The organism is Stenotrophomonas sp. YAU14A_MKIMI4_1, assembly GCF_003086855.1.
In the GTDB taxonomy this organism is placed as follows: domain Bacteria; phylum Pseudomonadota; class Gammaproteobacteria; order Xanthomonadales; family Xanthomonadaceae; genus Stenotrophomonas.
This window is the reverse complement of record NZ_CP025998.1, coordinates 3,132,554-3,187,276: the sequence shown is the minus strand read 5'-3', so window position 1 is coordinate 3,187,276 and position 54,723 is coordinate 3,132,554. Positions and strand designations below refer to the sequence as shown.

Below are 54,723 nucleotides of genomic sequence, written 5' to 3'. Positions count from 1 at the left end.
TGGTGCCCGCCGCCACACGTGGCGTCGCGTCGGCTATCGGGGCGCCGGCGCGCTGCGCCACTGGCCATCCTCGCGGATGAACGCCAGCGTTTCGGTGCCTTGCTCATCGCCCACCTGGGCGGTGACCGCGCATTCGAAGACGGCGCGCTCGTCGGGCACTTCGCAGTCGGCAACCTCCAGCACCTGCGCGTCGCGCACGGCCAGCATGAAGCGCGCGCGCTCCTCGGCATCGCTCTCACGCGCCGCCACGGTCGCCAGATGCGCGCGCAGCAGCGGTTGTACTTCCTCGCGACTGGGCGCGGGCGTCGGCAGGCGGCGCGGATCGGGCAGGGTCCACTGGCCATCCACCCAGGCCAGGTGCAGCAGGCGCGCACCCGATTTCATGCCGGCGCTGCCCACCACGATGCACGTGGCAGTGTCCGGGGTGCTGCCCACCGCGCAGCTGCTCAGCGATTCCAGCGTGGGCCGGAACGCCATCGCGACCAGGCTGCTGCTGTCACTGCGCGGGCGCGCGGCGATCTGTTCGGCAATCGCCAGATCCATCGCGTCCTGCGCCTGCTGCAGGGTGGGCAGGGCAGGGGCCTGGGCCAGGCATGCGCCCGCGGGCAGCAGCAGGGCCAGCGCCAGCGGGCGCAGCGTGGAAAGGGAAAGGGACAGTGTCATGGTTCAGCGATCCTTGCAGGGCGGCGCAGTGTAGTGCGGCGGGCGCGCGCCGGGTAGGCAGGTCGCTGCTGGCGGCCGCATACTTCGCCCATGGGCATTGAAATCGAACGCAAGTTTCTGGTGACCGGCGACGGTTGGCGTACCGCCGCGCATCGGGTCATTCCGATGGCGCAGGGCTATATCAACGACATGGGCGCACTGGATCGCGGCACCCAGAACGCCTCGGTGCGCGTGCGCATCGAAGGCGAACAGGCTGCGCTGAACCTGAAGTCGCGCACCCTGGGGCACACCCGCCAGGAGTTCGATTACCCCATTCCCGTGGACGATGCCCGCGACCTGCTGGCGCTGTGCGTGGGCGGGTTGATCGACAAGCGCCGCCATCTGGTCGAACACGCAGGGCTGACCTGGGAAGTGGACGAGTTCCTGGGCGACAACGCCGGCCTGGTGGTGGCCGAGGTGGAACTGGACAGCGCCGACCAGGCCATCGACCTGCCGGACTGGGTGGGCGCGGAAGTGACCGACGACGCGCGCTATTACAACGTCGCGCTGGCCAGTCATCCCTATTCACAGTGGTGAGGCGCTGATCGGCCGGTAGCGCCCCCTTTTGCCGCGGCGGGCGGCCCCCACCTTGGGGGTATGAGAATCGACATCTATTCCGACGTGGTCTGCCCCTGGTGCTGGATCGGCAAGCATCGTTTCCAGCAGGGCGTGCAGTTGCTGGGCGCCGATGCGCCCGCCCTGGATATCCATTGGCAGCCGTTCCAGCTGGACCCGGACGCTGATGCCACGCCGGTTCCGCTGCGCCAGGCCTATGCGCGCAAGTTCGGCGGGGCCGAGCGCACCGAACAGATCCTGGGCCAGACCCAGTCCACCGCGCAGGCCGAGGGCCTGCCGATGGACTTCGGCCAGGGCCAGGTGCGGGTGACCACGCTGCCTGCGCACCGCCTGCTGTGGCTGGCCGGCGAACACGGCGTGCAGGACGCGGTGGGCGAAGCGCTGTTCCGCGCCCACTTCGAGCATGGCCAGAACCTGGCCGACCCGGCCGTGCTGGTGAAGGCCGGTGCGGCCGGCGGGCTGGCCGCCGCCGAGATCGAACAGATGCTGGCGTCCGACCGCGGCCTGGCCCAGGTGCAGGCCAAGCTGGCCGACGCACAGGCGCTGGGCATTTCCTCGGTGCCCACCTTCGTGATCGACGGGCGCTGGGCGATTTCCGGCGCGCAGCCGCCGGAAGCCTTCGCCCAGGCGCTGCGCCAGATTGCCGCCGAGCAGGGTGCACCGTCGGCCGCCGCTGCCGACGAGGCCTGTGGCCCGGACGGCTGCGCCGTGTAGTAGGCGCGGGGTCAGAGCCCCTGCGGGGATCCGACCCCTGTGCCAGAGCCCCTGCGGGGATCCGACCCAGGGGTCGGATCCCCGCAGGGGCTCTGACCCCGTTCCCGTGTTCAGCCGAACACTGCGTCCATCGGCCGGTTCTGCGACAATGCGGCACTGCGCCATGCGGGCGCCTGTTGTGGAGATCGACCCATGCTGCTGATCGGCGTTGCCGGTACTGAACTGACCGCCCAGGAACGCGACTGGCTGCAGCACGATGCCGTGGCCGGGGTGGTGCTGTTCAAGCGCAACTTCGCCTCGCGCCAGCAGGTGACCGATCTGACCGCCGCCATCCGCGCCGCCGCACCGCGCCCGCAGTTGCTCTGCGTGGACCAGGAAGGCGGCCGCGTGCAGCGCTTCCGCGAAGGTTACAGCGAACTGCCGCCGCTGCAGGACATCGGCGCCCTGTACGCGCGCGATCCGCAGCAGGCGCTGGCGCTGGCCGAACAGCACGCCTGGCTGATGGCCAGTGAAGTGCGCGCCAGCGGCCTGGACCTCAGCTTCGCCCCGGTGGTGGATCTGGCCCGTGGCAACCGCGCCATCGGCAATCGCGCCTTCAGTGAAGACCCGCAGGTGGTCGCCGCTTTCACTGCCGCCTATGTGCGCGGCATGCATGCGGTGGGCATGGCCGCCACGCTCAAGCATTTCCCCGGCCACGGCACCGTGCTGGAAGATACCCACGTCGATACCGCCATCGACCCGCGCGCGCTGGACGAACTGCGCGCGCAGGACCTGGTGCCGTTCGGCGCCGGCATTGCCGCCGGTGCCGATGCGGTGATGATGGCCCACGTGATCTACCCGCAGGTGGCGCCCGAGCCGGCCGGCTATTCGCCGCGCTGGATCCAGGACATCCTGCGCGGTGAACTGGGCTTCCGCGGCGTGGTGTTCTCCGATGACATCGGCATGGCCGCTTCGCACAGCGCCGGTGGCGTGCCGGCGCGCGTGCATGCCCACCTCGATGCCGGCTGCGACGTGGTGCTGGTCTGCCACCCCGAGCTGGTCGATGAAGCCCTGCATGCCGTGCAGGGCCGTTCACTGAATACCGCCGCGCTGCTGGGCCTGCTTGGCCGCGGCGCACTTGGCTGGGACGGCCTGCTGGCCGATGCCCGCCATGGCACCACCCAATCCCATCTGCTGCAAACCCTTGGAAGAACCGTCTGATGCCGAACCTCACCATTTCCCAGGCCCTGGCCCAGGCTGACCTGCTGGTCGACCGCCCCACCATCGACAAGGCCATTGCCAGCATCGCCGACGCCATCGCGCGCGACTACAAGGGCGAGGTGCCGCTGTTCCTGTCCATCATGCACGGCGCACTGCCGTTCGCTGGCCAGCTGGCGCTGGAGCTGGGCGCGCGGGGCCAGGATGTGCAGTTCGATTACCTGCACGCCACCCGCTACCGGGGTGAAACCACCGGCGGCGACCTGGTCTGGAAGCACAAGCCGGCCACCTCGCTGTTCGGCCGCCGCGTGCTGCTGGTGGACGACATCCTGGACGAGGGCTACACCCTGCAGGGCGTGCGCACCTGGTGCCTGGAACAGGGCGCCACCGACGTGCGCATCGCCGCGATGACTGTGAAGAAGCACGATCGCGGCCTGCCGGACGTCACCGCCGATTACGCCGGCATCGAGCTGCCGGACCGTTACGTGTTCGGCTTCGGCATGGATGTGAACGAGACCCTGCGCTGCGTGCCGGCCATCTATGCCATGAAGGAGTGACGGCGCGGCCGTCCGCGGCCGGTCCCACCCTGTCGCCGGCGCCTTCGGGTGCCGGCGTTCGTCTTTTTCTGGAGTGATTCCCATGCAACAGATTGCCCTGGCCGTGATCGGCGGTACCGGTGTCTACAACCTGGCCAAGCTGGACGATGTGCAGACCCACGAGGTCGAGACCCGCTTCGGCCGTCCGTCGGGCCCGGTGCGCGTCGGCACCCTGCTGGGCCACCGCGTGGCCTTCCTGGCCCGCCACGGTGAGGGCCATTCGCTGCCGCCGCACAAGATCAACTACCGCGCCAACCTGGCCGCGCTGCAGCAGATCGGCGCGCAGCGCGTGCTGGCGCTGAACACGGTGGGCGGCATCGGCGACGACTTCGGTCCGCGCGTGCTGGCCTGTCCGGACCAGGTAATCGATTACACGTGGGGTCGTATCAGCACGATCTGCGAAGAAGACGGCACCGACGTGGTCCACGTTGATTTCGGTCATCCGTACACGCCGATGCTGCGCAGCAAGATCCTGGCGGCGGCGAAAGTGACCGGGGTGAAGGTGCACGACGGCGGCTGCTACGGCGCCACCCAGGGCCCGCGCCTGGAAACCATTGCTGAAATCGCCCGCATGCGCCGCGATGGCTGCGATCTGGTGGGCATGACCGGCATGCCTGAAGCCGCGCTGGCACGGGAGCTGGGGCTGGATTACGCCTGCCTGGCGATCGTGGCCAACTGGGCCGCCGGCTGTGGCGACGGCGAGGAGATCACCATGGCCGAAGTGCTGGCAAACGTGCAGGCCGCCAGCAACGGACTTCCGGAACTGGTAGGCGAATTGGCGCGGGGGTGATTGTCATCCTCGGGCAAGCTTTGCATACTCAGCCGGTACGCGGGTTCAGCGTACACCACCCATTCATTGCAAAGGTCTCGCATTAACATGCCGAACGGTACCGTCAAGTGGTTCAACGACGCCAAGGGATTTGGCTTCATCTCGCCGGAGGATGGCAGCGCCGACGTGTTCGCGCACTTCTCCGCCATCAACTCCAAGGGCTTCCGCAGCCTGCAGGAAGGCCAGCGTGTCACCTATGACGTGACCCAGGGCCCGAAGGGTGCCCAGGCTTCGAACATTACGCCGGCCGAGTGATCCACTCGACAGTGCGTTGAAAACCCCGCTACGGCGGGGTTTTTTTTTGCGCAGGGCAACGGCGGGCGCTCCGGCGTCGGCCAGTAGATCCACGCCATGCGTGGATGCCGTTGCGGGTTCCCTTCGCCATTGGCAATCCGCCTCGGGCACAATGCAGGCATGACGGAACGACTGCGCATTGCCGTGATCGGCTACGGCACCGCTGGCCAGGCATTGGCCATCCTGCTCACCCGTGATGGCCACGAGGTGGAGATCTTCGAACGTGTGCCCACGCCCGGCCCGGTAGGGGCCGGCTTCCTGCTGCAGCCCAGCGGCCTGCAGGTGCTGTGGCAGATGGGCCTGCTCGACGCCGTGCGTGCGCACGCCGCGCCGGTGCACCGCCTGTACGGCGATACGCCCTGCGAACGCGCGGTGATGGACATGGGCTATGCCGGTCTGGATGCACGCCTGCACGGGCTGGGCATGCAGCGCGGCGCGCTGTTCTCGTTGCTGGAAGATGCGCGCGAAGGCGCCGGCCACCTGCACGTGGGCACCGCCATCGAGGCGGTGGACAGCGCACAGGGGCGCGTACGCGATGCGCAGGGGCGCTGGCACGGCCCGTTCGACCTGGTGGTGGCCGCCGATGGCGCGGCATCCACCCTGCGCGGCAGTGTTGAGGGCGGCACCGCGCTGGACCGCGTCTACCCGTGGGGTGCGCTGTGGTGCCTGCTGCCGGCCGAAGACTGGCCGCACATGCAGGAGCTGCGGCAACGCTACGTGGCGGCGCGCAAGATGATCGGCCTGCTGCCGGTGGGCACCCGCCCCGGTGATGCCACGCCGCGCCTGAGCTTCTTCTGGAGCCTGCCGCGTGATGATTTCGAGCGCTGGCAGCGGGACGGCATGGCGCCCTGGCTGCAGGAACTGCATGCCCTGTGGCCGCAGGCCAGCGCGCGCTTCGCGCACCTGGTCGATGCCGGCCAGCTGGCACGCGCGGTGTACCGCGATGCGGTGATGAAGCGCTGGCACCATGGCCGCCTGGTGCTGGCCGGTGATGCCGCACACTCGATGAGCCCGCAGCTGGGGCAGGGCGTGAACATGGCCCTGATCGATGCACTGGCGCTGCGCGATGCGCTGCGCAGCCACCGTGGCGAAGCGGCGCTGCAGGCCTACCAGGCACAGCGGCGTGCGCATGTGGCGGTGTACCAGCGCTGGAGCCGCTGGTTGACGCCGCTGTTCCAGTCCAATGGCGATCTATGGGCGCATGCGCGCGACGTCCTGCTTGGCCCGATGGGGCGCATGCCGGGCGGGCGCGGGCACATGCTGCGCGTGCTCAGCGGTACCCAGCACGGCTGGTTCGGCGCACTGCCGCTGGATCCGGGCTTCATTGCCGCGCTGGCCGAAGCGCCGCGTGCGGCCGCCAGCAGCAGTGCGATCAGCGCTGCCGTGAACGTGCCCGTCACCTGAACTAACGAACATCTCACCCCGGTTGTGCGAGAACAGCTGTGCACGCGCACGCCGCGTCGCCCGTTTTCCTTTCCGTGATCGAACACTCCGTGATCGAACTTCGCGCATGGCCCGGGCGGACGCGCCGTCGCGGCCTGCTGCGGCCCGGATGCGCCGCACGTTCGAAGGAGGATGCCATGTTGTTCGCGGTCCACGAGCTGGAATCGGAAATCTGCAAACTGCGCGGTCTGCTGCAGATGCTGCACGAAGACCAGCCCGACGTGCTGGAGGATGTCTTTGAATTCCACGTGGGTAGCCTGATCAGCCACGCGGGCGCCGAACACCATGGCTACATCCGCACCTGTGCGCAGGAAATGCTGGCGGCGGTGCGTGCGCTGCCGCGCCACGTCGGCAACAGCGAGCCCACGTTTCGATTGATGCCCGACATGCTGGCCCGCCCGGCCTAAGCCTGGCGGGGCGGTACCGGCACCAGGCTGCCTTCCACGCAGGCAATGCGCTGTTCGTCGCGCGCGGGCGGTATCACTACGCCCGCGGTGAACGCGGAAAACGCGGGCAGCACGGTGATTCCCGGGCGCAGCCAGAACGCGGGAAAGCGCCGGCGCAGCGCCGGCAGGGCGATCTGCGGATGCAGGTGGCCGGCAATCACCCAGGCGCCGGCTTCGGGCTGTGGTTCGTGGCGCAGCACGATATCCCCCAGTCGCACCTGATCGTGCAGCTGCACGCGCAGCGCCGCTGCGGCAAGCTGGCGGTCGTGGTTGCCTCGGATCACATGCACGTCCAGGCCCGCTTGCTGTTCGCGCCAGGCCAGCCATTGCGCCAGCCACGCCGTGCGGTGCAGCGGGCCATGCAGCACATCGCCCAGGATCCACAGCTCGCGGCACGCGTGCTGCTGCACAAGTGCCTGCAGCCGTTGCAGGTCGCCCTGGGTGCCGCCGGCGGGCAAGGCGATGCCGGCGCGGCGGAACACATCGGCCTTGCCCAGGTGCAGGTCGGCAATCAGCAGGGCCTGCCGGGCCGGCCACAGCAGTGCACGCGCGCCGAGCAGGCGCAGCGTCTGCCCGCCCAGCTGCATGGCCAGCTCAGTGGTCATGGCGGCGTTCCAGCTGTTGCGCGGCGCGTTGCACGCGGGTACGCCAGTCTTCGTTGCTGAACTGGCCGCGCAGGCGCTCGGCCCACAGCGGAAAACCCAGCGGCGTGAGTGAGGCCGGCTGCTGCAGCGCCACCGTCTGCCTGCCAATGCGTGCCAGCGCCTGCTGCAGCCCGGGCAGATCCAATGCATCCTGCAGCACTTCCTGCTCGGCCAGGGCCAGCAGCATGTGCTCGGGGTCATGCTGGCGCAGCACGTCATGCAGCAGGCCCGCAGAGGCCTGCAACTGGCGCAGCGAGCGCGGCATGCCGCCGGGCAGGCTGGGCACCAGCAGTCCGGCCACGCGCGCGATGCCACGGAACTGGCGGCGTGCCAGCTCGCCCAGGTTCACGGCCGCGCGCAGATCGTCCAGCAGCCCGTCGCCGGTGAACAACGCATGCCACGCCTGCGCATCCAGGGTGATCGGCTGTGCCGGTGCCAGCACCAGGCCATGATCGTTCACCGCATAGCCAATGCTGTTGCGCTGCAGCCGCGTGCAGCGCAGTGACAGCAGCGCGGCCAGTGCTTCATGCACGTGGCGCCCGGCGAACGGGTAGACGAACACGAACTGGCCCTCGCGGCGGCGCACGTCCTCCACCAGCAGCTGCGCCGGCGAGGGCCGCGCGGACACGCGTGCCTGCAGCGCCAGCAGCGGCGCCAGCCACGTTGATTCGGCACTGTCATCACTTCCGTAGAGCACCGCGAGCAACGCCTGCCCCAGTGGCATCGACAAGGGCAGCTGGCCGCCCTGCCAGCGCGGCACGCTGCCGTCGCCGCGCCCACGCGCCACCCGCACATAGGCGGTCATGTCACGCAGCTGCACCAGCTCCAGCAGGCGCCCGGCGAACTGGAAGCGGTCGCCCGGGCGCAGGCGCCCTGCGAACTGTTCTTCCACCGAACCCAGGCCGCCGCCGCGCAGGAACTGCACGCGCACGCTGCCATCGCTGCTGATGGTGCCGATCGACAGGCGGTGGCGCAGGGCCTGGCGGCGATCGGGCACCCGGTAGATGCCGCTGTCATCGATCTGCACCTTGTGGAAATCCGGATACTGCGACAGCGCGCGGCCGCCCTGCACGATGAAGTCCAGCACGGCCTGCCACTGCGCATCGGTCAGATCGGCAAAGGCGTGGGTGCGCCGTACCTGGGCCAGCAGTGCATCGGCCTGGAAGCCGCCGGCCAGCGCGCAGCTCACTGCGTGCTGGGCCAGCACGTCCAGCGACAGGACCCGTGGACGGCGTGCTTCCACCACGCCCTCGCGCAGCGCGTTGCGTGCTGCCGCGAATTCGGCCACCTCCAGTGCATGGCTGGGAATGCAGGTGATGCGGCCGCTGGCGCCGGGGCGATGGCGTGCGCGGCCGGCGCGCTGGCGCAGGCGCGCCACGCCCTTGGGGCTGCCCAGCTGCAGGACCTGGTCCACCTCCGGGAAATCCACGCCCAGGTCCAGGCTGGAGGTGGCCACCACGCAGCGCAGGCTGCCTGCACGCAGGCCGTCTTCCACCTGCTGGCGCAGGGTCGGGTCCAGCGAGCCGTGGTGCAGGGCCAGGCTGTCGGCGTCTTCCGGCCACACCGCGGCCAGCGCCTGGTGCCACAGTTCGGCCTGCGCGCGGGTGTTGGTGAACAGCAGGGTGCTGCGTGCGCCCTGGATCGCCTGCAGGACCCGCGGCAACTGCACCAGGCCCAGGTGGCCGGCCCACGGAAACCGTTCGCCGACCGGCGGCAGCAGGGTCTGCACCTGCACCGGTCGCTGCCGCGCGCCTTCCACCAGCGGCGCGTCGGGCTGGTCGGGCAGCAGCACCTGCCGCGCCTGCTGCAGGTTGCCCAGCGTGGCCGACAGCCCCCACAGCTGCAGGCGGGGGCTGGCATCGCGCAACCGTGCCAGGTTCAGCTGCAGCAGCACGCCACGCTTGCTGCCCAGCAGTTCATGCCACTCATCCACCACCACGCAGCGCAGGTGCTGCATGCGCGGCAGCGTATCGGGATAGCTCAACAACAGCGCCAGCGATTCCGGCGTGGTCACCAGCACATCCACGCGTCCCTCGCGCGCCTGGCGCCGCTCGCGGTTGCTGGCATCGCCACTGCGCAGGCCGACCTTCCAGCCCAGGCCAATGCCATCGATGACCGTCTGCAGCGCGCGTGCGGTATCGCTGGCCAGTGCCCGCAGCGGGGTGACCCACAGCACCTGCAGCGGACGCACCGCGCTGGCCCGCGCCGGCGCCGGCGGCGGATCGATCAAGGCCTGCAGCAGGGGCCCGCCGAACATCGCCAAGGTCTTGCCGCTGCCGGTGGGCGTGTGCAGCAGGCCCGATTCGCCCGCCAGGTAGTGCCGCCACATCGCGCGCTGGAACGGCAGCGGGCGCCAGCCGCGCGCGGCGAACCACGCCTGCAGGCGCTGCAGGGCCTGCGTACGGGTCATCGCGCCAGCGCCTGCAGGGTGTGCAGCTGGTCGGCCTCGCCGGCGGGCTTGTCGTGGCGCCAGCGCAGGATGCGCGGGAAGCGCACCGCGATGCCCGACTTGTGCCGGCTGCTGCGGTTCACCGCTTCGAATCCCAGCTCGAATACCTGAACGGCGTCGACGCTGCGCACCGGGCCAAAGCGCTCGCGGGTGTGCGCGCGGATCCAGCGGTCCAGCGCCAGGATCTCCTTGTCGTCCAGGCCCGAATAGGCCTTGGCCACCGGTACCAGCGCGTCACCGTCCCACACCCCGAAGGTGTAGTCGGTGTACAGGGTGCTGCGCCGCCCATGGCCGGCCTGCGCGTACAGCAGCACCGCATCGATGGTGAGCGGCTCGATCTTCCACTTCCACCAGTCGCCGCGGCGGCGCCCGGCCTGGTAGACCGAATCGCGGCGCTTGATCATCAGCCCTTCAACGCCGCGTTCGCGGGCACCGTCACGCAGGCGCGCGGCCTCGGCCCAGTCCTCGGCGAGCACCGGTGGCGAGAGCTGCAGGCGAGGATCGGCCAGTGCATCGAGCAGCTGCGCCAGCTGCGCGCGGCGTTCGTGCAGCGGCAGCTCGCGAAGATCCTGGCCATCGCGTTCCAGCAGGTCGTAGGCCAGCACGCGCACCGGCGTGTTGCGCAGGGTGGCGGCACCGGGTTTGCGGCGCTGGATGCGGGTCTGCAGGGCAGTGAAGGCGCGCGGCAGGTCATCGGCGCTGTCCCAGGCCAGCAGCTCGCCGTCGATCACGCAGCCATCGGGCAGTCCGGCGGCGGCCTGTTCGATTTCGGGGAAGCGACCATCCAGCCGCTCTTCGCCGCGCGACCACAGGGCCACCTCGCCATTCCGGCGCAGCAGCTGCAGGCGGATGCCGTCCCACTTCCATTCCAGCAACCAGTCATCCAGCGCGCCCAGCCGCTCGGCCGGTGCGCCTTCCAGCGGCGAGGCCAGGAAGAACGGGTAGGGCTGCTGGCGGTCGGTCGGCAGTTCGTCTGGCGACAGCAGCTGCGCCAGCGCGGCGGGCGAGGGCACCCACTCACCCAGCATGCGCTGGGCAATGCGGGCGATGTCCAGCCCCGACCATTCGGCCAGCGCCTGCTGCACGAGTCGCTGCGATACGCCCACGCGCAGGGCGCCGGTCAGCAGCTTGTTGAACACCAGGCGTTCGGCGGCGGGCAGTTGCTGCCAGCCCTGCAGCACGGCGGCGTGGCGTACCGTCTCGTCCTGGTTGGCCACCGCCAGCAGATGCTGTTCGATCCAGTCGGCCAGGGCCCGTTCGGGGGCGGGCGTTGCCGGGTCATCCAGCAGCAGGGTCAACGTTTCGGCCAGGTCGCCCACCTGCGCATAGCTGTCTTCCACCAGCCAGGCCGGAAGCCCGGACGCCTCGGTGATCCAGCGGCGCAGCTCACCACTGGCGGCCACCTTGCGGCGCGCGCCGCCCACCTTGCCACCGCTCAGCAGGTACAGCGCCCATGCTGCATCGCGTGGACGTGCCGTGCGGAAGTAGTCGACCAGCGCGGCCCGCTTGTCCAGTGTTGCGGTGCTGCGGTCCAGGCGCTGGTAGAGCGCGGCGAAGGCCTTCATTCCTCGGCCCCGAAATCGGTGCGGAAGGCCTCGGCGGCCACGCCGCGCTCGCGCAGGAAGGGGATCAACGCATCGGTGTTGCCGTGGGTGGCGATGATGCGCCGCGCGCCGGTCTGTTCGATGGTCTGCAGCAGCGCCGGCCAGTCGGCGTGGTCGGAAATGACGAAGCCGCGGTCAACATTGCGCCGGCGCCGGTTGCCGCGCAGCTGCATCCAGCCCGACGCGAACGCCAACTGGTGACGGCCGAAGCAGCGCAGCCACGGCGTGCCTGCCGCCGACGGCGGGGCCAGGATCAGCTGCCCGGCGGCATCCGGGGTACGCCCCTGTTCGGCCACGGTCACCGTGTCCAGCATGTCCACCCCGGCCTGGCGGTAGACCGCCACGCCATTGGCGATGGCGCCGTGCAGCCAGGCCGGCTGGTCGTCCAGCGGCAGCAGTTCGGCCAGCACGCGCTGGGCCTTGCCCAGTGCGTAGCACAGCAGCACCGCCGCTTCCCCGCGCGCGGCGCATTCGCGGCGCCAGGCGACGATGTCGGCGGCCACATCGGCGGTGTGCGGCCAGCGGTAGATCGGCAGGGCGAAGGTGGCTTCGCTGATGAAGGTATCGCAGGGCACGACCTCGAACGGCGTGCAGGTGGGATCGTGCTGGCGCTTGTAATCGCCCGAGGCCACCCAGACCTGGCGCCCATCGTCGATGCGCACCTGGGTCGAGCCCAGCACATGCCCCGCCGGGTGCAGCGATACCTGCACCCGGCCCAGCGAAAAGGGCGTGCCTTCGGCATGCGCGTGCAGCGGCACATCGCCCAAGCGCCAGCGCAGGATCGGCACGCTGCCGGTGCTGCAGTGGTATTCGCCCATGCCCGGGCGCGCGTGGTCGCCATGGCCATGGGTGATGACCGCGCGCGGCACCGGCCGCCACGGATCGATGTGGAAATCGCCGGCGGCGCAGTACAGGCCTTCTGGCCGCAATACCACCAGATCTTCGTTGTCGCTCATGTGGCCACTCTGGCGCGGCGCTCGTGCAGGCGGTGAGAACCGCGCTGAACGGGCGCTGGCCGGACGATGCGGCACAATCGAGGGGCTCCTTTTCCGCAACGGGAAGCAATGGATGAACGGACCGGGCTTCAGCAGCAACGTTCCCTACGAAACGCACGTGGTGCTGAACCAGCCACCACCGTTCGCCGGGCGGCAGTTATGGACCGACGATGTCGCGCTGGCCGAGGCAGTGCAGCGTGAGGGCGGCGGTGCCTTCGCGCCGCGCCTGGCGGTGTATGGCGCACTGGCCGGCGATGAGCTGTACCGCCTGGGGTTCGATGCCAACCGCGACCGGCCGCGCCTGCGCACGCACGATGCGCAGGGGCACCGCATCGATCTGGTGGAGTTCCATCCGGCGTACCACCAGCTGATGGGCACGGCCAAGCAGCACGGCGTGGCGGGGCTGTCCTGGCACGAACCGCAACCGGGCGCACACGTGGCGCGCGCGGCGCTGAGCTACCTGCATCACCAGGCCGAAGCGGGCACCAGTTGCCCGCTCACCATGACCCACGCTGCCGTGGCGGTGCTGCACTCGCAGCCGCACCTGGCCGAGTGGGCACGCAAGGCGGCCGCTCCGGTCTACGATTCGCGCGATGTGCCGGTGGCCGACAAGGCCGGCATCACCCTGGGCATGGGCATGACCGAAAAGCAGGGTGGCTCGGACGTGCGTGCCAACAGCACCCACGCCGAGCCGATCGACGGCGAGCGTTATCGCTTGTCGGGGCACAAGTGGTTCTTCTCCGCGCCGATGAGCGATGGCTTCCTGGTGCTGGCGCAGGCCCCCGGTGGGCTGACCTGCCTGCTGATGCCACGCCGCCTGGCCGATGGTGACCGCAATGCGTTCCGGCTGATGCGCTTGAAGGACAAGCTGGGCGACTGGGCCAACGCGTCCAGCGAAGTGGAGTTCTGCGGTGCACAGGCCTGGCGCGTGGGCGAGGAGGGGCGCGGGGTGGCCACCATCATCGGCATGGTGATGATGACCCGGCTGGACTGCATGCTGGGCGCGGCGGCGGAAATGCGCATGGCCCTGGCCCAGGCGCTGCACCATGCACGGCACCGGCGCGCGTTCGGCAAGCCGCTGGTGGACCATGCGCTGATGACCAACGTGCTGGCTGATCTGGCGCTGGAATCCGAGGCGGCCACGGTGCTGGCCATGCGCATCGCCCGCGCGGTGGATCGCGCCGCCATCGATCCGGCAGAAGCCGCGCTGGCGCGGGTGGGCACGGCGCTGGGCAAGTACTGGCTGTGCAAGCGCGCCCCGGCCTTCGTCAACGAGGCGCAGGAATGCCTGGGCGGCGCTGGCTACGTGGAAGAGTCGATGCTGCCGCGCCTGTACCGGCAGGCGCCGTTGAATTCGATCTGGGAAGGCAGTGGCAACATCCAGTGCCTGGACGTGCTGCGCGCGCTGTCGCGTGAGCCGGAAACAATGGCCGCCCTGCAACAGGAACTGCAGGCGGCGGCCGATGCCGACCTGCGCTACTCGCAGGCGCTGCAGCGCTGGGAAGAATCACCCGGGTTCGATGAGGGGCAGGCACGCGCCTTCTGCGAGCGCACGGCACTGCTGCTGCAGGCCGCCGTGCTGTTGCGGGCGGAGAGCCCCATGGCCGACGCCTTCATCCGCAGCCGCTTGCAGGGCGAGCATGGCCTGGCGCTGGGGACGTTGCCGCCGGGGCTGGAACTGGGCGAGATGCTGGCGCGCGCCCTGCCGTAACGTCGCCGGGCCAAAAGGCCCGGCGACAGAGGAAGCATCAGTGCTTGGCTTCTTCGTGGGCCGCGTTGGCCTTCGCGTCATCTGCGACATCGCGGGCCTTGTCGGCCACCTTCTGCGCGGCATCGGCGGTGGCATCGCTGGCATGCGCGGCCGCATCGGTGGCCGCAGCCTTGGCCTGGTCGGCGGCGGTGGCGGTCGCATCGGCGGCCTTGTCCAGCGCCTGCTGGGTATCGGCGGCGGCCTGCTCGGACGCCGCGGCGGTCTTGTCAGCGGCCTCGCGGGTGGCCGCGGCGGCCTGGTCCACTGCATCACGTGCGGCGGCGCCCGCGCTGTCGGCGGCCTGCGCGGCATCCTGGCGGGCCTGTTCGGCTTCCGGGCCCTTGCAGGCGGCCAGGGCCAGCACCAGCGAGGCGGCCAGCAGGGAAGTGGTCAGCGTGCGGATCTTCATGGCGGTCTCCGGTACAGCGATGGATGGGGACGCCAGCCTATTCAGGCCCCTGTGAAGGCCCGGTCGCGAGGCCAACAGCGGCATTCAGGCAAAGAAAAAGCCGCTGGCGAACCAGCGGCTTTTCCAGAACAGCGTGAAGAAAGAAGTTATTACTTCTTGGCTTCTTCAGCAGCGTCCTTGGCCTGCTCGGCGGTGGCTTCACCGGCCTTGGCAGCGTCGGCAGCAGCGCCGGCAGCAGCGTCGGTGGCAGCAGCGCCAGCCTGGGCAGCAGCGTCGGTCGAAGCGTCGGCAGCGGTGGCGGCGGTGTCAGCGGCCTGCTGGGCAGCGTCGGCGGTCTGGGCGCCGGCAGCGGCGGCCTGGTCGGCAGCAGCCTGGGCTTCGGTGGCGGCTTCGTTGGCCGAAGCAGCGGCGTCCTGGGCAGCTTCCTGCTTCGAGCAGGCGGCCAGGGCCAGGGCCAGGGACATAGCGACCAGCAGCTTGTTGATGCTCATTGTGTGAATCCTCGTCGTTAGATTAGGCAACGCGCAACTGCGCGCCGACAACATGATGACAAGCCAAGATTGGGTGTCAAGCGCTCCCGCATTCATTTTTGCGAAATCGCCGTTAATTCCTTTCAGATCAACTCGATGGCGATTGCCGTCGCTTCGCCGCCACCGATGCACAGGGTAGCGATGCCGCGCTTGCCGCCGCGCGTGCGCAATGCGTTGACCAGGGTGACCACCAGACGTGCGCCCGAGGCGCCGATCGGATGGCCCAGTGCGCAGGCGCCGCCATTCACGTTGAGCTTGTCGTGGCTGATGCCCAGTTCACGCATCGGCGCCATGGCCACCACGGCAAAGGCTTCGTTCACTTCGAACAGGTCGACCTGGTCCAGGGTCCATCCGGTCTTCGCCAGCAGGGCGTGGATCGCGCCGATCGGCGCGGTGGTGAACCACTCCGGCTCCTGCGAATGGGTGGCGTGGCCGACGATGCGCGCCAGCGGGGTGATGCCGCGCGCGGCCGCATCCTCTTCGGCCAGCAGGACCACGGCAGCGGCGCCGTCGGAAATGCTGGAGGAACTGGCGGCGGTCACGCTGCCATCCTTCTTGAACGCCGGGCGCAGGGTCGGGATCTTGGCGATGTCCGAACGGCCGGGCTGCTCGTCGCTGGCGAACTCGACCTCACCCTTGCGGGTGGCCACCTTCACCGAGACGATTTCATCGGCGAATGCGCCATTGGCCTGCGCGGCCTGCGCACGGCGCACCGATTCGATGGAATAGGCGTCCTGTTCCTCGCGGGTGAACTGGTACTTGTCCACCGCGCATTCGGCGAATTCACCCATGGCCTTGCCGTCGTAGGCATTGACCAGGCCGTCGTGGGCCATGTGGTCCACCGCCTGGAAGTTGCCGAAGCGGTTGCCGGTGCGCGAGTTGGGCAGCATGTGCGGGGCGTTGGACATCGATTCCATGCCGCCGGCCACCACCACCTTGGCCGAACCGGCCTTGATCAGGTCGTGGCCCAGCATGATGGTCTTCATGCCCGAGCCGCAGACCTTGTTCAGGGTGGTCGCGCCGGCCGACAGCGGAATGCCGGCGGCGATGGCGGCCTGGCGGGCCGGGGCCTGGCCCAGGTTGGCCGACAGCACGCAGCCCATCAGGACTTCGGAAACGTCGCTGGCCGGTACCCCGGACTGCTCAAGGGCGGCGGCGATGGCGGCCGCGCCGAGGGTCGGGGTGGGCACGCCGTTGAACTGGCCCAGGAAGGAGCCAATGGCGGTGCGCTTGGCGGCGGCGATGACGATGTTGGACATGGCAATCTCGTTGATGCGTGAGCAATGTTCGGAAAGGAGACGGCGGGCGTTGGAAGCGGCGCCATTTCCCGGCAGACTGCGTGGGGGTCGACCCAGTATAGAGGGTCGGCGGTAGCTGCCGCTGGCAGCACTGGATGCCTGCAAGGGGTTGCGGCAGGCCAACGTTCATGGGAAGGAAACGATGGAACGTAAGACGATGGGCAGGTCGGTTCTGGCTTCGGCGCTGGTCGCCGCGCTGAGTGCATGTGGCGGTGGCGGTGGCGGCAGCAATGTACGCATCGACCCGCCCCCCACCACGCCGCCGGTAACCCCGCCGCCCACCACGCCCACGCCGGCCAAGCCGACCGAGCCGGCGGTGAACGCACACCTGGTGCAGACCAATGCCCTGGCCGCGCAGTCGGCTGGCCTGACCGGCAAGGGCGTGCGCATCGGCATCGTCGATTCCGGCGTGAAGCGCGACACCGCAGCGCTCAATGGCCGCGTGGTGGCCAACCTCAACTACGTCGATCCGGCGCGCAACAACCTGAACGTGGACGACGTGGTCGGCCACGGCACCGCGGTGGCCAGCCTGGCCGCCGGTGCAACCGTGGGCGTCTGGCCCGGCGGCATCGCGCCAGGGGCGCAGATTGTCTCGGCGCGGATCATTTCCGACACGTCGCCCACCGATGACGGCAGTGGTCAGGGCAACTCCTTCAGCGGCCCGCTGGGCGTGGCCGGCATCCACCAGGACCTGATCAGCTACGGCGTGAAGGTGATGAACAACTCCTGGGGCGGGTTGTACTGGACCGATCTGGCCACCACCGCGCAGGTGGCGGCCGAGTACCGCCCCTTCATCATGAGCAACGGCGGCCTGGTGGTGTTCGCCTCGGGCAACGAGGGCCGCGACCAGCCCAGCAGCGTGGCGGCACTGCCCAGCCAGCGCGGCGTGGGCGGTTCGTTGCCGGCGGCCGATCTGGAAAAGGGCTGGCTGGTGGCCACCGCCATCGATCCCAACAAGCCCGGCGAACGCACCAGCTGGGCCAACGCCTGTGGCGATGCGGCGCGCTACTGTCTGACCGCACCGGGCAGCGCGGTGTTTCCCGAGCGCAATGGCAACGGCTACCAGTGGAATTACGGCACGTCGTTCGCCGCGCCGCTGGTATCAGGCGCGGCCGCGCTGGTCTGGGAACGCTTCCCGTACTTCGACAACGACCTGGTGCGGCAGACCCTGCTGGGCACGGCCACCGACATCGGCGCGCCAGGCGTGGACGCCATCTACGGCTACGGCCTGCTGAATGTCGGCAAGGCCGTGAACGGCCCGGCCCGCTTCGACTGGGGCAATACCACCGTCAACGTCTCGCAGCTGGGCCTGAATTCGGTCTGGAGCAACAACATCACCGGCAGCGGCGGCCTGGTCAAACAGGGCGAAGGTTCGCTGGGCCTTTCCGGTACCAACACCTACACCGGCGACACCCGCATCGAACGCGGCACGCTGGCGCTGCGCGACGGCGCGTCCATCACTTCCAACGTGGTGATCACCGCGCAAGCGGCAAGCCCCAACGCGGCCGCGCTGCAGTTCATGACCGGCACCACCCGGGTCAAGGGCAACGTGGACAACGCGGCGATGGTGATCGTGCGCGATGCCAACAGCAGCGCCACCATCGAAGGCAACTACCTGCACCGCGACGGCGCGCGGTTGATGATCTCGCTGGGTTCCAGTCCACTTGCCATCACCGGCAGGGCCACCCTGCAGGGCGGCGACGTGCACGTGTCCAGTGTCGTCAGCGGCTACGTGCCGGCTGCCGGCCGCACCCAGACCGTGCTGCAGGCCGGGCAGGGCGTCAGCGGCACGTTCAACGGGGTCAGCAACAGCCTCAACGCGGGCAGCCTGCTGGATGCATGGCTCAGCTATGGCAGCAACGACGTCACCCTGAACATCGACCGGGTCAACGTGGTCAGCGCGGCATCGGCGGCCGGCCTGGGCGCCAGTACCCAGGCCTCGGCCTCGCGCGTGGAACGCGCGTTCGAAGCACTCGACGATGGGACCGACGTCACCGGCGTGTTCGCCCAGGGCGCGGGCGCGCTGCAGGGCGTGCAGGGCAACCTGGCGCTGCAGCAGAGCCTGGACAGCCTGTCCGGCAAGGCGCATGCGCTGGCTACGGCGGCCACCTTCGACAGCATCGATCTGGGCCGCCGCGCGCTGTCCGCGCGCTTCGGCCAGGTGCAGGGCGCACCGCGCCTGGCCGGTGCCTGGCAGAACGCGCTGGGCGAGGCCGGCCAGGGCAGCTTCTCGGCCAGCGGCGCCGACACCCATGGCTGGATGATGGGCCAGGACACCGCACTGGGCAGCAACGGCGTGCTCGGCTTTGCCTTCGGTGAAACGCGCAGCTTCGGCAACCGGGCCTGGGGCAGCGATCGCGGCCGCGACCGGCAGTCGCAGGCGCAGCTGTACGCCGGCTGGAATGCCGGTGGTGCGTATGCGCTGGGCCAGGTGGGTGCCGGCCAGTTCAACCGCGAGATCGATCGCCAGCTGCTGTTGGGTGCCGGCCAGTACGGGGTCAACGCCCGCTACGGCGGCAACTTCAGCACGGCCAGCGTGGAGGCCGGTTATCGCTTCGGCTGGGCTGGTGCTTCGCTGACCCCGTACCTGGGCGCCGACTACACCCGCGTGGACAGCGATCGCTTCAGCGAACAGGGGGGCCTGGGCTTCGGCCTGCGCAGCGCAGGCGATGCCAGCAGCCGCAGCCAGGCACTGGCCGGCGTGCGCGCAGAGCGCCAGTGGCGCAACTGGGCGCTGCGTAGCTACGCCGAATGGCAGCAGCAGTTGTCCAGCCAAGGCATGGATGCGCAGGCCAGCTTCGTCGGCATCGATGCCTGGGCGCCGATGGCCGGGCTGCAGCCGATGCGTTCCGGTGGCCTGCTGGGTCTGTCGGTGGAATCGTGGCTGAGCCGCAACAGCCGCCTCAGCTTCGGCTACGACCAGCGCTTCGGCCCGCGCGGCGAACTGAGCCAGGTCGCACTGCGCTACAGCGCCGCGTTCTGACGCGGCGACGCGGCATTGCGTGACCACGCCCGGCAGGCTGCCGGGCGTGGCCAGCGCCGATCAACCGCCGCGCAGGTTGCCCAGGCGTGGGGTGCTGCGGCCCAGCGGCATCTTCAGCTTGCCGATGGACTGGATGCGCGCCTCGGCAATGCGGTCGGCCGCGCGCTGCGGCGCGATGTTCTCGCGCTGCGACAGTTCGAAGATGCGCGTCAGGTTGTGGTAGATGCTGCGGATCAGGCGCATCGCCCGCTCGCGGTTGTAGCCGTCGATCTCCAGCGACACATTCATCACGCCGCCGGCGTTCACCGCGTAATCCGGTGCGTACAGGATGCCGCGGGCATGCAGCTCATCGCCGATGTCCAGGCTGGACAGCTGGTTGTTGGCGGTGCCGCAGATGATCTTCGCCTTGATCCGCGGCAGGGTGTCGGCGTTGATCGCCCCTTCCAGCGCACACGGGGCGAACACGTCGGCGTTCACTTCGTGGATCTCGTCGGGCTTGACCGCTTCGGCGCCGAAATCGCTGACCGCACGATCCACCAGCGCGCTGTCCAGGTCGGTCACGTAGAGCTTGGCGCCGCGGTCGCGCAGCAGCTTCACCAGTTCCATGCCGATGTGGCCCAGGCCCTGCACGGCAATGCTGGTCTTGCCCACTTCTTCGTGCCCGAACTTGAAGCGCAGCGCTGCCATCAGCGCCTGCAGCGCGCCATAGGCGGTGAACGGGGCCGGGTCGCCGGAACCGCCATGGACCTGGTGCACGCCGGTCACGAACTGGCTTTCCAGGTAGATGTTCTCCATGTCGTTCACATCGGTGCCGACATCTTCGGCGGTGATGTAGCGGCCGCCCAGGGAGTCGACGTAGCGGCCGAACGCGCGGAACAGCACCTCGGTCTTGTCCACCTTCGGGTCGCCGATGATCACCGCCTTGCCGCCGCCCACGTTCAGGCCAGCCAGGGCGTTCTTGTAGGTCATGGTGCGGCTGAGCCGCAGCACGTCGTTCAAGGCCTCGTCGGTGCTGGCGTAGGGGCGCATGCGCACGCCGCCCAGGGCCGGGCCCAGGGTGGTGTTGTGAATGGCGATGATCGCCTTCAGGCCGGCATCCTGGCTGTGGCAGAACACCACCTGCTCATGACCGGTGGTGGCGAGGGTTTCGAATAGCATGGCGTCTCCGATGGCGCGATCAGCGGCGAACTGCAGCGAACTGCCAATGAACGGTAGGGTCCCAAAACAAAAAAAGCGACGTCGTCATGGCTGGGGGACGGGTCGCGCGGCGCCATTCTAGTCCATTCGCCCGGCCGATGCCGTGCACGGCCGGGGCGGCGGCATTAAAGAAGATGAAAGCGCGGCCGATGCTGCGACGACGGCAGGTCGCCGAATGTGAAGAAGGCGCGGGTGCAGGCAGTGGCAGCAGCAGTGCAACAACACGGCGGGCGCCGGTGAGGCCGGTCTGGTGGCAGGCCATGACGGCGTGGCTGGCGGGCAGGCGCGCGACCACACCGGTGCGCCGGGCCGAATCGCATGTCCGCCCGGCCGCCGGTCCCCTGCAGGGCGAGCCGCTGGCCGCCGACGATGTCGCCGCGCACCTGCAGCGCAGCCTGCATGCGCTGGCGCTGTCCCCGCATCTGGTGGGCGAACCGGCGGGCGAGGGCAGCTCGCCGCTGGCCGAGGCGGTGGACCGCGCCCTGCAGGACCGCGACTGGGCCACCCGGCAGCTGCCGCGCCGCCCGCAACTGCTGCCGCAGCTGATCCAGACCGTCAACGACGATGCCGCGTCGGCGCGGGTGATGGCCGCCATCATTGGCCAGGACCCGGTACTGACCGGCAACCTGCTGCGCATTGCCAACAGCCCGGCCTACAAGGTGCACGAGCGGCCGGTGGAAAGCCTGCAGCGCGCGGTCACACTGGTCGGTACCGAAGGGGTGCGGCAGATCATCAGTGCCGTGCTGGTACAGCCGGTCATGCAGGTGCAGTGCGATGTCTTCCCGCAGTTCAGCACGATCATCTGGGAACACGCGCTGCTGGCCTCGCGCGCCGCAGCCGACCACGCCCGCACGGTCACCTTCGGCGATGCGTTCGCCGCGCAGTGGCTGGGGCTGGTGCAGGGGCTGGGGGCGGCGCTGGTGATGCGGCAGGTGCTGCAGGAAGCGCAGGGCCGCGGCAGCACGGTGGATGCGGCGCTGGCACTGGACCTGCTGCAGCGCTGGTCCTTGCCGCTGGCGCAACGCGTGGCCGCCGCCTGGGACCTGCCCGAACCGGTGCACCAGGCGCTGGCCGCCGATGCGCAGGGGCCGCTGGCAGACAGCCTTCGCCTGGGCAGCGCGGCGGCCGCGGCCAGCCTGCTGTGCCGGCATGGCCATGGCAGCCAGGTACGCATGCAGGCCCTGCTGGAACAGCTGCCTTCGGCACCGCCCCACGCGCTGCGCTGGATCTGGCGACGGCTGCACGGGCGCGCGGTGGAAACGCTGGAGGAAGCCGGCGCCGAGGACGGTGAGACGCCCGTACCGTAAGCGCTACAGCTGCGATTCCACCGGCAGCCAGCTGATCACCCGCGCGGTCCAGCGCTTGCCCAGCGAACTGCCGGGCTCGCGCCCCACCCAGTGCGGCGGCGGCTGCCGTTCCAGCCAGCGCAGCTCGTTGCCAGCGCCCAGCGCCAGCCACCAGCTGTGCTGCGGGTCGGCCAGCCGCAGGTATTCCTGGCGCAGGCGCGCGCCCAGCACGGGATCGTCGAACAGCACGCCCATTTCCGTATTGAGGTAGGCCGAGCGCGGGTCGAGATTGAACGAGCCGACGAAGCCGCGGCGGTCATCGACGACGAAGGCCTTGCTATGCAGGCTGGCGCCGCTGCTGCCGAACAGGCTGCTGTCGCCCGGTTCGCCGTGTGCCTTCAGTTCGTACAGCTGCACGCCGGCCTGCAGCAGCGGCACCCGGTAGCCCATGTAGCCGCCGTGCACCGCGGCCACATCGTTGGCGGCCAGCGAGTTGGTCACCACGCCCACCTGCACACCGCGTGCGGCCATGGCCGAAAGACCCTGCAGGCCTTCGGCACCGGGCACGAAGTAGGGCGAGACCAGCAGCGCGCCGTGCTGGGCGGACTGCAACTGCGCGGCCAGCGCGGTCACCAGCCAGCCGTCGCGTGCATCGTCGCGGTGTTTCATCGGCGGGTCGGACAGGATGCGCACCTGGGCGCTCCAGTGCAGGGGCTCGGGGCCGGGCTGGCGCAGCGCTCGCGAGCTGGCCACGCGCTGCAGGTAGGGACGGCTGCTGTCATGCAGCGCATCGCGGTCGGACTGCTGCAGTAGAACGCGCAGCTGCGCCTGGCTGTAGTGCGCCAGCGCGCTGATCGGAACGGCGGCGTCGCTGTTCCAGTACGCATCGAAGATGGCGCTGGCCTGCTGCACCGCGGGGCCGGCCACGACCAGGTCCAGGTCCTGGAAGTTCACATCGTCGCGCGCGCTGAAGTATTCCTCGCCGATGTTGCGGCCGCCGACGATTGCCACGCGGCCATCGGCGATCCAGCTCTTGTTGTGCATGCGGTGGTTCACGCTGAAGGCGCGTTGCACCAGTTCCAGCGTACGGGCGATGCCGCTGCGGTTGCGGAACGGGTTGTACAGGCGGATCTCGATGTTCGGGTGCGCATCGAGCGCCAGCATCAGCGCGTCCTTGTCCTTGGCATTCATGTCATCCAGCAGCAGGCGCACGCGCACGCCGCGCACGGCGGCGTCGTGCAGCGCCTTGGCCATCAGGTGGCCCACCCGGTCGTCGTGCCAGATGTAGTACTGCAGGTCCAGGCTGCGGCCGGCCTGTTCGGTGATGACCGCGCGCGCGGCGAAGGCATCCAGTCCATCGCTGAGGAAGGCCACGCCGGATTGACCGGGGTGGGCGGCCAGCAGCGGCGCCAGCTGGCGATCGATCGCGGTCTGCGCCGGCTGAAGTGGCAGCACCTGCGATGCGGGCCCGCGCGCGCTGGGGGTGAGATGGTCGGCCAGCAGCAGGCCCGACAACACCAGCAGCACCAGCGCAGCAACGATGATGGCGACGATACGCAGCAGTCTCATGCCACCATGCTAGTGGATCCACGCCCTGCGTGGATGGCGTTCTGGGCGCGGTCACGCCCTGCGTGGATGGCGTTCTGGGCACGGTCACGCCATGCGTGGATGGCGCTTTGTGGGGTCAGCGCCCTTGCCTGCGGCAAGGGATCCGACCCCGTGGCTAGTAGATCCACGCCATGCGTGGATGGCGTTCTGGGCACGGTCACGCTATGCGTGGATGGCGCTTTGTGGGGTCAGAACCGCTCGTCGCTGCCCAGGTAGCGCCACTGCCCCGGCACCAGCGGCCCCAGCGCCACGCGGCCGATGCGCAGCCGGCGCACCGCCGTCACCTGCAGCCCGGCAGCAGTCACCGCCACGCGCAGGCCTTTGGCGGTCAGGCCCTTGCCGGCAAACCGCAGGCGTTGCTCGCTCTGCCAGCTGACCTTGGGCCCGCCGGCTTCCTGCTGCAGGCGCGCCATCAGCCACGGGCCACGTTCGGGGCCGCCTTCGGCCACGTCCACCAGGTATTCCTGCTCGGTGCGGCCCAGGTTGCGCTGCAGGTGGGCCAGCGTGGCCGGGTCCTGGCTGACCACCACCAGACCGCTGTCGGCGGCCGGCAGTGCGGCGGCCAGTTGCAGGCCGTGGAAGTGGCGCTGCAGGGCGCGGGTGCCGCTGGCATCCAGTTCGCTGCGCGTCGCGCTGCTGACCAGTGCGCACAATGCCTCGGCCGCCATGCCCGCCGGCTTGTGCAGCAGCATGCTCACCCGTTCGGCCTTTTCATCGCTGGCCTGTTCGGCCACCACGATCACCGCGTCCTCATCCACCGGGCGCTGCGGCTGTTCCACCACTTTGCCGTTCACGGTCACCCAGCCACCTTCCACATAGCGCCGCGCTTCCCCGCGCGGGATGCCGAGCAGGACGGACAGGCGTTTGTCGAGGCGGATCGGTTCCATGGCGGGCAGGTCGGTCAGGGGGCGCGCAGTGTAGCTGCTGCGGCCGATCAGCGCTGGCTGCGGTTGGCCAGCTCGGTCAGGTACAGGCGGGTATCGAACTCCAGCTGCAGGTAATCCGGTTCCATGTGCTGGCACAGCTGGTAGAAGGCCTTGTTGTGGTCGGCTTCCTTCAGGTGCGCCAGTTCATGCACGACGATCATGCGCAGGAACGCGGCCGGCGCCTGGCGGAACACGGTGGCGATGCGGATCTCGCGACTGGCCTTGAGGCGACCGCCATGCACGCGGGAAATGGCGGTATGCGTGCCCAGCGCGTGCTTGATCACTTCCAGGGTGTTGTCGTAGCGGACCTTGTTGAGCGGCACCGACTTGCGCAGGTAGCGGTCCTTCAGTTCCTGGGTATAGTCGTACAACTGGCGGTCGCTGCGCACCTCGTGCGGATCGGGGTAGCGCTGCTGCAGCCAGGGGCCGAGCTTGCCCTGGGCCAGCAGTTCGCTGACCTGGGCCACCAGGGGCTCGGGGTAACCGGTGAGGTACTTCAGGACAGCCATGCAGGGGCGGCGGGGCGTCGGTAGAATGGGGCTTCCAAGATTACACGCGGTACCGTCCGACCATGGCAAAGCCCAACGCGCTGCAGGAACAATTGCTCAAGGCCGGCCTGGCCAAGAAGTCGCAGGCCAGTGCTGCCGCGCGTGAACAGGCCAAGGCGCGGCAGGGCAAGGCGGAATCGGCCTCGGCCGAGGTGCAGCGCGAAGCTGAACGCGCGCGCGCCGAGAAGGTCGAACGCGACCGCGCGCTGGCGGCCGAGCGCAATGCCCAGGCCCGCCAGGCTGAACAGAAGGCGCAGGCCAAGCAGATCATCACGGCCCACGCGGTGCCGCACAAGGGTGATGACGAGTACCGCTTCAGCGATGGCGCGGCGATCCGCACGCTGCTGATCGACCCCAAGCTGCGCAAGGCGCTGTCGGTGGGCGTGCTGGTCATCGTCGCCCACGGCGAAGGCTACGCCCTGCTGCCGCGTGCGGCCGCCGAGAAGGTGCGCGAGCGTGCGCCCGAGGCGATCATCGTCGACCACGGCCAGCCCGGCTCGACCGCCGAGATTTCCACCGGCAACGCCGAGGACGACGCCTACTACGCCCAGTTCCAGGTGCCGGACGACCTGGTCTGGTAAGGCGCGGCTGAACCGGCCGCCAGCACGCCGGGCAGGGCCCGGTGCTGCCGATTGCAGTTACGGGCAAGGTCCCCATATCAGGGGAATACCTGACAGTTGCGGAGGTGAGTGATGGCCACCGGTTGGGCGGGCGACGGCGCGGTTCAGGACCAGATCGACGCCACCGTTGACGATGCCATTGCCCGTGCGCGGCGCCAGCTGCGCCAGGGGCCGGGTCTGGAACACTGTGAAGAATGCGACGCGCCGATTCCGCTGGCGCGGCGCCAGGCCGTGCCCGGTGTTCGCCTGTGCGTGGCGTGCCAGCAGGCGCTGGACGATGAAGAACAGGCACACGCCGGTTACAACCGCCGCGGCAGCAAGGACAGCCAGCTTCGGTGAAAGGGGTTTTTGCAGGGCTGCGCCCTGCACCTGCTCAATGCAACGTCAACGTCAACGTCAAAAGCGGCATTCCGTGGGATGGCGGGGCGGTGTCGGATTGCGGGGACGCCGCAAGTACGTCCGTGTAGGCTTGGCAGCCGCATCCATGCGGCTGACACCCCGCAATCCGACACCGCCCCACCTCTGACAGATTCCCGCGATCGGCGGGGGATCCACGCCATGCGTGGATGGATCTCTGTGGGAATCGAAAATTTCGGATTGAATTCGAAACGCATCCACGCATGGCGTGGCTCTACTTGCCATCGCGGCACATGCGCGGCGGTTGGTAGGTGTCGACCTTGGTCGACACAGTAGATCCACGCCATGCGTGGATTGATCCCTGTGGGAATCGAAAATTTCGAATTGAATTCGAAACGCATTCACGCATGGCGTGGATCTACTGGCCATCGCGGCATGCGCGGCTGTTGGTAGCTGTCGACCTTGGTCGACACAGTAGATCCACGCCATGCGTGGATTGATCCCTGTGGGAATCGAAAATTTCGGATTGAATTCGAAATGCATCCACGCATGGCGTGGCTCTACTAGCCATCGCGGCACATGCGCGGCGGTTGGTAGGTGTCGACCTTGGTCGACACAGTAGATCCACGCCATGCGTGGATTGATCTCTGTGGGAATCGAAAATTTCGAATGGAATTCGAAACGCATCCACGCATGGCGTGGCTCTACTGGCCATCGCGGCATACGCGGCTGTTGGTAGGTGTCGACCTTGGTCGACACATCTGTCAGATACCGAATGAATTCACGCGTGTCGACCAAGGTCGACACCCACCAGAGCAGAACGCCGATCCAAAAGATCGCGGGAAACTGTCGAAGGCGGGGTGGGTCCGGTTGCGGGGGTGTCCGCGGCATGGATGCCGCGGCCAAGCTTACATGGACGTACTTGCAGCGCCCCCCGCAACCGGACCCACCCCGCCATCCCACGGAATGCAAGCTTTTGCCGTTGCCGTTGCCGTTGCCGTTGCTCGTAGCAGGTGCAGGGCTGCAAGCCCTGCAGAGAAAACCCCCTCAGCCGTCGCCCTGGATGCCGCCGGGGGCCTGCGACGGGTCGCGCCAGCGGCGCACCGTGCGCTGGAAGAACAGGTTGTTGGGCAGCTGCAGCACCGTGCCCTGGTGGCCATCGCCGGTTTCCTGCAGCGTGGTGTAGATCAGGTTCACGTCGATCACCCGACCCTTAAGGCCGGGCTTCTCGCCGTTCTCCAGCACTTCGATGTAATCGTGCAGGCGGAACGGGCGGGTGGTGAAGATCAGCAACGTGCAGAAGATGTTGGACAGCACGCTCCAGGCCGCGAAGAAGGCCACTGCACCCACCGCCGCAAAGCCGGTGAACGCGGTCCACAGCACCGAAGGCGATGCACCCAGCAGGCTGAGGATGTACAGCAGGGCGCTGAAATACACCACGAAGCTGCTGATCCGCCGCGCACCCATCGCCATTTCCTGCGGCAGGGTGTAGTGCTCGGAAAAGCGCCGGATCAGACGCCGCGCCAGCAATCGCAGCAACCAGGCGGCCAGCAGCGTGGCCAGGATCTGCAGGCCGACGCCGATGTCGTGCAGCCACGGGTGGGTCCAGGCCGGCAGGTGATCCTTCAGTGACAACATCATGGGGCGACAGCGGGTAGCGGAGAACAACGCCCGATGTTACCCGGCGCGCGGTGGCGTTTCGACTGCAGGCGGCCACTGCACGCAGACCAGTGCCTGGCGGTGCCGCTGCAGGCATGCGCCGTGGGCCTCGCCGTGCCACTGCAGCGACAGGCCCAGGCCCTGCTGCGCCATGCAGATTGCGATGGCCAGCAGCGCAGCACAGTGGGTGGCGGACATGGGGTCTCCGGGCCTGCGGCCACGCGGGGGGGATGCAGGCATGGATGCAGCGGCGGCCGAAAAGGTTGCATGCCGAAGCGGCCGCGGGCCGTCTAAACCTTTTGCTGGGGCGCTGCATCCAAGCGCTATGCTCGACACCACCATGCCACCGCCACCTGCCGCCGCTGATGCGCCCGATGAGCCCGCGTTGATCCGGGCGGCTGCGGCCGGCGACACCGTGGCCTATGAGTGCTTGTACCGCAGCCACGCGCCGCGCCTGTTCGCCGTGCTGTGGCGGCTGTGCGGCGGGCAGCAGGCGCGGGCCGAAGACGCGTTGCAGGAAGCCTTCCTGCAGGCCTGGAAGGCATTGCCGGGTTTCCGCTTTGAAAGCAGCCTGGCCACCTGGCTGCACCGGCTGGGGGTGAATGCCGCGCTGATGGAACTGCGCGTGCGCGCTGGCGGGCAGGACCACCACAGCCTGGACGACATGGAAGGCGGCCTGCAGGAGCTGGCCGTGCATGACCGCTGCGCCGGCACCGAGCGTGATCTGGAACGGGCATTGGCAACACTGCCACCGCGGGCCCGTGCGGTGCTGGTGCTGCACGATATCGAAGGCTGGAAACACCACGAAATCGCCGAACAACTGCAGATGGCCGTCGGCAGTTCCAAGGCACAGTTGCATCGCGCGCGCGGCCTGCTGCGTGCGCGGCTGGGAGACATGACATGACCACATCCGACCCCGATCACGACCTGCTGGCGCGGCTGCGCGACCTGCCGCAGCAGCGCATTCCGCCTGCCGATGGCTGGGCGCGGCTGTCGGCACGGTTGCCGCCACGCGAGGCTGTGCAGGCGACCACCGCGCCGACCGTCATAGTGGCGCTGCGACGCCGTCCGCTGCGTCGCGCCTGGCTGCCGCTGGGCGCGGCGCTGGCCGCAGGCCTGGCGCTGTTCGCGGTGGCCCCGTGGCGGCATGACGCCGTGCAGGCGCCGGCACCCGGCGGGCTGCAGCTGCAGGCCAATGCCATGGCCGCGCAGTACCAGCAGGCGGTGGCGTCGTTGCCGGCAGCGCGTGCGCCGGAATGGCAGCCGGCGCTGCAGGAACTGGACCGCAGCGTGGTGCAGATCCGCGCCGCCATGGCGCAGGACCCGCGCGCTGCTCATCTATTGGCACAACTGCGGCGCACCTACGCGCTGCGGCTGGAACTGACCCGGCAGGCGGCACAGGCCGCGGCCGGACTGACAACCTGAGGAGATTCCCGATGCGAGCCTTGCTTCCCCTGTCTGCTGCGCTGCTGCTGTTGCCAACGTTGGCGCTGGCCGACACCCGCGTGGACGAACGCCACGCCCTGGCCAGTGGTGGCCGTATTGAACTGAGCAACGTGGCCGGCAAGGTCACGGTGCGCGGCTGGGACCGCAACGATGTGCAGCTGACCGGCAGCCTCAGCGACGGCCTGCAGCTGCGCCAGGAAAAAAGCGCCAACCGCGTGCGCTGGGAAGTGGAATACCCACGGCGCAGCAACAATGGTGGTGCCACCCTGGTGTTGAACGTTCCGCGCTCGTCCGAGCTGCTGCTCAGCACGGTCAGTGCCGACCAGGACATCAGTGGCATCGATGTGCGCAGGCTGCAGGCCGACACGGTGAGCGGCAACCTGAGTGCGGCCGGGCGCAGCGCCGACAGCAAGCTCAATTCGGTCAGCGGTAATGTGACTGCACGGCTGCAGACGTCGCGCCTGGACGTGAACACGGTCAGCGGGCAGATCCAGGCCGGTGGCGGCGTGGCCGGCGACATCGGTGCGCAGACCGTGTCGGGCAGGGTCGGGGTGGATGCCGGCCGCATCCAGCGTTTGGCCGTGGAAACGGTGTCCGGCGGCATCGACCTGTCGGCGTCTGCCCTGGCGCCGGGCGGCCGTATCACCGTGGAGTCGGTGAGTGCGTCGGTCAGCCTGCGGCTGCCGCGAACCGTGTCGGCACAGCTGTCAGTGAACAGCTTCAGCGGCGCGATCAACAGCGATGCGGGCAGCGTGGAACGCCCACGCTACGGCCCGGGCAGCCATCTGGACACCCGGTTGGGCAGTGGTGATGGGGATATCCGCGTGCAGTCGCACTCGGGCAGCGTGCAGGTCCGTCTGGACCGCTGAGCCGGCCCGGCAGGCCGCGGCGGCAGCGCCGCCGCGGTCAGGGTGGGTCAGCTGGCTTTCTTCAGCGCCCAGGTGGTGCCCAGTACTTCGATCTTGCCACCGCTCTTGCGGAACGCGGCCAGATCGGACGCAATCGAATCGCTGCTGACCGTGGTGCTGGCGGCCGCGCCCTTGCGTTCGCTGCGGATGCTGTTGGTAGCCTTCGCGGGGGTCTTTGCCTTGCGGGGCATGGTTGCTCCTGTCAGGTGGAAGGGGAGGAAAGCGCCCAGGCATCGGCCTGGCGCAGGTAGTCCTGCCGCTCGCGGCGGCAGTCATCGCCGCCCATCGCAAACTGGCGGCAGATCGCCGGGCGCTGCGAATAGATCGTGCAGCGCAGGTGATAGGGATCGATCGCCGCGCACCAGCCTTCATCATTGCGCGCCATCACGGCACGGCCGTGCCTGTCGCGCGAGGTATACTGGCGGGGCACCTCGTCGTCAGCCTGCAGCAGCACGGGCAACCGGCAACAGACCGCATCACAACGGCGGCAGTCGATGGGTGCAGGTGCTTCTTCAGGTTGTGCGGCCACAGGGGCCAGGCGGGTGCCCAAAGCGGGTCTCGATGGCGGCTCGGGTAGTACGCGGACCATGAACGAGCCAGAAGGCATGGCCGCAAGGCCCGCTGCGCGGGCCGGGCCCTACCCGGGGACACACACCGGCGCAGCCGGCGGAAGGTAGAGCCCTATCAAGCCTACCGAGGGTAGCAAAGTTCGCGTAACGTTTTGTTAATCCCGGCTGGCTGCCGCCAGCGCCAGGCCCTGCACCACGCCCAGCGAGGGCTCGCCATGCACCATGCGGGCACCGGGGAAGGCGTCGGCCGCGGCCTGGCGCAGGTAGCCGGCGCGGGACATGCCGCCGGTCAGGAACACCGCGTCCGGATCGCCGCCGATATCGCTACGGACCTGCGCCAGCAGGGCCCGGATCTGTTCCAGGTAGCCGTGCGCGGCAGCGGTCAGGCCTTCGGCGCTGGTGTCGGCATGCAGGTCGCGGGCAATGTAGTCCAGCGTGCTGCGGTGCTGCGGGCTGCTGCTCAGGGCGATCTTGGCGCGTTCCACGTCGCGGTACAGGCGGGCGGTGTTGCCGGTGTCCTGCAGTGCCTGCAGGCGGTCGCCCCAGGGCGAGTCCACGTGGTCGTACTTGTGCAGGCGGAACTCGCGCTGGCGGGTCATGTCCTGCACCGTGGCCGCTTCCACGTAGTGGTGGGCGGGCACGCGGGTGATGCCGCGGCCGAACAGCGGCATGTAGCTGGACAGGCTCAGTGCCAGGTCGATATCGGTACCGCCGCGGGCGATGCCCCAGGCGCGGTGGATGCGCGGTGCGGCGTCGCCGCCCACCTCGGCGTGGGCGATGTCGGTGGTGCCGCCGCCGATATCGACGATCACGGCCTGGTGCCGCTCGCGGCTTTCGGCGTGGTAATGCATGGCGGCGGCAGCGGGTTCTTCCAGGAAATCGATCTGGTCGAAGCCGGCCTGGCTGGCGGCCTCGCGCAGGATGTCCAGCGCCTGTGCGTTGCCGGCATCGCCGATGGAGCTGCGGAACTGCACCGGGCGGCCAAGCAGGGCGGCGCGCAGCGGCTGGCCCAGCTGGGCGCTGGCGGTCAGGCGGATATGTTCCAGGATGTGTGCGGCGATACCGGTGATGGTCTGCTTCGCGCGCGGGTGCAGGTTGTAGCCCAGCATCGACTTCGGGCTCTGCACCAGGTTGCCTTCGTGTTCCTCGAAATAGGCTTCCAGCGCCTCGTCGCCGTAGACCGCGTTCTGCAGCAGGTCGCTGGCGCTGCGTTCCTGTCCGGCGCGGGCTTCCATCCATTCGCGGCGCAGGGCACGCAGGGCTTCGCGGCGCAGGGCCTGCGGCGTGCGTTCCTGGCCGGCAGCACGGGCCGCGCGGGCGGCGCTGTCGATCATCTGCTGCAGCTGGTGTTCCTGCCCGGCATCGAGCTGGAAATCGTCCGGGTCGGGCACCACGCCGGGGAAGTAGACGCTGGTGCGGAACTGTTCGGCGTCGCCGAAGCGGATCGGCAGCAGCTGGCCATCGCGGACGATCGCGGCGGCGGAGTTGCTGGTACCAAAGTCGATGCCGAGGCGCATGGGAAATCCGGGGGACAGGCGGGGGCCGCGCACTCTGCTGCAGTTCGGCGCGTCCTGCAAGTTTCAGTCGGCTTCGGTTGGGTTTCAGCGCCTGCCTGCTCCGCTCGGGCGGCGCGGGGAGGGGCGGCCGGGACACGCGGTAAATACGTCCATGTAGCTCGTAGGCGCCTTGCACGCGTGCGCTGTCCTGCGCACACGGCAAGACCGGGGTTGGGCGTCCTGCCCAACCCGCCCGAGGCATGCCTCGGGCCCTTGGCGCCTACGGTCCCGTCCGCCCCTCCCCACGCCGCCGTGACAGTTCCCTGCGCCGCGGCAGCAAAAAGCAGAGCCCACCCCCCCCGCCCCAGCGAGATCAATCAAAGCGCCGCGCGCGCGACAAAAATCGGAGCACAGGCGTGCCGGTTACAATGGCGGCTGTTGATTCATTTTGAGGTACTTGCTGATGTCGTCCGCTCCCGCTTGCCCGCAGTGCACCCTGGAAAACACCTATGCCGATGGCGCGCTGTGGATCTGCGCCGACTGCGGCTTCGAGTGGACCGCCGAAGAGGCCAGTGGTGCGGGGCTGGTGGTGCGTGACAGCAACGGCAACACGCTGCAGAGCGGCGATACGGTCACCGTGATCAAGGACCTGAAGGTGAAGGGGTCTTCCATTCCACTGAAGCAGGGCACGGTGATCCGCAACATCCGCCTGGTCGAGGACGATGCCGAACACATCGAAGGCAATTCGGACAAGATCAAGGGGCTGGTGCTGAAGACCTGCTTCCTGAAAAAGGCCTGACGCGCTTCAGCGCCGCGCCTGCTGCTGCGCGCGCCAGCGGGCCAGGCTGTCCAGCTTGGCCTGGTAACGCGCCTGCTCGGGCGCCCCGCCCAGTTGCTGGGCACGCAGCAGTTCGCGGTCGGCCCGCTGTACCTGCCCGCTGCGGAAGTAGGCGCGGGCCAGCCCGAAATGGAACTGGTGCGCACTGTCGTACAGGCGCACGGCACGCCGGTAGTAACGGATCGCCTCGGCCAGGTTGCCACTGCGCTCGGCCTGCGCCCCCAGCATGTACTGCACGAACGGATCTTCGCGCTGCACCTCGTGCAGCACCTGCTGCAGGGCGTGCGCCTGCGCGGTCATGCCCATGCGCTCGTACAGCGCACTGGCGTTGGCCAGCGCGGCGTCATGCCGGGGCTTGAGCCGCAGCGCGGTTTCCAGGGCCATGCGCGCGGCGACCAGGTCGCCACGGCGGCTGGCCAGCACACCGACGTTGTTCCAGGTGGAGGCGAATCCCGGGTCCTGCTGCAGCGCCGCCGCGAAGAACGCCTGCGCGCCGGCGCCATCGTTGCTGGCCATGCGTTCGGCGCCGCGGTTGTTGTAGAAGTGGGCCAGCGCCCGCGCGGTGCTGATCGGTTGCGGGCCGCGGCGGTCGTAGAGCACGTTGCGGTCCAGATCGACCGTGCCGCTGCGCCCGTCCACCACGATGGACGCGTTCACGTGGCCCACGCTGTAGACCACGCCCTGGTCCTGGTCCTGGTACCAGGACACCACCCGGTCCACCTGCTGCACGCGTGCCTGGATGCCGGCCTCGCGCGCCAGGGTCACGAACAGCAGGGTGAAGGCCAGGCAGTTGGCCCGGCGTTGCTGCCAGATTTCGGCAAGGGTGTAGGTGGCGTTGGCGTCGTACTGCAGGTCCAGGCCGCGCTGCGAAAAGATCATGTCGACCAGGGCCTGCGCGCGCTGGTCGCGCGAGCGCGAACGGTTGATCACCTGCTGCTGCAGCATCTGCCGCAGCGGCGCGGGGATGGCCAGCACCTGCTCGGGCGTGGGCACCGGCGTGGATGTTGTCTCCAGGGTGGCCAGCGCAGGCGCCGGGGCGGGGGCGGTGGGCGCGGCCTGGCCCTGCGCCGCCAGGGACGGAGCGATTCCCAGCAGCACGGCCAGGCTGCAAGCGGCAAGCAGGTGCATGAGCAGTTCCTGCACGACGGCGGACGCTTCCGCCTGCCGGCAGTGTAGATCGGGGGCCCCGACCGGGCGCACACCGTCCGTCGGCACAAGCGTTGATCCACAGAGGATGTGGACCAGCGCTTCACAAAGCTGTGGACAACCGCCGCCAGCGCTTGCCGGGCAAGCGTTGTGAGTGCGTGGTGAAAAACTGACCAGCTTGCTCTGGCCGCGCGTCGGCGGGATCATCGTTACATGGACTTCGCCCCCGTTCCGCTGGCGCCGGCGCAGTGGCAGGCGCTTGAAGCGGCCTATGCCACGCCACCGCGCGCCTACCACCACTTCGGCCACGTGCGCGCGGTGCTGCAGCACTGCCAGCAGGTGGCCGACGGCCCGGGCTGGCAGCAGCCGGCCGAGGTCTACCTGGCCGTGCTGTACCACGATGCGGTGTACCAGGCCGGGCGCAAGGACAACGAGGCCCGTTCGGCGCAGTTGGCCGTGCAGGCCATTGCCGATGTGCCTGCTTTTGCGCAGGTGGATGCCGCGCGGGTGGAACAGCTGATCCTGCTGACCGCACGCCACGGTGCGCTGGGGCCCGATGAGGTGGACGCCGAGGCCGCGCTGTTCCTGGACTGCGACATGGCCATCCTGGGCGCCCCGGCCGAGGTGTTCGATGCCTACGACCGTGGCGTGGCCGAAGAGTACCGGGGTGTCGTGCCCGGCTTCCTGTACCGTGCCGGTCGCCGTCGCTTCCTGCAGGGGCTGTTGCGTGCGCCGCGCATCTTCCTGAGCGATTTCTTCCATGCGCGTCTGGACGCTGCGGCGCGGGCCAACCTGCGCCGGCACCTGGAACGCTGAGCGGGGCCGTTACACTGGCGCGGTGTTTCCTGTCCTGTCTGATCTGCCTGTGACCGATCCCGTGCCCGATCCCGACCCGCGCCCGCTGCCGCCGGAAGAACCCGGCCCCAACGAGTGCTGCGGCAGCGGCTGCCCGTTGTGCGTGCTGGACCTGTATTCGGAAGAACTGCAGCGTTACCGCAAGGCCCTGGCCGAATGGCAGGCACGGCACCCGCAGGAGGCGCCGTGAGCCGGGCCCGTCCCGCAGCGCTGTTGGCCCTGGTGGCGCTGCTGCTGTTCGTGGCAACCGCACTGTGGACGCAGTTCGCGCGCGCCGACCTGGACTGGGTGCGGGCAACGCTGAGCCTGTACCTGCATGGCCCGTGGGGGCTGGCCCTGCGCAGCGCGTACTGCCTGCTGGCGCTGGCCATCGCGCTGCTGGGCATTGCCCTGTACCGCGGCAGCCGCGGGCCGCGCCGCAGTGCCGCCGCCCCCTTGCTGTTCACCGTGGCGGCGCTGGGCCTGGCCACCGTGGCGATCGGTGACAGCTGGCTGCCGCAGCTGGCGCCGCTGATCGCGCCGCTGGTGCATGGGCTGGCCGCCAACACCGCGTTCCTGTGTGCCAGCGTGGCCATGCTGCTGCAGGCCTGGTACCTGCGCCGCGAACCGGGCTGGCAACGCAGTGCGGCGCTGCTATGGGCGTGGGCGTGGCTGGCGTTTGTGCTGCTGTGGATGCACGTGCTGTGGCGCGATGGCCCACCGCGCGGGCTGGGGCAGAAGATCGTGATCGCGGTCATCGTCGGTTGGCTGCTGCACCTGGCGGTGTCGCTGTACCGCCGCGCACGCATCGCCAGCGCCGGCTGAACCGCCCACGCCGGTACATGCCGTGCACGCGCCGGCAGCGTATCGTGTGCGCATTCCAACGGGGATGTGACATGACGCGTGCAGGGCTGTGCAGGGCGATGGGACTGGTGTTGGCGCTGGCGGCGGGATCGGCAGCCGCCGATGTGCAGCAGGTCAGCCACGGCCGCTTTGAGCAGGTGCCGGTGCATTCACCGGGCGGTGCGCCCAAGCGCGTGGTGATCTGGTTCCACCAACCGTCTGCCGCGCCGGCCGCCGCCGCGCCGATCGAGGCCCTGCGCGCCGATGGTGCGCTGGTGGCGTCGGTCGACGTGGACCACCTGCGCGGTGTGCTCAAGCGCGAGGGCAACAGCAGCTGCGCCTTCGGCGCGGGCGACGTGGAGAACTTCTCGCGCTGGGTGCAGGCCTACCTGCATCTGCCCGGCTACCACCTGCCGTTGGTCGGTGGTGATGGTGAAGGCGCCGAGCTGGCCTACAGCCTGGCCGCACAGGCCGATACCCAGGTGTTCGCCGGCCTGCTGACCAGCGGTTTCTGCCCCGACCACAGCCACGAGCGCATGGTCTGCGGCGACGGGGTGAAGCACGGCCGCCTGCAACCGGCCGAGTTGAATCTGCCGTGGTTGAACGCCGATGGCGGCGCGGGCTGCAAGGCCGGCCATGCCGATGCCTTCGTGCAGCAGGTGGCCATGGCCCGTGGCTTCAAGCGCACTACCGCCGGCGATGCCACGCCAGGGCTGGTGGCGGCGGCACGGGTGATGGGTGCGCAGGCCGGGGTGAGCCTGGCGCCGCCGCCCGATGCGCTGAAGGGCCTGCCGGTGGTGGAAGTGCCCGCGCGCGGTGACGGGGACACCCTGGCGGTGTTCGTTTCCGGCGACGGCGGCTGGGCGGGCCTGGACAAGAACGTGGCCGAGTCGCTGGCCGAGCACGGCGTGTCGGTGGTCGGCCTGGATTCGCTGCGCTACTTCTGGACCGCGCGCACCCCGCAGGGGTTCGCCGCGGATCTGCAGAAGATCATCGAGCACTACCGGCAGCAGTGGCACCGCGACAAGGTGATGCTGATCGGTTTCTCGCAGGGCGCCGACGTGCTGCCGGCCAGCATCAACCAGCTGGACGCCGCAACCCGCGCGCGCGTGCAGCGCATCGCCCTGCTGTCGGTGGGGCGCAAGGCCGATTTCGAATTCCACGTCAGCAACTGGCTGGGCGGCGGTGGCGATGGCCTGCCGATCGCGCCTGAAATCGCACGGCTGCCGGCAGCGAAAACGCTGTGCGTGTTCGGCGAAAAAGATGCCGATGCGCTGTGCCCGGACCTGCCCGCCAACGATGGCGTGCAGAAAGTGAAGCTGCCGGGCGACCACCATTTCGGCGGCGATTACGATCGCGTGGCCGAGGTGATTTTGAAGGGCGGCGCGTAAAGCCTCTGGCGTTCGCCGGGCATGGCCCGGCGCAAAACCTGCACGGTCACCCGCGCCGCGGGTCCAGCGAAATCAACCGGGTGGCATCGAGCAGCGCCGCCGGCAGGTGCATGCCACCCGGCGCGGCCAGATAACGCGGCCGCCACTGCGGGGCGAACTTCGACTTGAAGCGGCGCAGGCCGCTGAACCCATAGAAGCGCTCGCCGTGCCGCGCCAGCAGCCCGGCCAGCCGGTTCCAGCGCCCGGCCAGACGGTGCTGGGCCAGCCCGGACAGCGGCGCCATGCCCAGCGAGAAGCGCGCATAGCCTTGTGCACGGCCCCACAGGAACAGCTCGATGAACAGGAAATCCATCGTGCCCTTCGGCGCCTCGTTCACATGGCGCATCAGGTCCACCGACAGCTCAGCACCCGCCGGTGCCTGCCACAGGTTGGCGAAGGCCACGATCTGGCCTTCGGCTTCGACCAGGGCGATCGGGAAGCGCGCCAGATAGGCCGGGTCGAAACTGCCCAGCGAGAAGCCCTTCTCATCGCCGGCCTTGTCTTCCAGCCAGGTGTTGGAAATGGCCTGCAGGCGCGGCAGCAGGGCAGGGATTTCCTCCACCGGCGCCACCCGGAAGCTGAGGCCGCCGCGCTTGCCACGGTTCCAGGCCTGGCGCAGGTCGGCACGCTCGCGCCCTTCCAGGCCGAAATCATGCAGCGGCACCATTGCTTCTTCGCCCAGCTTCACCAAGCCCAGGCCCAGGTCCAGATAGGTCTGCCAATAGGCCTCACCCACCTGGTAGAACACCGGGCGCAGGCCCAGCCGGTCGGCTTCTTCGCGGAAGCGCCAGATCAAGGCGCGGGCCACCTCGGGCGGGCCGACCGGGTCGCCCATCGCGATCAACGAACCGCCGTAGCGCTGCATCATCACGAAGCCCTGCTGGGCTTCGTCGCGCAGCACCGCCTTGTCGGCGGTCAGCACCAGGCAGGCCTGGGTGTCGGTGGCGCCAGCCAGCACCGGGGCCAGTGCCTGCAGGGTGGCATCGTCGGCCGCCGGCAGCGGCGTGCGGGTGCTGTGCAGCAGTCGTGCCAGGCCGAAGATCACCAGCGCGATCGCCACTACCAGCAGCGCACGCAGGGCGCGCGGTGCATTGCCGGACAACGCGAACTGCCACCACAGCTCGTTCTGGTATTCCACGTGGCTGTAGGTGAAGAACAGCAGCCAGGTGACCGCCACCAGCACCAGGCCCAGGTTGCGCAGCCACGGCCACGACCAGGCCTCGTCCAGCAGTGCGCCCTGGCGGTAGAACTCGCGGCGCGCCGCCCACAGAGCCATCGCCACCAGCAGCGCAGAGAGTGCGATCAGCGGCTGGCCACCGCGCAGCCAGATCGGCAGTGGGGTGATCACGCAGATCGCCATGGCCAGCATCCAGGCCGCATGGCTGCGCCGGGCCAGGCCCTGGCCGATCAGCAGCAGGGCCACGCCGGTCAGGCTGCCGATCAGGTGCGAGGTTTCCAGGATCGGCAGCGAGGCGTTCAGCAGGTGCCGGCGCGGCGTGGGCAGGGTGCCGTCGATCACCAGCGCCGCGCCCACGCTGAAGGCGGCCAGCGCGATGATCTGCGGCAGCCACGGGCGCAGGGCATGCCAGCCGGCACGGGTGGCACCGGCGCCGGCCTTGAACGGCTGGCGCAACGCCGGCGCGAGGGCCAGCAGGGTGGCCAGCAGCAGCGGCAGCACGTAATAGGTCACGCGGTAGATCAGCGCGGCGGCCAGCACGGCGGCCGGGGCCACCTGCGGCAGCAGCTTCAGCAGGCTCCATTCGAACACGCCCAAACCGGCCGGCACCGTGGACACCAGCCCGGCCAGCACTGCCACCAGATACAGGCCGACGAAGCCGGGCAGGCCGGTGGGGGTGGAGTCGGGCAGCAGCACGTAGAAGGCGGCACTGGCCAGCACCAGTTCCACCACGCTCAGTGCGGTCACCCCCAGCATGGTGCGGCGGTCGGGCAGCCACAGGCCATGGCCGAATATCTGGAAGGTACGGCCATGGCGGCCGACCAGCAGCACGGTCAGCGCGTAGGCCGCCAAGGCGACGATGCCGACCACGCGCACGGCGGTCGGGTCCAGCGGCAGGGCCAGCGCTGCCGCGGCCGGTTCCATGCACAGGGCCAGGCCCATCAGCAGCCACGCACCGAACACGAAGCCCAGCGTGCTCATCAGCACCACTTGGCCGATCTGCGCCAGGTCCAGGCCGGCGCTGCGGTAGCCGCGCAGCCGCACCGCGCCGCCGGTCAGTGCGGCAAAGCCCACGGTCTGGCCCAGGGTGTGGGCCAGGAAGGCGGTGATGCCGATGCGGGCCGGATGCACGCGGATGCCGCTGCGGCGCAGGCCGATGGCATCGAAGCCGATCAGGCAGGCATAGCTGGCCAGGCCCAGCAGCACGGTCAGCGCGATCTGGCCCAGGCTGAGGTTCTGGAACGCGTGGCGGATGGCGCGGTAGCCGTTCTCGTCGAACTCGTTGGCCAGCCCATGCAGGGCCAGGGCCAGGATCAGCAGCGGGATGACGATGGTGGCGACGCGTTTCCAGGTGGAAGCGGCGGAGGGCGTGGAATCGGTGGGGGCGGTCATCGGCGCAAGGGTGCGTCAGTGGGGGCGAGGGCGGTGTCAACGCAGCGTGGCGCATCGTGCGCCTGTCGCCGCCGTTTGACCAGCGCCGGACTGTGCGCAGGCTGGCCGGATGCAGTGGCCGCGCCGGGCACACACTTCGCACGCCGGGTGGGTGAGAATGCAGGTCTGTCCACCCGCAGGAGCCACGCCCATGATGGAGCGTTACGACGTCGGACCGCGTATGTCCGAAATGACCGTGCACAACAAGGTCGCCTACCTTTCCGGCCAGATTCCGGAAGACACCAGCCAGGACATCACCGGGCAGACCCGGCAGGTGCTGGCCGAGATCGACAAGCTGCTGGCGCTGGTGGCCAGCGACCGCCAGCACGTGCTGCGTGCGGAAGTGTTCCTGGCCGACATCGCCGATTTCGACGGCATGAACAAGGCGTGGGATGAGTGGGTGGTTGAAGGCGCAACCCCGGCCCGCGCCACGTTCGAGGCCAAGCTGGCGCACGCCGAGTGGAAGGTCGAGATCGTGATCACGGCGGCCGTGCCGTAACGCTGTTCAGGGTCAGAGCCCTTTTCTGCGAAAAGGGATCTGACCCCGTCTGTGCCGTAATCCTGCTGGGGTCAGATCCCTTTCCGCAGGAAAGGGCTCTGACCCCTTCAACTAGCGTGGCTGCAGCTGCGCACTGACCTGCGCGCACAGGCCGATAGAGGCCAGCATCAGGCCTTCCATCACACGGTCGCCGACGTGTTCCTGCACGTCGCCGTTCTGGCGGGTGCGTTCGGCGGCCAGCATGATTTCCTGCACCACGCGCAGCCCGGCCAGGGCGCAGTCGGCGTCGGCCAGGGCGCGTTGCCGGCCCGGTTGTTGGGCGTGCTCGGGCCAGGGTTGGCCATCGGCGGCGCTGCCGTGGCCGATGGCGCGCAGGGTCGCCGCCAGGGTGTTGGGGTTGCAGGTGTCTGCCGCATCGGCAGGGGCGGGCGCGGTGCGCGCGTGCAGGTGGGAAATGTCGGGTGTCTTCATGGCAGTGCTCCGTGCAAGGCATTCGGTAGCCGCCACGTAAGGGTGGCGGACGGAGACGTGGCTCGAAAACCGGTGTCGAACAGTCCGGTGGGCACGAAGACCCCCACGCTCCGCCCGCCATGGTTGGCAGACGGATTGCCAGCCGGCGCCACGCAAGGTGACGCCGACTGGCAAGCGCAAACAACGTTCGACAAACGGGTTTTCGAGACCCGGCCACTCGTTATCAGTGGCACGCCATCTATAGCCGTGCTGCTGCCGAATGCCCATCAGAATCGTTGCATTCCACTTCGCAGCAGGACGCTTGCGGCAGTGTTGCATCGGGTTGATGGTTGCCATGCCGCTGCGCCGCAAGCGCCTCGACCGAGCGGGCAATCTGCGACAGGTGTCGTGCTTGCGCGGACGTGGGGCGCGGCGGTGTGGGTCGATTGCGACTAGCTTCGCGGAATGGGGTCAGAGCCCTTTTCTACGAAAAGGGATCTGACCCCTTCTGCGCTGCGGGGTCGGATCCCTTTTCGCAGAAAAGGGCTCTGACCCCTTACAAAAGCTGCAGATCGATGCAGTCCACCGGGCACGGCGGAATGCACAGCTCGCAGCCGGTGCACAGGTCGGCAATGACGGTGTGCATGTACTTGGCGCCGCCGACGATGGCATCCACCGGGCAGGCCTGGATGCATTTGGTGCAGCCGATGCAGTCCGCTTCCACGATCACCGCCACCTGCGGTGGCTTGTGCGCGCCGCGCGTGCGGTCGAACGGCACGGCAGCTACGCCCAGCACCTGTGCCAGTGCGCGCGCCCCGGCATCGCCGCCAGGCGGGCAGCGGTCCACGCCGGCGTCGCCACGGGCCATGGCCTGCGCGTACGGGCGGCAGCCATCAAAGCCGCATTGGCCACATTGGGTCTGCGGCAGCAGGCGGTCCAGGCGTTCGGTCAGGGGCGGGATCAGGCTCATGCGTGGCGAAGGCTGCGCGTTGGTTATTTCAGGGGCTTGCCGCGGTACCAGCGCTCGTGGGCGAGGGCCAGCATGGGGCGGTCTTCGTAGCTGTCGCCGTAGGCGTGGATGCGCACATAGCGTGACAGGTCGAAGCGGCGGCGGATGTGTTCGACCTTGCGCGGGCCACAGTCGCCGTCGGCGTAGCGCCCGGTCAAACGGCCGTCCTGGCTTTCCAGCCGGTTGCAGATCAACTGCAGGCCCCACTGTTCGCACCACGGCCGCAGGTACAGATCCAGCGAACCGGACACCACCACCACGGTGTGCTGCTGTTCCTTGTGCCAGCGGATCTGTTCCAGCATTTCCGGCCGCATCACCTCGGGCAGCACCTCGCGGGCGAAGCCGGCGGCCAGCGTGGCGATGTCATCGGCGTGGCGTTCGCTGAAGGTCAGGCGGGTCACCCGCGCGCGGATGCGTTCGGCGGAAATGATGCGCAGGCGGTAGGCCAGCAACCATGGGCCCACCTTCCACCACGCACGCGCCAGCTGTTCGGGCGTGGCCACGCGGCGCACGAAGCGGCCATAGGTATCGCAGGTGGTGATGGTGTGGTCGAAATCGAACAGCGCCAGCTCCATCCTGCTCTCTCCCATGGCGGTGCCTTCCGTGGCGGTGTGCGGATCGGGCGCGGCGCGGGCCGCGCCCGGGGTGCCTCAGCGGACCGGCATGCCCGGCTGCGCGCCGCTGTCGGCGTCCAGCAGTGCCAGCGCGCCGCCGTCGAAACCGGCCGACAGGATCATGCCTTCGCTCAGGCCGAAGCGCATCTTGCGCGGGGCCAGGTTGGCAATGAACACCACGCTGCGGCCGACCAGCGCTTCCGGTTCGCCGTAGCTGGCGCGGATGCCGGAGAAGATCTGGCGCTTGCCCAGGTCGCCGGCGTCCAGCTCGAAGCGCAGCAGCTTGTCCGAGCCTTCCACGAATTCGCACACCAGCACCTTGCCGATGCGCAGGTCGAGCTTGGCGAAATCGTCGATGCCGATGTAGGCCGGCGCGTCGGCGCTGTTGGCTTCGTCCTTGGCCGGGGCCGGGGCGGCCGGCTTGGCGGCCTCGGGCTTGGCGGCGGGGGCGGCAGCGGCGGCCGGCTGCAGGGTGTCCTTGGAGGCGTCGATCATGGCGTCAATCTTCTTCGGGTCGATACGGGTGAACAGCGGGGTGTACTCGGCAATGCGGTGGCCCAGCAGCGGCTGTGCCAGCGCGGTCCAGTCGTTGACCGGTGCGGCCAGGAACGCTTCGGCCTGGGCGGCGGTGGTCGGCAGCACCGGCTTCAGCGCAGTCACCAGCACGCGGAACAGGTTCAGGCCCTGGCTGCAGACCGCCTGCAGCTGCGCATCGGCGCCTTCCTGCTTGGCGATCACCCAGGGCTTCACATCGTCGATGTAGCGGTTGGCTTCGTCGGCCAGGGCCATGGTCAGGCGGATGGCCGCGGCCGGGTCGTTGCGCTCGTAGGCTTCGCGGATCGGTGCCAGGCCATCGACGAAACGCTGGTACTGCGCCGCGTCGGGCAGCTGGGTGGCCAGCAGGCCGTCGAAGCGCTTGCTGATGAAGCCGGCGCAGCGGCTGGCCAGGTTGACGAACTTGCCAACCAGATCGGCGTTGACGCGGGCGATGAAGTCGCCCAGGTTCAGGTCCAGGTCGTCCACGCCGCCGCTGGTCTTGGCCGCGTAGTAGTAGCGCAGCGCTTCCGGTTCCAGGCCGGCGTCCAGGAAGGTACGCGCCATCACAAAGGTACCGCGCGACTTGCTCATCTTGGCGCCGTCCACGGTCAGGTAACCGTTCACGTGCAGGCGGGTGGGCGCGCGGTGGCCGGTGCCATGCAGCACGGCCGGCCAGAACAGGCCGTGGAAGTTGACGATGTCCTTGCCGATGAAGTGGTGCAGTTCGGTGCTGGTGCCGGCGCGCAGGTGCGCGTCGAAGTCTTCGCCCAGCTTGCCGCACAGGGTCTGGAAGCTGGACAGGTAGCCGATCGGCGCATCCAGCCAGACGTAGAAGTATTTGCCCGGCTGGCCGGGAATCTGGAAACCGAAGTACGGCGCATCGCGCGAGATGTCCCACGCGCGCAGGCCGCCTTCGGCGTTCAGCCACTCACCCAGCTTGGCCTTCACGCCCGGCAGGGCGACGTCGCCGGCCAGCCATTCGCGCAGGAACGCATCGAAGTGGCCGACCTCGAAGAAGAAGTGTTCCGAATCGCGCATCTCCGGGGTGGCCCCGGAAATGACCGAACGCGGTTCCTTCAGGTCGGTGGGCGCGTAGGTGGCGCCGCACACTTCGCAGTTGTCGCCGTACTGGTCGGCGCTGCCGCAGTTGGGGCAGATGCCCTTCACGTAGCGGTCGGGCAGGAACATGCCCTTGGCCGGGTCGTAGAACTGCGCCACCGAGCGACGGCTGATGTGGCCGGCCGCTTCCAGCTTCAGGTAGAACTGTTCGGTCAGCGCCTTGTTGGCCGCCGAGTTGGTCGAATCGTAGTGGTCGAAGGCCACGCCGAAGGCGGCGAAGTCACGTTCGTGGCTGGCCTGGATGTTGGCGATGAAGGTTTCCGGGGTGACCCCGGCCTTTTCGGCGGCCAGCATGATCGGCGTGCCATGGGTGTCGTCGGCGCAGACGAACCAGGCGGTGCCGCCGCTCATTCGCCGCGCGCGCACCCAGATGTCAGCCTGGATGTAGCCGACCAGATGGCCCAGGTGCAGCGGGCCGTTGGCGTAGGGCAGGGCGGTGGTGACGAGCGCGGTACGGGTCATGGTCGCGGGGTGCAGCCGAGGGGAACCGCAGATTATCGCACGCCCGCAACGTCGTGACCCGGCCGGGGCCGGGTCACGGGGTGCTGCGCGGGGTGGGGCGGGTTACTCGCGCACCCAGGTCTGCGCGCGGCAGATGAATGCGATGCAGCCGGACACGTCCAGCTTGCCGCCGCCGGGCTGCAGTTCGATCTTGGACTTGTAGGTCTTGCCGTTGGCCGGGTCCAGGATGGTGCCGCCGGACCACTTGCTGTGGCTGCCCTTGTCCTGCGACAGGTTCCACAGGATGGTCATGCCCTTCACCGGCTTGTTCTTGTTGGCGCCTTCGCAGCCATCGCAGACCGGGTTCGGGCCCTTGTCCGAATGCAGGATGTCGACCACCTTGCCAGACAGCGTGCCGTTGGCGGCCTGGGTGATCTCGACGATCGACTTCACCTTGCCGGTCTTGTCGTCGATGGTCTTCCAGCGGCCGGCGGCACTGTCGGCGGCCTGCGCCGAGAGCGCGGCCAGGCACAGCGGCAGTGCCAGCAGCAGGGTCTTGAAGGTCTTGCGCATGGTCCCCTCCCAGGGTTCATTCCGGCACGATGCCGGTACAGGGCGACTGTATACCCATTCGGGTGGGTATGGGGAAGGGGGATGCTTTGCAGGGCTGCGCCCCGCACCCGCAGAGGCCAAAGCCGAAGGGTAGGTATCGACCTTGGTCGACACGGGGTCGGATCCCGTTGCTGCGCAACGGGCTCTGACCCCACCGGGCATCGCGTGGATGGGGTCAGAGCTGGGCTGCGCCCTGCACCTGCCGAAGCCGAAGCAAGGGCGGCATTCCGTGGAATGGCGGGGCGGTGTGGGCTTGCAGGACACGCCGTAAACCCGTCCATGGGGGCTCGTAGGCGCCTTGCTCGTGCGCGCTGTCCTGCGCGCACGGCAAGACCGGGGTTGGGCGTCCTGCCCAACCCGCCCGAGGCATGCCTCGGGCCCATGGCGCCTGCGGTCCTGCAAGCCCACACCGCCCCGCCTCTGACAGTTTCCCGCGGTCTGTCGGAACGACAGGGGGTCGGATCCCGTTGCTGTGCAACGGGCTCTGACCCCATTGGGGAGCGCGTGGATGGGGTCAGAGCCCTTTCCTGTGGAAAGGGATCCGACCCCGGCTCAGACGACTTCGTACAGTTCCAGCGGCAGGCCGTCGGGGTCGGCGAAGAAGGTGAAGCGGGCGCCGGTGTATTCGTCCACGCGGATCGGTTCGCAGGCCACGCCGTGGTCGGCCAGGCGCTGGATGAACGGTTCCAGTGCGGCCACCCGGAAGGCCAGATGGCGCAGGCCCTGTGCTTCGGGCCGGCTGGGCCGCGGTGGCGGTGCGGGGAACGAGAACAGTTCCAGCTGTCCACCGTCGGGCAGGGCCAGGTCCAACTTCCACGAGTCGCGTGCGGGACGGTGGTTTTCCGCCAGCACGCGCAGGCCCAGCACGCGCACGTAGAACTCCTTCGAACGCGCGTAGTCGCTGCAGATCAGCGCCGCATGGTGGATGCCCAGCAGGGCGCCGGCCTCGCTCATGGCGTGGCCGCTGCGGCGGGCTGGGCCATCCAACGGTCCATCTTGCGACCCAGGACATCCAGCGGCATCGAGCCGTCCTTCAGCAGTTCGGCATGGAAGCGGCGCAGGTCGAACGCAGCGCCCTGCTGCGCGCGGGCCTTGTCGCGCAGGGCGACGATGGTGGTCAGGCCGGCCACGTTGGACAGGGCCTGGCCGGGCTGGGCCATGATCCGCTCCACTTCGGCGCTGGCATCGTCGGCGCTCATGTCTGCATTCTTCTGCAGATAGCTGACCGCCTGCTGCTTGCTCCAGCCCTGCGCGTGCACGCCGGTGTCGGCCACCACGCGGGTGGCGCGCAGCAGGCGCGAGTACAGGTAGCCGATACGGTCGTAGGGATCGTTGTAGGCGCCCAGCTCAACGCCCAGGGTTTCCGCATACAGGCCCCAGCCTTCAATGAAGGCCACATCGCCACCCTGGCGGCGGAAGCGCGGCAGCTTGGCCAGTTCCTGCTGCAGGCCCAGCTGCACGTGGTGGCCGGGAATGGCTTCATGCAGGTACTGCACCGGCACGCTCCAGCGCTTGCGGCTGGGCAGGTCGCGGGTGTTCACGTACAGCACGCCCGGCTGTCCGGCCGGCGAAGGCTGGTAGGCCGCTGCGGCGGCAGCCAGGGCGCGTTCCGGATCGACCGGGCGGATCTCCAGCCCGGCCTTGGGCAGCGTATCCAGCACCTGCGGCAGGCGCGTGGACACCTGCTGCTGCACCTGGCGGTAGCGGTTCAGCAGGTCGTCGGCGTTCACGTACTGGAACTGGCGATCATTGCGCATGCTCTTCAGCAGCTTGGCCTGCGAACCACGCAGTTTGTTTTCCTTCATCACCGCGGCGATCTGCGCCTGCAGCTCCTGCACGCGCTGTTCGCCCAGCGCATGCAGCTGCGCGGCGGTCTGGTCGCTGGCGGTGGTCTGCACGATCAGGTTGGCGTACCAGGCCTGGCCATCGGGCAGCGCGCCCAGGCCGGTGCTTTCGCGGGTGGCCGGCAGGTATTCGGTGGCGATGAAACCACGCAGTGCGCGGTAGGCCGGCATGATGCGCAGTTCGATCATGCGCTTGTACTCGGCGCTGATGCGCGCCTTGTCTTCGGCGGCAATGCTGTCGGGCATGGTGCGGATGGGCGACCAGAAGATGCTTTCCTCGGCGGTCGGCTTGATCACTGCATCCAGCTGCGGCAGCACCTTTTCCATCAGGTCGCGCGGCTGCACCACGCCGGCCTTCATGCCCTGGCGCATGTTGTCGATGGCCTGGTCGAACAGCGGGGGAATGCCCAGCGAACGGCGCGACCAGGTGTCGTAGTCCTGCACGGTGTTGAAGGGCTGGGCGCCGGCACCGGCACCGAGGATCGCCATGATGCTGCCGATGTTGTAGTACTGGCTGATCGGCATCATCCAGCTGGGGTAGCGTTCTGCGTCCAGCGTGGCGCGCGCGTCGCGCACGAAGATCTGGTAGCTGAGCAGGTCCTGGCCCTGCAGGCCGTCACTGCCGACCTTTTCAACTTTGCCCAGCCATTCCACGGTGAAATCGTGCGATTGCTGGCGCCAGGCGGCCGACAGGATGTTGGGCAGCTGGTCGTTGTAGCGGGTTTCGCCCTGGAAAGTGGCCTGCAGCGGGTTCAACCGCATCGAGGCATCCCAGTATTCGTCGTACAGGCGCTCCAGCTGCACGGCGCGCGGCACGGCGCGGGCCGGGGCGGTGGGGCGCGGCGCAGCGCGGCGTGGGGCGGCGCGCGGCTTGGCCTTGGGTTTGGCGGCCTGGCGACTCTGCGCGGCGGCGGGGCGGCTGGCCTTCTTCTTCGCTGCTTCGGCCGACGGTACGGCACTGAACAGGAACAACGCAGCGATGGCGGCGGCCAGGACGCGGGGGGAATACGGCATCAGGAGCTTCCGTGGAACACAGACCGTGGAGCTTGCACGATCCGCGCGCGTACGGCCAGCGTGCAGCCGCAGTCAGTTTGCCGGCGCTGGGTATTCAGTCAGCCGCGGCGGCGGCACGCAGATCGGCCGCGCGTTGCGGCCCCAGGTAGCGGGTAATGGCGCGGCGCATCAGGTACAGCAGGGGAATGAGGGCAATCGCAAAGCCCATCTTGTAGACGTAGTTGACGCTGCTGACCGCCAGGAACAACGACGTGGGCCAATGCTGCGGGCCCAGCACGAAGGCGATCCAGATGACCACGAAGCTGTCCACCAGCTGCGACACCGCCGTGGAGCCGGTGGCGCGCAGCCACACATGGCGTTCGCCGGTGGCCCGGCGGATGCGGTGGAACACGGCCACGTCGATCAGCTGGCCAACCAGGAAGGCCACCAGCGAACCAGCAATGGTCCACATGCCCTGGCCGAACACCGCCGCGAAGGCGGCCTGGTAGTCCGGCACGCCGTGGGCGTTCATCGAGGTGACCCACCAGCTGGCCGGGGCCAGCGAGATGGCGGCAAAGGCAAACAGGAAGCCGTAGGCGATCAGCACCACCGCCAGCCACGAGATGAAGCGCACGCCGCGCTTGCCGAAGAACTCGTTGATGGTGTCGGTCATGATGAACACCACCGGCCACAGCAGCGTACCGGCGGTGAAACTGAGCGAGCCGGTCTGGCCGAACAGGTTCCAGTTCAGCGGGTTGATGCCCAGCGTGTCTTCCAGCGCGAAGATCTTCACCCCGATCAGTTCGGCCAGCACCGCGTTGCCGCAGAAGAACGTGGCCAGCACGATGAACAGCAGGACCGCGCGGTCCTGCAGCGGCCGTGCATGCGGGGTGGGCTGCGCCGGCTCGCTCACTCGGCGCGTTCGCCGGCACGGGTGAACGGCACGCTGGCCGGGGCCACGGCACCGCCGGAGATGATGAAGCTCATCGCCTGGTCCACGGTCCAGTCGGTCGGGGTCAGCAGTTCCACCGGCACGATTTCCAGATAGCCCGAGGTCGGGTTCGGCGTGGTCGGCACGTATACCGCGGCCAGTTCGCGGTCGCTGCCCTGTTCCTTGATGACACGGGTGACCAGGCCGACCGATTTCATGTCACGGTGCGGGAAGTCGATCAGCACCACGCGCTGGGTGCTGCCCGGTTCGGTCTGCAGCATGTCCAGCAGCTTCTTGGCACTGTCGTAGATGATGCTGGCCAGCGGAATGCGCTTGATCACCGCGCCCACCCAGCGCAGCAGGCGCTGGCCGACCACGCGCCGGCTGGCCACGCCCACCGCCAGGATCACCAGCAGGGTGGCCAGCAGGGCGATGGTGTTCTGAATCCATTCGGCGCGTACCCAGCCCAGGTAGTGCGGAAAGTTGGTGGCGATCTGTTCGGACAGCGGCACCACCAGCGGGCTGGAAATGCCCGACAGCAGCACGAACACGAACTTCACCACGACCCAGGTCAGCCAGATCGGCAACAGGGTCAGCAGGCCGGTCAGGAACAGGCGCTGCAGGGAGGGGCGGGGAACCAGGGCGGGGGCTTCGAGCGACATGCGCGCATTGTAGCGGTCGCAGCCTGTCGATTACGCTGCCCGATCACGACGGCGGGCTACAGGGCAGGGATGCTGTGTTGAGGATTCTGCGCGGAATCGGTTGGAGCCTGCTGGCCCTGCTGGGGCTGGTGGTGGCGGTGTGGCTGGCGGCGCGGTTCTGGCCGCTGTCGGCCGAGCAGCGCGCGCAGGTGCGCCTGCTGGAAGATGTGCAGCCCCTGCCCGGGCGCAACGGCTTTGCCCTGCTGTGGACGCTGCCGTTCGACGATCTGGATGCTGCGCAGCGCGAGCAGGCCTTGCTGAAGGACGTAGCGCGGTGGCGGGCCGGGCGGGAGCCGGGCATGACCGATTCCCTGTTGGAAGGCACCCAGCCGCAGGTGAAGGCGCAGGTGGGAGTTACCTGTGGGTCGCGCGTACCGGATTGCCTGGCGCGCGTGCGCGCAGATCCGCAGCGCTTCATCGACGGCCATGCCGGCCATGCTGGTCTGCATGGCCGGCAGCAACAGCTGGCCGACTTCGATCGTTTCGATTCCCCGTTCCAGGGGCTGGGTGACCCGCTGATGATGCCGGTGCCGCGCTATCAGCTGCTGATGGAGGGCACCAGCGCACATGCGCTGGCCTTCGTGCAGGGCGATACGGCGGCAGCGCTGGCCGGCAGTTGCCGTTCCCTGCAGCTGGGCAGGCGCCTGATGCAACGTGGTGGCACGCTGCTGGACAGCATGATCGGCGCCGCAAGCGTGCAGGCGAACGCACAGTTGCTGGCCGACATGCTGGTGGAACTGCCGGCCGACCACGTGCTGCCAGCGGTCTGCGAAACGGCACTTCAACCCCTGGCGAGCGAGGAACAGAGCCTGTGCCGCGCGATGCAGGGCGAGTTCGCACTGAGCGAACAGGCCATCGATGCATCGCTGCGGCAGGGCACCAATGTGCTGATGCTGGACCGCAGCCAGACCCGCGCGCGCATCGCGCAGAATTTCGCCTGGGCCTGCGGTGCTGCTGCCGAACGCAGGCTGGCTGAGGACGCGCCGGCGCAGCGCAGCTGGGAACAGCCGTGGGACGTCCGCTGCGTGGCCAATTGGATCGGCTGCACGCTGGCCAGCATCAGCGGGCCGGTGTACCAGGATTACGCCGCGCGCAGCCAGGACAGCGCGGCGCTCGTGCGCCTGCTGGGGGCCCAGCGATGGCTGCGGCAGCAGCCCGATGCCTCGGCACAGGCGCTGGCGCGGCTGCCGGCGCAATGGCGTTCGCCCAGCCGGGTGCCCACGCTGTCGGCCGATGGCCGCCACCTGCAGGTGCCGCGCCGCCAGCGCGACGCGACCGACCAGCTGACGACCATGCTGTCGGTGCCGCTGTAGCTGCCGGCGTGGTGTTGCCGTTTCAGCCGCCGCGTGCCTGCGGCTTCAGGCGCACGTAGACCTGCTTGCGCACGCGCGCGACGACCTCGCCCGATGCATCGACCACGTCGTTGCTGAACCAGCGCAGCACTTTCTCGCCGCCGGCCGCCTCGGCGCGCAGTTCGTCCAGCACCGCGTCATCGATGTGGAAGTGAGTGCGCACGGTGCCGCGACCGGGCTTGAGGAATTCGATGGCACCGGCGCGGTCCCAGACGTAGTAGTCGCGGCCCAGCGTATGCAGCAGGCCCAGCATCCAGAACGGGTCGGTCATGGCGAACAGGCTGCCGCCGAAGTGGGTGCCCACGTAGTTGCGGTTCCACGGGCGCATGCGCAGCTCGACGTCGATCTGCCGGTAGTCGGCGGTGATGCGGGTGACATGGATGCCGGTGAACAGGAACGGCGGCCACAGGTTGATGCCGAGACGGAAGGTGCTGGCTTTCATGCAGGTGCGGGGCAGGGGGCGAGGTCTTGAGTCTAACCATTCGCTACCGTATGTTGAACCCCGGGGCCTTGTCGGGTCGCGCGGGATGGCCGTCTGCCGAGCGTCCTCCTGCTTTCGTGGCATCGCGCCCGCTCCACGGCTTTGCATTTGATCCCGCTTTGGTAGCGTCGAGCTTGCTCGACGGCTTTTGATCCCGCTTTGGTAGCGTCGAGCTTGCTCGACGGCCCCTGTCGGCAAAAGACAGTCGAGCAAGCTCGACCCTACGAAAGCGGCCAGCGACACCATGCATGGGGATATTCCCCCAACCGTTGCGCCAATCCTGCCCGCACGGGATTGGCGATCACGTACAGGGCCTGCTGGCGGACATCGCGCTCGTCACGAATCCAATGGTCGTAGTACCCCCGCTGCCACACCGACGCATGGCCGCCCAGCGCAGCATTGATGGCAATGGCCGACTGCGATTTCAAAGCCTGCACGCATCGCCCCAATGAGCCCTCACGCAGTTGCATGACCCAATGGAAATGGTCGGGCATGACCACCCAGGCACAGGAGCGTGTCAGCCGCTGCTGGTCGCTGCGGCGGAAGGCGTCTTCCAGCAGGGCGGCGCGAGCGGGGTCGCGAAACAGGCAGTAGCGATCTGCCGTCACGCTGGTGATGACATAGAAGTGACCGATGGCTGAGCGGCGATGGCGCAGGAGCGCTGGGCTGGGCATGTCCCAGAATGGTGGGCGCCGGGGGGTATTGCTGTCAGGCAGCTCTGATTCTTCCGTCGGTAGAGTCGAGCTTGCTCGACTGCTTTTCGCCGACATCGCGCGCAGAGCAGTCGAGCAAGCTCGACTCTACGGGGATGGCGCAAAGAGCAGTCGAGCAAGCTCGACTCTACGGGGATCGCGCGAGGGGCAGTCGAGCAAGCTCGACGCTACGAGTATCGGGCGGGATTGGGGTCAGGCGCCGTCCATGGCGTAGCCGTCGCGGCCGTTGGCCTTGGCGCGGTACAGGGCGGCGTCGGCGCCTTCGACGAAATGGTGCGGGTGCAGCTGGCTGTCCGGTACCCGCGTATAGACGCCGATGGTGAGGGTGATGCGGCTGTCGTCGCCTGCTGCCGGCGCGGGCAGGGCGCGTACGTCGGCAATCAGGTCTTCGATCACCTGGCGCGCGCCGCTGGTTGGCGTGTCCGGCAGCACCATCGCGAATTCGTCGCCGCCGTAACGCGCGGCCATGTCGCGCGGGCGTCGCGCATGGGCGGCGATCAGCGCGGCCACGTCGCGCAGCACGCGGTCGCCCAGCTGGTGGCCATGGCGGTCGTTGTGCCGCTTGAAATGGTCCACGTCGATCAGCACCAGGCTCAGCGGTTTGCCACTGCGCCGTGCGGCGTCGCATTCCTGTTGAAGCGATTGTTCGAAGCGCAGGCGGTTGCCCAGCCCGGTCAGCGCGTCGCGGTTGGCCTGGCGGTGCCAGGCAGAAATGCGCCAGACCGCCCATACCAGCAGCACCATCAAGATGCCGAAGGTGGCTGCGGCCGGGGCCCACCACAGGCTGGCCGTGCGCAACAGCAGCCAGCTGGTGGCCAGGCCCATCGGCAGCGAACACAGGGCGGCCAGCCAGGGCAGGCGCAGGCCCAGCAGCAACACGCACAGCGCGGCCAGCAGACCGGCCACCAGGTCCTGCAGCAGCGGCGGAACTACCTGGATCTGCTTGCCCTGCAGCAGCATCGAGGCGATGTTGGCCTGGTATTCGCTGCCGCTCATCCAGTACTCGCGCGTGGTCGGGGTCAGCAGCCGCGGGGCAATGCCACTGGCGGTCATGCCGACCACGATGCGGCGGTCGCGCAGCAGGGCGGCATCCACCTGGCCATCCAGTACATCGGCATAGGACACCTGCGGCAACTGCTCCGGCGGGCCGGCGTAGCGCACGCGCACGTAGTCATCGCGGCGCCACTGGTACGGCGATTCCAGCGCCGGATCGGGGTCGGGCAGCCCGCGCGCGGCGTGCACCGGCAGGTCGGCCAGGGCCAGCCCCAGCGCCGGCCAATGCGGTTGGCCGATGCCCGCATGCAGGTAAACCCCGCGGGCCACGCCGTCTCCATCCACTTCCACATCGCTATGGCCCAGCGCCGCAGCGCTGTCGGCAATGAGCGGGATGGGCAGCAGCTCTTCGGCCATGCGATCGCCGGCGGCGGGCGCCGCCAGCACCGGCAGCACCACGCGTCCATTGCGGCGGATGGCGGCGGCCAACTCGGCATCCTGGCGGCTGTCGCGCCGGTCGGGCTCGGTCAGCATCAGGTCCAGCGCCACGCGTTCGGCACCGGCATCGGTCAGGCGGTCCAACAGGCGTGCGTGCACCGAACGCGGCCACGGCCACTGGCCGATGCGCGCCAGACTGTCTTCGTCGATGGCCACCACCAGCACGCTGGGGTCGGGGCGGTAGGTCCAGTCGCCGACCATCAGGTCGTAGGCCGCTTCATCCTGCCGCCACAGCCACTGCCCGTGGCTGGCCACGGCGGTGGCCACGAAGGCCAGCACGGCCAGCATCAACCGCCGCGACCAGGGCAGCGGCGAGCGCCTCACAGCAGCAGCCAGAGCAGGGCGGCACCACCGCCGGCGCCGTAGCACAGCCGGCACGGCAGGCTGACCTGCTGCGCGGGCGAGAACGGGCCGGCGTGGCCGTCATCATCAATGTACTGCACGCGCACGTGCAGGGTGCCGTGCCAAGGGCGCTTGAAACTCACCTGGGGCTGCTCGACGGTCTGGTCCAGCCATGGTGCCTCGAATGCACCGTTGCGGGAAACCTGCACGCGGTAGGTCTGGCCCGCGCTGCCCGGTTGCCAGCGCAGGGTCAGCGCCTTGCCGTCCGCTTCCGGCGGCTGCAGGGCCGGGTCCACCGGCAGGTCGGTCAGCTGCAGGGGCAGCGCGTCCCCGTACGGCCCTTGCCGGCCCTGGCCGTCGCGCGAGGCCACGCGCCAGAAATACTGGCCCGGCGGCAACGGCTGGCGCAGGCGCAGATCGGTGCCGGTGGTGGCCTGCTCCTGCAGGGGCGACAGGAACTGCGGTTCGCTGGCGATCTGCAGCACGCTGGCCTGCGCGCCCGGGGCCCGGGTCCAGCGGAATCGCGGGCGGTCGCTGTTGACGTCCTGTCCGTGCAGCGGTGCGACCGTCAGCGGCGGTGGCGGCTGGTCGTCCAGGCTGAAATCGGCGCTGGCGTCCAGGCCTTCCACGCCCTGCGCGTCGACCGCGCGCAACAGCAGGCGGTGTTGGCCGGGCGGCAGCGCGGCAATGGTCAGCCGCGGGTCGGTCGTGGTCGTGGCGAACAGCAGAATCTCGGCCATCGCCGCCTGCACCACTTCAATGCGGTAGTGGTCGGCGCCGTCCACCGGTTGCCAGTGCAGCTGCAGCGGCAGGCCG

General features: G+C 68.9%; 55 protein-coding genes (1 of these 55 running past the window's edge). 23 read left to right on the top strand and 32 right to left on the bottom strand.

All coding sequences use genetic code 11. The features are described 5' to 3' along the window. Positions 1–33 precede the first annotated feature (33 nt). A complete protein-coding gene (locus tag C1931_RS14660) occupies positions 34–663 on the bottom strand; it encodes a hypothetical protein (protein ID WP_108756867.1) in 630 nt (209 codons plus the stop codon). A 90-nt stretch (positions 664–753) separates the two neighbouring features. On the opposite strand from C1931_RS14660, the gene C1931_RS14655 reads away from it, so the two are divergent. The 8 genes from C1931_RS14655 (at position 754) to C1931_RS14620 (ending at position 6,758) form a co-directional block, all read left to right on the top strand. Continuing rightward, entirely contained in the window at positions 754–1,239 is a 486-nt protein-coding gene (locus C1931_RS14655) for a CYTH domain-containing protein (protein WP_108753798.1), read from the top strand. A 60-nt stretch (positions 1,240–1,299) separates the two neighbouring features. Then, a complete protein-coding gene (locus C1931_RS14650) occupies positions 1,300–1,992 on the top strand; it encodes a DsbA family oxidoreductase (protein WP_108756866.1) in 693 nt (230 codons plus the stop codon). Between the two features lie 192 nt (positions 1,993–2,184). Then, the gene (gene nagZ, locus C1931_RS14645; RefSeq protein ID WP_108750700.1) at positions 2,185–3,192 is read left to right on the top strand and encodes a beta-N-acetylhexosaminidase; all 1,008 of its coding nucleotides are present in this window, start codon (positions 2,185–2,187) and stop codon (positions 3,190–3,192) included. Beyond that, a complete protein-coding gene (locus C1931_RS14640) occupies positions 3,192–3,746 on the top strand; it encodes a hypoxanthine-guanine phosphoribosyltransferase (protein WP_108756865.1) in 555 nt (184 codons plus the stop codon). The genes nagZ and C1931_RS14640 overlap by 1 nt, the downstream gene beginning before the upstream one ends. Positions 3,747–3,828: 82 nt before the next feature. After that, on the top strand, positions 3,829–4,575 hold the full coding sequence (locus tag C1931_RS14635) for an S-methyl-5'-thioinosine phosphorylase (protein WP_108750698.1): 747 nt from the start codon (positions 3,829–3,831) through the stop codon (positions 4,573–4,575). 87 nt (positions 4,576–4,662) lie between these two features. Then, entirely contained in the window at positions 4,663–4,869 is a 207-nt protein-coding gene (locus tag C1931_RS14630) for a cold-shock protein (RefSeq protein WP_005410590.1), read from the top strand. 159 nt (positions 4,870–5,028) lie between these two features. After that, entirely contained in the window at positions 5,029–6,312 is a 1,284-nt protein-coding gene (locus tag C1931_RS14625; RefSeq protein ID WP_108756864.1) for an NAD(P)/FAD-dependent oxidoreductase, read from the top strand. 176 nt (positions 6,313–6,488) lie between these two features. Next, the gene (locus C1931_RS14620) at positions 6,489–6,758 is read left to right on the top strand and encodes a hypothetical protein (protein WP_108753794.1); all 270 of its coding nucleotides are present in this window, start codon (positions 6,489–6,491) and stop codon (positions 6,756–6,758) included. Here the strand turns inward: C1931_RS14620 and pdeM are convergent. The 4 genes from pdeM to C1931_RS14600 are packed head-to-tail and all read right to left on the bottom strand — an operon-like array spanning position 6,755 to position 12,450. Then, positions 6,755–7,402 carry a ligase-associated DNA damage response endonuclease PdeM gene (pdeM, locus tag C1931_RS14615; protein WP_108756863.1) on the bottom strand — a complete coding sequence of 216 codons (648 nt, stop codon included), beginning with the start codon at positions 7,400–7,402 and terminating at the stop codon, positions 6,755–6,757. The two genes, C1931_RS14620 and pdeM, sit on opposite strands and share 4 nt — an antisense overlap. After that, positions 7,392–9,851, bottom strand: coding sequence for a ligase-associated DNA damage response DEXH box helicase (locus C1931_RS14610; protein ID WP_108756862.1), 2,460 nt, complete (start codon positions 9,849–9,851; stop codon positions 7,392–7,394). The genes pdeM and C1931_RS14610 overlap by 11 nt, the downstream gene beginning before the upstream one ends. Then, positions 9,848–11,455, bottom strand: coding sequence for an ATP-dependent DNA ligase (locus C1931_RS14605; protein ID WP_108756861.1), 1,608 nt, complete (start codon positions 11,453–11,455; stop codon positions 9,848–9,850). Before C1931_RS14605 ends, C1931_RS14610 begins: the two co-directional genes overlap by 4 nt. Beyond that, on the bottom strand, positions 11,452–12,450 hold the full coding sequence (locus C1931_RS14600; protein WP_108756860.1) for a ligase-associated DNA damage response exonuclease: 999 nt from the start codon (positions 12,448–12,450) through the stop codon (positions 11,452–11,454). Before C1931_RS14600 ends, C1931_RS14605 begins: the two co-directional genes overlap by 4 nt. A 112-nt stretch (positions 12,451–12,562) precedes the next feature. Here C1931_RS14600 and C1931_RS14595 point away from each other — a divergent pair, with 112 nt between their 5' ends. Next, positions 12,563–14,200 carry an acyl-CoA dehydrogenase family protein gene (locus tag C1931_RS14595; protein ID WP_108756859.1) on the top strand — a complete coding sequence of 546 codons (1,638 nt, stop codon included), beginning with the start codon at positions 12,563–12,565 and terminating at the stop codon, positions 14,198–14,200. Between the two features lie 37 nt (positions 14,201–14,237). Here C1931_RS14595 and C1931_RS14590 read toward each other — a convergent pair whose 3' ends face one another. The 3 genes from C1931_RS14590 to C1931_RS14580 all read right to left on the bottom strand — a co-directional run bounded on the left by C1931_RS14590 (position 14,238) and on the right by C1931_RS14580 (position 16,437). Continuing rightward, entirely contained in the window at positions 14,238–14,648 is a 411-nt protein-coding gene (locus tag C1931_RS14590) for a hypothetical protein (protein ID WP_108750690.1), read from the bottom strand. A gap of 149 nt (positions 14,649–14,797) precedes the next feature. Further along, entirely contained in the window at positions 14,798–15,139 is a 342-nt protein-coding gene (locus C1931_RS14585) for a hypothetical protein (protein WP_108750689.1), read from the bottom strand. Positions 15,140–15,261: 122 nt separating this feature from the next. Continuing rightward, on the bottom strand, positions 15,262–16,437 hold the full coding sequence (locus C1931_RS14580; protein ID WP_108756858.1) for an acetyl-CoA C-acyltransferase: 1,176 nt from the start codon (positions 16,435–16,437) through the stop codon (positions 15,262–15,264). Positions 16,438–16,618: 181 nt separating this feature from the next. Between C1931_RS14580 and C1931_RS14575 the strand changes: the two genes are divergently transcribed. After that, entirely contained in the window at positions 16,619–19,459 is a 2,841-nt protein-coding gene (locus C1931_RS14575) for a S8 family serine peptidase (protein ID WP_108756857.1), read from the top strand. Positions 19,460–19,519: 60 nt separating this feature from the next. Here C1931_RS14575 and C1931_RS14570 read toward each other — a convergent pair whose 3' ends face one another. Next, positions 19,520–20,617 carry a Glu/Leu/Phe/Val dehydrogenase dimerization domain-containing protein gene (locus C1931_RS14570; RefSeq protein WP_108753786.1) on the bottom strand — a complete coding sequence of 366 codons (1,098 nt, stop codon included), beginning with the start codon at positions 20,615–20,617 and terminating at the stop codon, positions 19,520–19,522. Between the two features lie 275 nt (positions 20,618–20,892). On the opposite strand from C1931_RS14570, the gene C1931_RS14565 reads away from it, so the two are divergent. Next, complete coding sequence (locus C1931_RS14565) at positions 20,893–21,963, top strand: HDOD domain-containing protein (RefSeq protein ID WP_108756856.1); 1,071 nt, start codon at positions 20,893–20,895, stop codon at positions 21,961–21,963. Between the two features lie 3 nt (positions 21,964–21,966). Here the strand turns inward: C1931_RS14565 and C1931_RS14560 are convergent, their stop codons facing one another. The 3 genes from C1931_RS14560 to C1931_RS14550 form a co-directional block, all read right to left on the bottom strand. Next, the gene (locus C1931_RS14560; RefSeq protein WP_108756855.1) at positions 21,967–23,511 is read right to left on the bottom strand and encodes a phospholipase D family protein; all 1,545 of its coding nucleotides are present in this window, start codon (positions 23,509–23,511) and stop codon (positions 21,967–21,969) included. 227 nt (positions 23,512–23,738) lie between these two features. Beyond that, positions 23,739–24,437: an RNA pseudouridine synthase gene (locus C1931_RS14555; RefSeq protein WP_108756854.1), complete on the bottom strand. Its 699-nt coding sequence runs from the start codon at positions 24,435–24,437 to the stop codon at positions 23,739–23,741. A gap of 47 nt (positions 24,438–24,484) precedes the next feature. Beyond that, the gene (locus tag C1931_RS14550; protein WP_108756853.1) at positions 24,485–24,985 is read right to left on the bottom strand and encodes a M48 family metallopeptidase; all 501 of its coding nucleotides are present in this window, start codon (positions 24,983–24,985) and stop codon (positions 24,485–24,487) included. Positions 24,986–25,047: 62 nt separating this feature from the next. Between C1931_RS14550 and C1931_RS14545 the strand changes: the two genes are divergently transcribed. Further along, entirely contained in the window at positions 25,048–25,605 is a 558-nt protein-coding gene (locus C1931_RS14545) for a DUF2058 domain-containing protein (RefSeq protein WP_108750681.1), read from the top strand. Positions 25,606–25,716: 111 nt separating this feature from the next. Continuing rightward, positions 25,717–25,983 (top strand): DksA/TraR family C4-type zinc finger protein, encoded by a 267-nt coding sequence (locus C1931_RS14540; RefSeq protein WP_108750680.1) that lies wholly within the window; start codon positions 25,717–25,719, stop codon positions 25,981–25,983. Between the two features lie 1,065 nt (positions 25,984–27,048). On the opposite strand, the gene C1931_RS14530 is transcribed toward C1931_RS14540, so the two are convergent. Beyond that, positions 27,049–27,642 carry a mechanosensitive ion channel family protein gene (locus C1931_RS14530; RefSeq protein ID WP_108753780.1) on the bottom strand — a complete coding sequence of 198 codons (594 nt, stop codon included), beginning with the start codon at positions 27,640–27,642 and terminating at the stop codon, positions 27,049–27,051. Between the two features lie 36 nt (positions 27,643–27,678). Next, positions 27,679–27,858 (bottom strand): hypothetical protein, encoded by a 180-nt coding sequence (locus tag C1931_RS14525; protein WP_108756851.1) that lies wholly within the window; start codon positions 27,856–27,858, stop codon positions 27,679–27,681. 127 nt (positions 27,859–27,985) lie between these two features. Here C1931_RS14525 and C1931_RS14520 point away from each other — a divergent pair, with 127 nt between their 5' ends. The 3 genes from C1931_RS14520 to C1931_RS14510 are packed head-to-tail and all read left to right on the top strand — an operon-like array spanning position 27,986 to position 29,975. Continuing rightward, positions 27,986–28,564 (top strand): sigma-70 family RNA polymerase sigma factor, encoded by a 579-nt coding sequence (locus C1931_RS14520; protein ID WP_108753778.1) that lies wholly within the window; start codon positions 27,986–27,988, stop codon positions 28,562–28,564. Next, entirely contained in the window at positions 28,561–29,085 is a 525-nt protein-coding gene (locus C1931_RS14515; protein ID WP_108756850.1) for a hypothetical protein, read from the top strand. Before C1931_RS14520 ends, C1931_RS14515 begins: the two co-directional genes overlap by 4 nt. An 11-nt stretch (positions 29,086–29,096) precedes the next feature. Beyond that, a complete protein-coding gene (locus C1931_RS14510) occupies positions 29,097–29,975 on the top strand; it encodes a DUF4097 family beta strand repeat-containing protein (protein ID WP_108756849.1) in 879 nt (292 codons plus the stop codon). A gap of 47 nt (positions 29,976–30,022) precedes the next feature. Here the strand turns inward: C1931_RS14510 and C1931_RS14505 are convergent, their stop codons facing one another. The 3 genes from C1931_RS14505 to C1931_RS14495 form a co-directional block, all read right to left on the bottom strand. Further along, the gene (locus tag C1931_RS14505; protein WP_079222716.1) at positions 30,023–30,205 is read right to left on the bottom strand and encodes a hypothetical protein; all 183 of its coding nucleotides are present in this window, start codon (positions 30,203–30,205) and stop codon (positions 30,023–30,025) included. A gap of 11 nt (positions 30,206–30,216) precedes the next feature. Beyond that, positions 30,217–30,510, bottom strand: a complete 294-nt coding sequence (locus C1931_RS14500) for a YkgJ family cysteine cluster protein (protein ID WP_108757777.1) — start codon at positions 30,508–30,510, stop codon at positions 30,217–30,219. Positions 30,511–30,738: 228 nt separating this feature from the next. Next, positions 30,739–32,100: an Hsp70 family protein gene (locus C1931_RS14495; protein WP_108756848.1), complete on the bottom strand. Its 1,362-nt coding sequence runs from the start codon at positions 32,098–32,100 to the stop codon at positions 30,739–30,741. 442 nt (positions 32,101–32,542) lie between these two features. On the opposite strand from C1931_RS14495, the gene C1931_RS14490 reads away from it, so the two are divergent. Continuing rightward, positions 32,543–32,878 carry a zinc ribbon domain-containing protein YjdM gene (locus tag C1931_RS14490; RefSeq protein ID WP_108751627.1) on the top strand — a complete coding sequence of 112 codons (336 nt, stop codon included), beginning with the start codon at positions 32,543–32,545 and terminating at the stop codon, positions 32,876–32,878. A gap of 6 nt (positions 32,879–32,884) precedes the next feature. On the opposite strand, the gene C1931_RS14485 is transcribed toward C1931_RS14490, so the two are convergent. Then, entirely contained in the window at positions 32,885–34,045 is a 1,161-nt protein-coding gene (locus tag C1931_RS14485) for a transglutaminase-like domain-containing protein (protein ID WP_108757776.1), read from the bottom strand. Positions 34,046–34,276: 231 nt separating this feature from the next. On the opposite strand from C1931_RS14485, the gene C1931_RS14480 reads away from it, so the two are divergent. The 4 genes from C1931_RS14480 to C1931_RS14465 all read left to right on the top strand — a co-directional run bounded on the left by C1931_RS14480 (position 34,277) and on the right by C1931_RS14465 (position 37,131). After that, positions 34,277–34,879 (top strand): hypothetical protein, encoded by a 603-nt coding sequence (locus tag C1931_RS14480; RefSeq protein WP_108756847.1) that lies wholly within the window; start codon positions 34,277–34,279, stop codon positions 34,877–34,879. Positions 34,880–34,928: 49 nt separating this feature from the next. Beyond that, positions 34,929–35,108: an oxidoreductase-like domain-containing protein gene (locus C1931_RS14475; protein ID WP_108756846.1), complete on the top strand. Its 180-nt coding sequence runs from the start codon at positions 34,929–34,931 to the stop codon at positions 35,106–35,108. Beyond that, positions 35,105–35,722, top strand: a complete 618-nt coding sequence (locus C1931_RS14470; RefSeq protein WP_108756845.1) for a DUF998 domain-containing protein — start codon at positions 35,105–35,107, stop codon at positions 35,720–35,722. The genes C1931_RS14475 and C1931_RS14470 overlap by 4 nt, the downstream gene beginning before the upstream one ends. Before the next feature lie 71 nt (positions 35,723–35,793). After that, positions 35,794–37,131 carry an AcvB/VirJ family lysyl-phosphatidylglycerol hydrolase gene (locus tag C1931_RS14465; protein ID WP_234412828.1) on the top strand — a complete coding sequence of 446 codons (1,338 nt, stop codon included), beginning with the start codon at positions 35,794–35,796 and terminating at the stop codon, positions 37,129–37,131. A gap of 46 nt (positions 37,132–37,177) precedes the next feature. Here C1931_RS14465 and mprF read toward each other — a convergent pair whose 3' ends face one another. Further along, on the bottom strand, positions 37,178–39,739 hold the full coding sequence (gene mprF / locus C1931_RS14460) for a bifunctional lysylphosphatidylglycerol flippase/synthetase MprF (RefSeq protein ID WP_108756843.1): 2,562 nt from the start codon (positions 39,737–39,739) through the stop codon (positions 37,178–37,180). A 190-nt stretch (positions 39,740–39,929) separates the two neighbouring features. Here mprF and C1931_RS14455 point away from each other — a divergent pair, with 190 nt between their 5' ends. Then, on the top strand, positions 39,930–40,277 hold the full coding sequence (locus C1931_RS14455) for a RidA family protein (protein ID WP_108750666.1): 348 nt from the start codon (positions 39,930–39,932) through the stop codon (positions 40,275–40,277). 111 nt (positions 40,278–40,388) lie between these two features. Here the strand turns inward: C1931_RS14455 and C1931_RS14450 are convergent, their stop codons facing one another. From C1931_RS14450 to C1931_RS14410, 9 genes are all read right to left on the bottom strand, one after another. After that, entirely contained in the window at positions 40,389–40,748 is a 360-nt protein-coding gene (locus tag C1931_RS14450; RefSeq protein WP_108756842.1) for a hypothetical protein, read from the bottom strand. Between the two features lie 535 nt (positions 40,749–41,283). After that, positions 41,284–41,697, bottom strand: a complete 414-nt coding sequence (gene rnfB / locus C1931_RS14445) for an Rnf electron transport complex subunit RnfB (RefSeq protein WP_108756841.1) — start codon at positions 41,695–41,697, stop codon at positions 41,284–41,286. A gap of 23 nt (positions 41,698–41,720) precedes the next feature. After that, positions 41,721–42,311 carry an HAD family hydrolase gene (locus C1931_RS14440; RefSeq protein WP_108756840.1) on the bottom strand — a complete coding sequence of 197 codons (591 nt, stop codon included), beginning with the start codon at positions 42,309–42,311 and terminating at the stop codon, positions 41,721–41,723. A gap of 75 nt (positions 42,312–42,386) precedes the next feature. Then, positions 42,387–44,468, bottom strand: a complete 2,082-nt coding sequence (metG, locus tag C1931_RS14435) for a methionine--tRNA ligase (protein ID WP_108756839.1) — start codon at positions 44,466–44,468, stop codon at positions 42,387–42,389. 102 nt (positions 44,469–44,570) lie between these two features. Continuing rightward, entirely contained in the window at positions 44,571–45,020 is a 450-nt protein-coding gene (locus tag C1931_RS14430) for a DUF2147 domain-containing protein (protein ID WP_108750662.1), read from the bottom strand. Positions 45,021–45,611: 591 nt separating this feature from the next. Then, on the bottom strand, positions 45,612–46,013 hold the full coding sequence (locus tag C1931_RS14425) for a VOC family protein (protein WP_108756838.1): 402 nt from the start codon (positions 46,011–46,013) through the stop codon (positions 45,612–45,614). After that, positions 46,010–47,917, bottom strand: coding sequence for a DUF885 family protein (locus tag C1931_RS14420; protein ID WP_108756837.1), 1,908 nt, complete (start codon positions 47,915–47,917; stop codon positions 46,010–46,012). Before C1931_RS14420 ends, C1931_RS14425 begins: the two co-directional genes overlap by 4 nt. A 94-nt stretch (positions 47,918–48,011) precedes the next feature. Continuing rightward, on the bottom strand, positions 48,012–48,809 hold the full coding sequence (locus C1931_RS14415) for a queuosine precursor transporter (RefSeq protein WP_108753763.1): 798 nt from the start codon (positions 48,807–48,809) through the stop codon (positions 48,012–48,014). Next, positions 48,806–49,489: a DUF502 domain-containing protein gene (locus C1931_RS14410; protein WP_108750658.1), complete on the bottom strand. Its 684-nt coding sequence runs from the start codon at positions 49,487–49,489 to the stop codon at positions 48,806–48,808. Before C1931_RS14410 ends, C1931_RS14415 begins: the two co-directional genes overlap by 4 nt. A gap of 74 nt (positions 49,490–49,563) precedes the next feature. On the opposite strand from C1931_RS14410, the gene C1931_RS14405 reads away from it, so the two are divergent. Further along, on the top strand, positions 49,564–50,841 hold the full coding sequence (locus tag C1931_RS14405) for a hypothetical protein (RefSeq protein ID WP_108756836.1): 1,278 nt from the start codon (positions 49,564–49,566) through the stop codon (positions 50,839–50,841). 22 nt (positions 50,842–50,863) lie between these two features. Here the strand turns inward: C1931_RS14405 and C1931_RS14400 are convergent, their stop codons facing one another. The 4 genes from C1931_RS14400 to C1931_RS14385 form a co-directional block, all read right to left on the bottom strand. Then, a complete protein-coding gene (locus C1931_RS14400) occupies positions 50,864–51,322 on the bottom strand; it encodes a DUF4442 domain-containing protein (RefSeq protein WP_108753761.1) in 459 nt (152 codons plus the stop codon). 260 nt (positions 51,323–51,582) lie between these two features. After that, a complete protein-coding gene (locus C1931_RS14395; protein ID WP_108756835.1) occupies positions 51,583–52,035 on the bottom strand; it encodes a transposase in 453 nt (150 codons plus the stop codon). Positions 52,036–52,266: 231 nt separating this feature from the next. Next, positions 52,267–53,889 (bottom strand): CHASE2 domain-containing protein, encoded by a 1,623-nt coding sequence (locus C1931_RS14390; protein WP_108756834.1) that lies wholly within the window; start codon positions 53,887–53,889, stop codon positions 52,267–52,269. After that, positions 53,886–54,723 carry the 3' portion of a FecR domain-containing protein gene (locus C1931_RS14385; RefSeq protein ID WP_108757775.1) on the bottom strand. Its footprint extends 803 nt past the window's final position, so only the last 838 of its 1,641 coding nucleotides appear in the window; its start codon lies beyond the right edge, outside the window — the gene reads right to left on this strand; its stop codon occupies positions 53,886–53,888. The genes C1931_RS14390 and C1931_RS14385 overlap by 4 nt, the downstream gene beginning before the upstream one ends.

What these genes read in the sequence shown, in the direction of transcription:
- C1931_RS14625 (WP_108756864.1), top strand. Translation starts at nt 5,029, where the DNA reads ATGACGGAACGACTGCGCATTGCCGTGATCGGCTACGGCACCGCTGGC.
- pdeM (WP_108756863.1), bottom strand. Translation starts at nt 7,402, where the DNA reads ATGACCACTGAGCTGGCCATGCAGCTGGGCGGGCAGACGCTGCGCCTG.
- C1931_RS14465 (WP_234412828.1), top strand. Translation starts at nt 35,794, where the DNA reads ATGACGCGTGCAGGGCTGTGCAGGGCGATGGGACTGGTGTTGGCGCTG.
- C1931_RS14585 (WP_108750689.1), bottom strand. Translation starts at nt 15,139, where the DNA reads ATGAGCATCAACAAGCTGCTGGTCGCTATGTCCCTGGCCCTGGCCCTG.
- C1931_RS14525 (WP_108756851.1), bottom strand. Translation starts at nt 27,858, where the DNA reads ATGTCCGCCACCCACTGTGCTGCGCTGCTGGCCATCGCAATCTGCATG.
- C1931_RS14505 (WP_079222716.1), bottom strand. Translation starts at nt 30,205, where the DNA reads ATGCCCCGCAAGGCAAAGACCCCCGCGAAGGCTACCAACAGCATCCGC.
- C1931_RS14540 (WP_108750680.1), top strand. Translation starts at nt 25,717, where the DNA reads ATGGCCACCGGTTGGGCGGGCGACGGCGCGGTTCAGGACCAGATCGAC.
- C1931_RS14590 (WP_108750690.1), bottom strand. Translation starts at nt 14,648, where the DNA reads ATGAAGATCCGCACGCTGACCACTTCCCTGCTGGCCGCCTCGCTGGTG.
- C1931_RS14515 (WP_108756850.1), top strand. Translation starts at nt 28,561, where the DNA reads ATGACCACATCCGACCCCGATCACGACCTGCTGGCGCGGCTGCGCGAC.
- C1931_RS14520 (WP_108753778.1), top strand. Translation starts at nt 27,986, where the DNA reads ATGCTCGACACCACCATGCCACCGCCACCTGCCGCCGCTGATGCGCCC.
- C1931_RS14450 (WP_108756842.1), bottom strand. Translation starts at nt 40,748, where the DNA reads ATGAAGACACCCGACATTTCCCACCTGCACGCGCGCACCGCGCCCGCC.
- C1931_RS14560 (WP_108756855.1), bottom strand. Translation starts at nt 23,511, where the DNA reads ATGAGACTGCTGCGTATCGTCGCCATCATCGTTGCTGCGCTGGTGCTG.
- C1931_RS14595 (WP_108756859.1), top strand. Translation starts at nt 12,563, where the DNA reads ATGAACGGACCGGGCTTCAGCAGCAACGTTCCCTACGAAACGCACGTG.
- C1931_RS14610 (WP_108756862.1), bottom strand. Translation starts at nt 9,851, where the DNA reads ATGACCCGTACGCAGGCCCTGCAGCGCCTGCAGGCGTGGTTCGCCGCG.
- C1931_RS14425 (WP_108756838.1), bottom strand. Translation starts at nt 46,013, where the DNA reads ATGAGCGAGGCCGGCGCCCTGCTGGGCATCCACCATGCGGCGCTGATC.
- nagZ (WP_108750700.1), top strand. Translation starts at nt 2,185, where the DNA reads ATGCTGCTGATCGGCGTTGCCGGTACTGAACTGACCGCCCAGGAACGC.
- C1931_RS14510 (WP_108756849.1), top strand. Translation starts at nt 29,097, where the DNA reads ATGCGAGCCTTGCTTCCCCTGTCTGCTGCGCTGCTGCTGTTGCCAACG.
- C1931_RS14650 (WP_108756866.1), top strand. Translation starts at nt 1,300, where the DNA reads ATGAGAATCGACATCTATTCCGACGTGGTCTGCCCCTGGTGCTGGATC.
- C1931_RS14530 (WP_108753780.1), bottom strand. Translation starts at nt 27,642, where the DNA reads ATGATGTTGTCACTGAAGGATCACCTGCCGGCCTGGACCCACCCGTGG.
- C1931_RS14420 (WP_108756837.1), bottom strand. Translation starts at nt 47,917, where the DNA reads ATGCCGTATTCCCCCCGCGTCCTGGCCGCCGCCATCGCTGCGTTGTTC.
- metG (WP_108756839.1), bottom strand. Translation starts at nt 44,468, where the DNA reads ATGACCCGTACCGCGCTCGTCACCACCGCCCTGCCCTACGCCAACGGC.
- C1931_RS14410 (WP_108750658.1), bottom strand. Translation starts at nt 49,489, where the DNA reads ATGTCGCTCGAAGCCCCCGCCCTGGTTCCCCGCCCCTCCCTGCAGCGC.
- C1931_RS14630 (WP_005410590.1), top strand. Translation starts at nt 4,663, where the DNA reads ATGCCGAACGGTACCGTCAAGTGGTTCAACGACGCCAAGGGATTTGGC.
- C1931_RS14620 (WP_108753794.1), top strand. Translation starts at nt 6,489, where the DNA reads ATGTTGTTCGCGGTCCACGAGCTGGAATCGGAAATCTGCAAACTGCGC.
- C1931_RS14490 (WP_108751627.1), top strand. Translation starts at nt 32,543, where the DNA reads ATGTCGTCCGCTCCCGCTTGCCCGCAGTGCACCCTGGAAAACACCTAT.
- C1931_RS14495 (WP_108756848.1), bottom strand. Translation starts at nt 32,100, where the DNA reads ATGCGCCTCGGCATCGACTTTGGTACCAGCAACTCCGCCGCCGCGATC.
- C1931_RS14580 (WP_108756858.1), bottom strand. Translation starts at nt 16,437, where the DNA reads ATGTCCAACATCGTCATCGCCGCCGCCAAGCGCACCGCCATTGGCTCC.
- C1931_RS14555 (WP_108756854.1), bottom strand. Translation starts at nt 24,437, where the DNA reads ATGGAACCGATCCGCCTCGACAAACGCCTGTCCGTCCTGCTCGGCATC.
- C1931_RS14655 (WP_108753798.1), top strand. Translation starts at nt 754, where the DNA reads ATGGGCATTGAAATCGAACGCAAGTTTCTGGTGACCGGCGACGGTTGG.
- C1931_RS14660 (WP_108756867.1), bottom strand. Translation starts at nt 663, where the DNA reads ATGACACTGTCCCTTTCCCTTTCCACGCTGCGCCCGCTGGCGCTGGCC.
- C1931_RS14605 (WP_108756861.1), bottom strand. Translation starts at nt 11,455, where the DNA reads ATGAAGGCCTTCGCCGCGCTCTACCAGCGCCTGGACCGCAGCACCGCA.
- C1931_RS14485 (WP_108757776.1), bottom strand. Translation starts at nt 34,045, where the DNA reads ATGCACCTGCTTGCCGCTTGCAGCCTGGCCGTGCTGCTGGGAATCGCT.
- C1931_RS14550 (WP_108756853.1), bottom strand. Translation starts at nt 24,985, where the DNA reads ATGGCTGTCCTGAAGTACCTCACCGGTTACCCCGAGCCCCTGGTGGCC.
- C1931_RS14570 (WP_108753786.1), bottom strand. Translation starts at nt 20,617, where the DNA reads ATGCTATTCGAAACCCTCGCCACCACCGGTCATGAGCAGGTGGTGTTC.
- C1931_RS14545 (WP_108750681.1), top strand. Translation starts at nt 25,048, where the DNA reads ATGGCAAAGCCCAACGCGCTGCAGGAACAATTGCTCAAGGCCGGCCTG.
- C1931_RS14600 (WP_108756860.1), bottom strand. Translation starts at nt 12,450, where the DNA reads ATGAGCGACAACGAAGATCTGGTGGTATTGCGGCCAGAAGGCCTGTAC.
- mprF (WP_108756843.1), bottom strand. Translation starts at nt 39,739, where the DNA reads ATGACCGCCCCCACCGATTCCACGCCCTCCGCCGCTTCCACCTGGAAA.
- C1931_RS14635 (WP_108750698.1), top strand. Translation starts at nt 3,829, where the DNA reads ATGCAACAGATTGCCCTGGCCGTGATCGGCGGTACCGGTGTCTACAAC.
- rnfB (WP_108756841.1), bottom strand. Translation starts at nt 41,697, where the DNA reads ATGAGCCTGATCCCGCCCCTGACCGAACGCCTGGACCGCCTGCTGCCG.
- C1931_RS14575 (WP_108756857.1), top strand. Translation starts at nt 16,619, where the DNA reads ATGGAACGTAAGACGATGGGCAGGTCGGTTCTGGCTTCGGCGCTGGTC.
- C1931_RS14480 (WP_108756847.1), top strand. Translation starts at nt 34,277, where the DNA reads ATGGACTTCGCCCCCGTTCCGCTGGCGCCGGCGCAGTGGCAGGCGCTT.
- C1931_RS14640 (WP_108756865.1), top strand. Translation starts at nt 3,192, where the DNA reads ATGCCGAACCTCACCATTTCCCAGGCCCTGGCCCAGGCTGACCTGCTG.
- C1931_RS14395 (WP_108756835.1), bottom strand. Translation starts at nt 52,035, where the DNA reads ATGCCCAGCCCAGCGCTCCTGCGCCATCGCCGCTCAGCCATCGGTCAC.
- C1931_RS14430 (WP_108750662.1), bottom strand. Translation starts at nt 45,020, where the DNA reads ATGCGCAAGACCTTCAAGACCCTGCTGCTGGCACTGCCGCTGTGCCTG.
- C1931_RS14440 (WP_108756840.1), bottom strand. Translation starts at nt 42,311, where the DNA reads ATGGAGCTGGCGCTGTTCGATTTCGACCACACCATCACCACCTGCGAT.
- C1931_RS14400 (WP_108753761.1), bottom strand. Translation starts at nt 51,322, where the DNA reads ATGAAAGCCAGCACCTTCCGTCTCGGCATCAACCTGTGGCCGCCGTTC.
- C1931_RS14455 (WP_108750666.1), top strand. Translation starts at nt 39,930, where the DNA reads ATGATGGAGCGTTACGACGTCGGACCGCGTATGTCCGAAATGACCGTG.